Source organism: Citrobacter sp. Cpo109, from assembly GCF_030332565.1.
Taxonomy (GTDB): Bacteria; Pseudomonadota; Gammaproteobacteria; order Enterobacterales; family Enterobacteriaceae; genus Citrobacter; species Citrobacter portucalensis.
In genome coordinates this window covers 1-55248 of the sequence record NZ_JAOWHQ010000047.1, presented here as the reverse complement: position 1 = coordinate 55248, position 55248 = coordinate 1, and the positions used below count along the sequence as shown (strand labels likewise).

The following is a 55248-nucleotide window of genomic DNA, read 5'->3' as shown; positions in this document are numbered from 1 at the left end:
TATAAATGCCCCTTCGCCGTGGTAATAAATGCCTGATTATTAACTACCACCACTCTTTTTATTTCTTTTCCTTCAGGTCTATCTACCATATTCCCATCAGAATTTTTCTCTTGCCCCTGAGATGGGGACATATACGTTGCGACCTGCCACGTTTGTCCATAGTCTTTAGATATTGTGTATGCACCTGGCTCCCATCGCGGTATCAGAATATACTTATCTGACGAATGAATATATACTCCGGAAAATATCCGATACGTTGAATAAATGCCATTTACTAATTCTTTATGTATATTCCGCCTGATATCATGATACCAAAGCGCTCCCTCACAATTATAGCCTTTTAATTCCAGATATCGGTTATCATCATAGCGATAAATAATCTGTGAGGGTATTTTTTTTGTACAGGCAGTGATAGCGCATAGTAAAACCGCTCCGATTATTATTCCTACCGTATTTCTCAGTTTCATAATTTATCCTTAAACGTTAAGCGGCTTAGGCATATCCCATTGCAGATTGGGTGTCTCGGTATTGTATATTTCATTATGTCTGGCAGGTTGAATCGTTGTTGAATGGCAATATTCGTTAACCACGCCAAACGCTCCTGTTGGTAAAATATCATCTGGCCTATTCATGAAATTTTTAGTATGGTCTTCGTTCAACTTTCCAGTACTATAATAATCAATAGCTTCCTGAAAACCATTACGCTTCATACGCCAGTCTCCGCGCAGGAGTAGCTCGGTCCAGAATTCTCCGCAGCGGTGATCAAATGCCCTGCATATTCCCACCGCCAGATCGAAGGCCATCGCTTTCGCGGGGGCATCTTTCGACATAACAATAGAGGAATGCTGGCTGTAACCAACCTGCTCTGATTGCATCCATTCTTTTTGCAGCTCATCCGGCGTTTTTTCATAAATCAACTGAACGGTCTTATTGTATCCCCCGCCCAGAACAACGCCTTTGGTATAAGGCTTGCCATATTTTTTGGAGAATATCGCAAGTTCAGTGGGCGTTAATTCCTGGCCCGGCTGTAAAGAATCGAAACCTGCGCCGCTGAGATTTTTGAAATCTGTCTCAGTGCGCGCAATAACCGTGGCTTTTGCAGAAAATGAGATGTCCTGATCGGGTGAACCCGGCGCTATCGAATATTTATACTGACTTCCCGCGCCCTGTAACTGGTGTCTGAAGGTGACGGGGAGCTGCTCACCATTCACAACAACATCCGCAAATGTATATTGTCTGGTCGCCAGCGTATCCTGATCAAAACAACCTTTTTTTAACGCCGGCATTTCAAAAGGCACGCTCAGTGGGCTGCCGCCTATTTCCGGACCATTTTCACAGAAAACCCGCTGGCGCAGATTATCTATGCCGCTGGCAATGTTATGGGGGACTCCCCGCCAGCCCAATCCCTGGACGTTAAGTAATGAAACTACACTGTCATTGGGGCAAAAATAGTTATATACCTTGCCAAAGTTATTACGGGTATAAAGTTTATTCTTGCGCCATTGAGAATTGGTTTTACTCAGGCACAGCGCGCCTTCTAATTCATCGATCTCGGTTTGCGTGTGATATTCCCCCTTGCCATATTTGGCGTTGGACGCCATCAACTGGCAGAAATTGCGGAACGTCTGCTGCCGGGCGCGATCCGTCTGGTGGTGTCCGGGCGTCATACCTTCAGCAGCCGTTTTTTCCAGTGCGTAGGGAGAATGGTTGAGAATCACGCAATCGGCGGGATCGGCACCAGTTGCTTTGACCAGCATATTGGCCAGCATGGTGATTATCGTTCCCTGGGAGTGCGCAACAATATTAATGGGATCGAATTTTGTTGCCGGTTCTCTTCGAATCATCAGGATTAAATCAGCCAGCCGCTGCGCGGCAAAAAACTGATAAATACGGTGCGGGTTATCATAAATAGGGTGCGTAAAATCCCCACCATTCAGATGAAATGAAGCAAATCCTGCCGCACCGTTCGCCAGGCCGCCGGAGCCAGGGCCTAGCATATCCGGAATAGTGGTTGTCGCATTGGCAAAGGTACCACCGCCTTTGGCGTACACATCGTCCAGCACGTTGCCGAAATTATCATTCTGATATTTCAAGGTGGTTTGGGGAATATGCCCCAGCTTTTCCAGCTTTGTGTTGTCATCTTCCTGATAGGCGTTGTAAGGCAGTTTTGCGGCGTCTCCTGATTTTGCCCGTTCTTCGCGATAACGCCGCTGGTCTTCTATATACGTCGCATGATCGACGGGTTTATACCCCCAATAAAATGGAATTACCGGGCTGCGTCCGGGCATTTTTACATTCTGCTGCTCGCCATCGCCCATATCCATTTTGTACTGCTGCCATTCATGCGGATACATATCCGTGCGGCCCATACGTTCATTCAGGCCAGCGATAATACCCTGCTCCTGATTCTGATAGGCCTCGCCCACATCGTTGACGCCGTGCACAAGGATCACAATGCAGGGCATGGAATACTTAACGGGCACGTCGCAGACAGCCATTTTTCCGCCCGTTGATTTAGGCACGCCCTGTACACCTGTCGCCACCACCCGTGGATTAAAGGGACTGTTACTCATTTGGCAAAATCTCCATTTTCATTTCGTCCATTTCAGTCATATCCAATAACGGCGTCATTCCTTCATCGTCAGTGACGCCTTCAATGGTTTCGCCTGATGCCTTAGTCAGTCTGAATTTTGTCTTTTTCAGAACATCGTCTGGGTTGCCAGAGCCATGTAATTTAATGCGGCGATGAAACTGCTCCTCCTGAAAGACAGGGGTTTTATCTTTCGCCGACTCCGGTCCGCTCCAGTCAAGAGAGGTGCCTTTCAACTGCACTTTTGCAGGAGAGAATATTTTTACAGAGCCGTCTTCATTTATTCTGATACCGCCACCACCGCACAAAAGCTGGATATTCTTCCTGGCGCTGATGGTTACGTTGCCGTTCATACTCTGAATATGAAAATGCTTATCAGAAAGCAGGCCCATTTCGCCGCGCTGCGCCTGGACGGAAATATCATCTTTTGCGGCTATGATTTTGATTCCGATAGCTCTGCTGAAAAGTGACAGGCCCTGTCCAACGGCCATTGAGAGTTTTTTAAAGACGTTAAAACTGCCGTTGCTGGCGGCGTTTAGCGACAAATCTTTGTCTGCTGATAATGCCATCGTTTGTGGTGTCAGCAGGGCCATACCGTGATCGGCGTAGGCCACCAGTCCCGAACGGGTAAGCTGTTCAAGCGCAGCGTTAAGCTGCTGCTGCGGCCCCAATTCGACATTTAACGCCTGCGCCGTCAGCGCGCTCTGCTGAAGTGACGTTGCCAGCGTAAGCGCGTCCTGAAGCTGCTGAACCACTGCGCTCATATCAAGCTGCTTGCCCTGGGCTTTTGGCTGCGCCTCGGTCGTGAGTAATATCCCCTTTGCCGCCCTCAGGACCGCGCGGTCATCGGTGCGCAGTTCTGCGCCTTCGCCGCGAGGTTTACCGCCAGCATCTACAAGATGGCCCATGTTCAATTGCGTTTTGCCGTACTCGGTACTCAGTTTGACGTGTTCCTGCCCGCGCCGATCCTCCATTCGCAGCTTATTCAGACCCGCAGTGCGGATGACGTTGCGGGTATTGTTGCGGCTGGTAACGGGGTCTGGCTTTGGAGCATGATGCAGGGCATGCGCAATGAAAGGTCTTTCCGGATCGCCGCCTTCAAACGCAATGGCAACCTCTGTGCCCTGGATGAGCGGAAAGTGATGACCATAAGTATCGCCGGCATAAACCCGCGCCAGACGAACGGGCATGCTTTCATAACCTTGCCTGTGCTGGTCGAGGTCAAAATCAAACTTCACCCAATATCGACCCTGCACATCGATATGAGCATATTTGTCATTGTCTATTGATGATGAAACGATCGCGGGAACAGTACCCGCAATACGTGGCCGGGGTAGCGGCTGAGGTCGAAAACAAACGTTCTGGTTGTAGGGAATACCGATAAGCCGGGACTGGAGCGCTGCATCTCGCCTCCCCGTCACCCGCATTGCCGTTACCACAAATCCAGAGTCGAAAGCATGTGGAATGGTACCGTCGATTTCCAGCACCATCCCCGGCACGATCGACGGACTGGTGGTCACACCGTTTAAAATGGACTGATTATTAAGAATAATTTCGTGATGCAGTTTGGCATAGAACCAGCTGGATTCACCTGGCTGCACCTCGGCAAATTGCGATCCCGGCTGATGATGAATATCCGCATAGCGATACTCTGTGCCATATGTCGTAGCCCTTTCCGCAGACACATCGGCGTCAGCATTTAGCATCAGCGAGTTTGCCAGCCTGTAATCAAAGTTCTTCGCCCTAACGTCGGCCGAGACAACATTGTGCTTTGATACCAGCTTATCGATCGAATAATCATTTGATGTCAGCCCTGCGTGGGATGAGTGCATAATCTTTTGATCAAAAATGTACTGGCATTGTGAATCACTGAAAATAACCACCATAATGTGCGAAACAGCATGATGATTTGCGATCCTGAACCAGATCCCAACTTCTGACAGGATGCGGCTGATAAACGCTAAATCTGACTCCTCCCACTGAACAATCATTTCCCGGTTGGGATAGATACAAACAAGATTATCAAAGTCGATTTCATAATCGGCAAAAGCATGTTCTTTGAGGATCTGCGTGACCAGTTTCGGCACATTTATGTTCAGGTAAATAGCCGAACGCTTGCGTCGTGAGAGTAATGCCAGCTTATGCTCCAGCCTGATTTCATACAGTGATTCATCCGCTGATGTACTAATAAGCGAAAATGACGTAATGACGCCTTCAATTTGCCGTTCATATAGCCACATCTCAGAACCTTGAATATATTTATTCCAGCTATGATTAGGTGCTCTGATTTTCAGCGAGCCTTCAATGTTAAGAAGTGAGTCAGGAGGGATGCTTTTTTGTTTTGATGTGAATGTAATTTCATAACTGTATGGTTTACTTAACTTTTCATGACCTTCAATTGTTTCAACATCCAGCAACCCTAATTTACCATCACCCCTTACGGAGAATAAATACTTATTGATACTCTCCTCTGAAACTATACCTTCAAGATTATAGAAACCCGACCCTTTTTTCATTATCGCATCCCTTACCAAAAGAAAGTAATACATAAGAAATAAAGTCCAGCCAGCATATCAACAATAATAAAAAAAGGTTATTTTTTTACTGGAAACAAATCTGGAAAGTGAAGTAATTATTATTAGCCAAACGCTTAATATAATCCTGGCATATAAATAAACGATTAACTGGCACGATTTTAGATTCAATGAAATAATTTTTTAACAAAACGATTTATATTACGCCGCATTCGTTTTTTCACCGTGAGGCAAAAATCAAGCAGTCACATCCAAATGGTTCCAAAAACTGAGAAGGAACTAAAGAAACAAATCATTAACTCAATGATTTACAATAACATTTATAGAAATATTCTTTTTATTTATTTTTTTATTGAATAAATCACATCCTCCCATAAAAAAACACAATAAAATATAACTATTCCCTATTCTGCTGTGAGGGGAGAGGTAACTGGATTATGCCCATGTGTTCCTAAGGAAAGATTTTGGTTTTCTCCCTCTCCCCTTGAGAGAGGGCCGCATAAAGGTCATCTTATCAGCCACAGGAGAATCAATGAAACGCTCCGCAATAAACGAGATCCTTGGCCACACGCGCCAGTTTTTCTCTCAGCACGACGTGCATCTCCCCCCTTTTGCCAGCTTCCCCCCGACCCAATGGCACAAGCTTGATGCCTCTGCCTGGGGCGAAGTGTTCGACCTTAAGCTCGGTTGGGATGTCACCGCGTTTGGCGGCAACAATTTCGCCGCGCAAGGGTTAACGCTGTTCACTCTGCGTAACGGCTCGCCGAAAGGTATGCCTTATGAAAAATGCTACGCCGAGAAAATCATGCATGTTCGCGATGCACAGGTCACGCCGATGCATTTTCACTGGCGCAAGCGCGAAGACATTATCAATCGCGGCGGCGGCAATTTAATAGTGGAACTGTGGAATGCGGGGATCCGGGAGCAAACGGAGCAGACCGACGTAAGCGTGGTGATTGACGGCTGTCGGCAAACCCATGCGGCAGGCAGTCAGTTGCGCCTGACGCCGGGTGAAAGCATCTGCCTGCCACCGGGCCTGTATCACAGCTTCTGGGCGGAAAAAGGTTTTGGCGACGTGCTGGTCGGCGAGGTTTCGTCTGTTAATGACGACGACCACGATAACCACTTTTTGCAACCGATCGCCCGCTATAACGACATTGAAGAAGACGAACCTGCGCAGCTGGTGCTGTGTAACGAATATCGCCTGTTCCGCTAACCAAGGAGCGCATTATGCCGTTGATATCTCTCGCTGATGGCCTTGCCCATGCCCGTGAGCATCGCTATGCCTTAGGGGCGTTTAACGTTCTGGATTCACACTTCCTGCGTGCGCTGTTTGCCGCGGCAAAGCAAGAACGTTCGCCGTTTATCATCAACATCGCCGAGGTGCACTTTAAATATATCTCGCTGGATTCTCTGGTCGAAGCGGTCAAATTCGAAGCCGCACGGCATGACATTCCGGTGGTGTTGAACCTTGACCACGGCCTGCACTTTGAGTCGGTGGTTCGGGCACTACGCTTAGGGTTCAGTTCAGTAATGTTCGATGGCTCCACGCTGGAGTATGAAGAAAATATCCGCCAGACCCGAGAAGTGGTAAAGATGTGCCACGCCGTCGGCGTATCGGTGGAAGCCGAACTGGGCGCGGTGGGTGGTGATGAGGGCGGCGCGCTGTACGGCCATGCCGACGAGTCGCTGTTTACCGACCCGATGATGGCGCGTGATTTCGTCGACAGAACCGGGATTGACGCACTGGCGGTCGCCATTGGCAATGCGCACGGAAAATATAAAGGCGAACCGGTGCTCGACTTCCCGCGTCTGGACGCTATTCGCCAGCAGGCGGCAATCCCGCTGGTACTGCACGGCGGTTCCGGCATCAGCGACGACGATTTCAAGCGCGCGATTGAACTCGGAATTCATAAAATCAACTTCTATACCGGCATGTCGCAGGCGGCGCTGACGGCAGTAGAGGCGCGGATGGCGAATCGCCAGCCGCTGTACGACGAATTCGCCGAACTGCTGCTCGGCATTGAAGAGGCCATTACCGATACCGTTTCGGAACAGATGCGCATTTTTGGCAGCGCGGGACAGGCCTGATGGAACGCAAAGGCGTTATCGCCGCAGGCAACATGCTGGTCGATCACGTGCATCAAATTGTGCAGTGGCCGGAACGCGGCTGGCTGGCGGAAATCACCCGTAGCGAACGCGCCACGGGCGGTGCGCCGCTTAATGTGCTGCTGACGCTGGCGAAAATGCACGCCGGACTGCCGCTACAGGCGGTGGGGTTAATCGGTCAGGACAGCGACGGCGACTACATCATGGCGATGCTGGAGCAGTATCACGTTAATCGCCAACACGTGCAGCGCACCACATTCGCCCCCACGTCGATGTCGCAGGTGATGACCGATCCCAGCGGTCAGCGCACCTTTTTCCACTCACCGGGAGCCAATCGGCTACTCGATCTGCCCGCGTTTGAGCAACTGGATACCTCGATGAAAATCTTCCATCTGGATTATCTGCTGCTGCTCGACAGTCTGGACATGCCGGATGAGGAGTACGGGACGCGTAGCGCACGGCTGCTGGCACAAATGCGCGACAACGGCTTTGAAACGTCGCTGGATCTGGTCTCACGCAAGGGCGACCCGCGCTACCAACCACTGGTAATGCCAGCCCTGCGCCATCTCGACTATCTGGTGATTAACGAGCTGGAAGCCGGGGAGTTCAGCGGGCTGGAGATCCGCCAGCCCAACGGCGAACTGCATATTGCGCACATCGCCACCGCCGCACGCGAATTATTGAATGCAGGCGTACGCCAGCGGGTGGTGATCCACTGTCCGGAAGGTGCCTGGGGTGAAGCGCCGGATGTGCCGGGCGTCTGGATCCCGTCGCAATACCTGGCGCAGGAGGAGATCGTTGGCAGCGTCGGGGCGGGAGATGCGTTTTGCGCTGGATTTTTGTATGGCTGTCATGAGCGCTGGTCGCTGAAGGACAGCGTCAGGTTGGCACACGCCTGTGCGCGGGCAAGTTTGCTATGCGCCAACGCGATAGATGGCGCGAAGACGCTGGCAGAGTTAAAAGCAGAAATGGCTGACGCCTGATGCGCTGCGCTTATCAGGCCTACGTTCGCATCGTCCGGAAATATGCCTGATGCGCTGCGCTTATCAGGCCTACGACCGTATCAGGCCTACGGGGTCGTTTTCGCTTTTGTAGGCCGGATAAGGCGTTTACGCCGCATCCGGCAACTGCACACGATCACGCCGCCTTATCGTGATGTTGCACGTCGGCGGCAAACACATAACCCAGCCCGCGCAGGGTTTTGATCAACATTGGCTGGTGCGGGTTGTTCTCTATTTTTCGCCGCAGCCGCATGATTAACACGTCAATAGTGCGGTCAAACACCTCAACGCTGTCGCTGCGCGTCAGCTCCAGCAGTTGTTCCCGACTCAGCACCCGGCGGGCATTTTGGGCCAGCGCCAACAGCAGGCTGTATTCCCCCTGCGTCAACTCCACCTTCAACTGCTGGGGATTATGCAGCTGGCAACCGGCGGTATCGAGATGCCAGCCATTGAAAGAAAGCCCCGTGGTTTGCGGACCGCCGCTTTCTGCCGTTAACACGCCAACGCGTCTGAGCACCGCCTTTACCCGAGCTACCAGCACCCGCGCATTGAACGGCTTACCGATATAGTCGTCAGCCCCCATTTCCAGCCCGACAACCACATCCGACTCGCTGCCAAGCCCAGTCAGCATCACCACCGGTAATCCGGGCCTCAACTTCTGCACCTGTTGTAGCACCATCAGGCCGTTAATATCGGGCAACATCATATCCAGTAATACCAGAGCGATATCCGGCTGAGTCTCAATGCAGCGCAGCGCCTCCTGCCCGGTGTGACAGGCGGTCACCGTAAAGACGTGTTCGCTCAGCACATCCTGTAAAAGCGTGCAGACAGCGATGTCATCATCCACAACCAGTATGGCTGGCTTCATTGTTTTTCCCCATTTCTGGCCAACTTAAATGAGTGTGATTGATTCTGCACAGAGTGACAGCGATAAGGCACAAGGATGTGCGGGAAACATAACCTCGGTCACACTGCCGGGGCGTCACGTATTGGAGATTCGTCACGTCAAATATGACGACAGCCTGTTTTTCGTCAGGGTTTTGCGCAAAATTCGCCCGTAATATCGACTAATGCCCCTGATAAAAACATGGCATAAAAGATGCATAACAAAAACGACAAGCGCGTATGCGCGATTTGATTAACTGGAGCGAGACCGATGAAAAAAGTCGTCACGGTTTGCCCATATTGCGCATCAGGTTGCAAAATCAACCTGGTGGTCGATAACGGCAAAATCGTCCGGGCTGAAGCGGCGCAGGGGAAAACCAACCAGGGTACCTTGTGTCTGAAGGGCTACTATGGCTGGGATTTTATCAATGATACCCAGATCCTGACCCCTCGTCTGAAAACCCCTATGATCCGTCGCCAGCGTGGCGGCAAACTGGAATCCGTTTCCTGGGATGAAGCGCTTGATTACGTCGCCAGTCGTCTGAGCGCCATCAAAGCGAAGTATGGCCCGGACGCTATTCAGACGACCGGTTCATCTCGCGGTACGGGTAACGAAACCAACTATGTAATGCAAAAATTCGCGCGCGCCGTTATTGGTACCAATAACGTTGACTGCTGCGCTCGCGTCTGACACGGCCCATCGGTTGCAGGTCTGCACCAATCGGTCGGTAACGGCGCAATGAGTAATGCTATCAATGAAATTGATAACACGGATTTAGTGTTCATCTTCGGGTATAACCCGGCGGATTCCCACCCGATCGTGGCGAATCACGTGATTAATGCTAAACGTAACGGGGCGAAAATCATCGTCTGCGATCCGCGCAAAATTGAAACCGCGCGTATTGCCGACATGCACATCGCGTTGAAAAACGGCTCGAACATCGCGCTGCTCAACGCCATGGGGCATGTCATCATCGAAGAAAAACTGTACGACCAGGCGTTCGTCGCCTCCCGTACGGAAGGATTCGAAGAGTACAGCAAGATCGTCGAAGGCTATACGCCGGAGTCTGTCGAAGATATCACGGGCGTTAGCGCGCAGGATATTCGTCAGGCTGCACGTATGTATGCCACGGCGAAAAGCGCGGCAATCCTGTGGGGCATGGGTGTTACCCAGTTCTATCAGGGCGTGGAAACCGTGCGTTCACTGACCAGCCTCGCAATGCTGACCGGCAACCTCGGTAAGCCGAGCGTGGGCGTTAACCCGGTTCGTGGGCAGAACAACGTTCAGGGCGCATGTGACATGGGCGCGCTGCCGGATACTTATCCGGGCTATCAGTATGTGAAAGATCCGGCTAACCGCGAGAAGTTCGCTAAAGCCTGGGGCGTGGAAAGTCTGCCTGCTCATACCGGCTATCGCATCAGCGAACTGCCGCACCGTGCAGCGCATGGCGAAGTACGCGCGGCGTACATCATGGGTGAAGATCCATTACAAACCGATGCTGAACTCTCCGCAGTGCGCAAAGGCTTTGAGGATCTGGAACTGGTCATCGTGCAGGATATCTTCATGACCAAAACTGCCGCTGCCGCAGACGTTATTTTACCGTCTACGTCATGGGGTGAGCATGAAGGCGTATTCTCCGCAGCTGACCGTGGCTTCCAGCGCTTCTTTAAAGCCGTTGAGCCGAAGTGGGATCTGAAAACGGACTGGCAGATTATCAGTGAAATCGCCACCCGTATGGGCTACCCGATGCACTACAACAACACCCAGGAAATCTGGGACGAGTTGCGTCATCTGTGCCCGGATTTCTACGGTGCCACTTACGAGAAAATGGGTGAACTGGGTTATATCCAGTGGCCTTGCCGCGACACCTCAGAAGTCGACCAGGGTACGTCTTATCTCTTCAAAGAGAAGTTCGACACCCCGAACGGCCTGGCGCAGTTCTTCACCTGCGACTGGGTAGCGCCAATCGACAAACTCACTGAGGAGTACCCGATGGTACTGTCTACAGTGCGTGAAGTCGGCCACTACTCTTGCCGTTCGATGACCGGTAACTGTGCGGCGTTGGCCGCGCTGGCGGATGAACCGGGCTATGCCCAGATCAACACCGCCGACGCAGAACGCCTGGGCATCCAGGATGAAGAGCTGGTGTGGGTGAACTCGCGTAAAGGCCGGGTCATTACCCGTGCGGCAGTCAGCGATCGTCCAAACAAAGGCGCGATTTACATGACCTACCAGTGGTGGATTGGTGCATGTAATGAACTGGTAACCGAGAACTTAAGTCCGATTACCAAAACGCCGGAGTACAAGTACTGTGCTGTAAACGTTGAACGCATTGCCGATCAGCGCGCTGCCGAGCAGTATGTCATTGATGAGTACACCAAGCTGAAAGCCAGCCTGCGCGAAAGCGCGATGGGTTAAGCTTCCCCTGACGGCCTCCATTCGGAGGCCGTTTTTTTATGCACATAATCTCTCTATACTGTTCATTCCCTACACTAAATCTAAATATAAGATGAAACGACTTTTCGCCTTGATGGTGTTAATGACATGCTTTGTCCATGCCGAAGAGCCCGGTAGTCAGTTTTTGAAAGCCGCCGAGTCCGGAGACCGACGTGCACAATATTTCCTCGCTGATACCTGGTTTAGCTCAGGCGATTTGGGTAAAGCGGAATATTGGGCGCAAAAAGCCGCCGACAATGGTGATGCCGATGCTTACGCATTGCTGGCTCAGATTAAGATTACCAATCCGGTCAGTCTGGATTACCCCCAGGCCAAAACGCTGGCGGAAAAAGCGACCCAGGCAGGCAGTAAAACCGGGGAAATTACGCTGGCGCGTATTCTGGTCAACACTCAGGCTGGACACACCGATTACCCCAAAGCCATTACCTTGCTGCAAAACGCCTCCGAGGACCTGGAAAACGACTCCGCCGTCGACGCGCAAATGCTGCTTGGGCTGATTTACGCCAACGGCGTGGGTATTCCCGCAGACGATGAGAAAGCGACGTGGTATTTCAAACGTAGCTCTGCCATTTCCCGCACCGGTTATTCCGAATACTGGGCTGGGATGATGTTCTTAAACGGTGAGCAGGGTTTTATCGTGAAGAATAAACAGAAGGCACTGCACTGGCTGAATTTGAGCTGTACGGAAGGATTCGATACCGGCTGCGAAGAGTTTGATAAGTTAACCAATGGGTAGCCGTTGTAGGCCTGATAAGCGTAGCGCCATCAGGCAACCCGGAGAAGGTTGCCGGATGGCGGCGTTGCCTTATCCGGCCTACAAGGCGGTCTTATCAAACTGACCTAATACTTCGCGCTCATAGGCCAGCGCTTTTTTGCGGTCAAATTTGTGTTCCCACTTGGAGATAACCAGCACCGCCAGTGCGTTACCCACCACGTTCAGCGCGGTACGCGCCATGTCGAGGATACGGTCAACACCGGCAATAAACGCCAGGCCTTCCAGCGGGATCCCCACGCTGCCCAGCGTTGCCAGTAGCACCACGAATGATACGCCCGGCACGCCCGCAATCCCTTTCGAGGTCACCATCAACGTCAACACCAGCACGATTTCCTGCCACAGCGACAGGTCGATACCATACAGCTGCGCAATAAAGATCGCGGCAATACTCTGGTACAGCGTTGAACCATCAAGGTTGAATGAGTAGCCGGTCGGCACCACAAAGCTGGTGATTGAAGCCGGTGCGCCATAGGCTTCCATCTTCTCGATAATACGCGGCAGTACGCTCTCGGAGCTGGCGGTAGAGTAAGCCAGAATCAACTCGTCTTTCAGAATGCGGATCAGGATCCAGATGCTCAAACCGCAGATACGCGCGACAATCCCCAGCACCACCAGCGCGAAGAACAGGATGGCAAAGTGCACCAACAGCACCAGCTTCGCCAGCGGCCACAGGGAGGCAAAACCGAAGTTCGCGACGGTAACGGCAATCAGCGCGAAAACGCCGACTGGCGCATAGCGCATAACCATGTGGGTCACTTTAAACATGGTTTCGGAAATAGAGCGGAACACGGTAACCAGCGGCTCGCGGTGAGTTGCCGGCAGGGAAGACAAGCCTAAACCGAACAGCACCGAGAAGAAGATAATCGGCAGCATATCGCCTTTTGCCATTGAGGCGACGATATTGGTCGGCACCAGTGACAAAATTGTCCCCATCAAACCATGCGCGTGGCTCTGTACTTCTGCAGTCGTGCTTTGATATTTCGAAATATCCACGGTCGCCAGTTGCGACATATCAATCCCGGAACCCGGCTGGAACACATTAGCCAGCGTGATCCCAAGGATAATCGCCACGGTGGTGATCACTTCGAAATAGAGAATAGTTTTGGCGCCAATGCGGCCCAGCTGTTTTGCATCACCGACTCCGGCGATACCGACAACCAGCGTAGAGATGACAATGGGCACAACAATCATTTTGATCAGATGGATAAAGATATCGCCCGCCGGTGACAGCAGGTTTACAACCAGCCATTCACGGCTGTCACTATGGTAATGCAGGTAACTCCCTAGCAGAATGCCCAGCACCATGGCGATTAGAATCTGCCATGCCAGGCTGACTTTCAAATTTTTCATAACAACGGACTTCCTCGATGGAGCGCTATTCCACATGCGGTGTGTGGGAATAGTACATACTGAAAGGGTATGAATTGTGTTGCGTTCGTTTATGGAGTTTTTTAACGCTTATTATCATTATCATCTGCATGGCATTCCGCGCAACCCTCTAAGAACAGGGCTTTTGGCTGATTTTATGCATAAAAATGCAATTTTATCGCGGTATTGATGAATAACTTTTTGTTATAAAAGAATTTTAATATGTTCAAAAATGAAGAAGTCATGGTGTGAGTTTTTTTCGCCCATTTGTTCGTTTGCCTGTTTTTTAAACAGGCCAAATGATACAAATCACAAAAAAAACAAATTTATTTTTGCCGATTCTGCAATAACTTCGCCATATTAATAGAGTCAACGAGCTGTGCCCGGTTCACCCTAGGCGAGTTTAAATCCATAACCTTTTGCCACACTGAAATAGCCTGGGCGTAGTCTGCCTGCATAAACGCATCTGAGGCTAACAGCATCAGCGCGGTGACCTCTGCCGGATCCAGCGCCAGAGCCTTATCAATCATCTCGCGAGTGGGCGGCGTCATATGTTGTCCGGCCTGGTAATACAATACCGTTGCCATCGCTGAATAGATCTCAGCATTTTCACCGCCGACACGCAGCGCCTGCTCGTAGGCCAGCAGCGCATTATGATACGCGTTTTGCCAAAGATAGTACTCCCCGAGTTGCGCCCATTTCACGCCGTCCTGGGGATTAGCGCGAATCTGCGATTGCAGCAAAAGCAACTGTTTTTCCTGAACATTCTCATCGGAGAAAGCATGTAAAGGGTCCGCCAGCCGCGTCTGCTCCTGACGAACCGCCTGCCATTTTGGCGTCAACAGGTAGCCTCCAATGCAGGCCACAACCATCAGCACCGCCGCAGCGGTCAGCCGCTTCACAGGCATTGGGCGTAACAGCGGTTCGGACTGGTTCATTGTTCACCTGCCTCCGTATGCTGACGTCTTCTCACTCGCCAGACCACCACCCCTACCAGCAATAACAACAGGCACGGTAACGCCCACAGCAGCAGCGTTTGCTCATTCAGCGGCGGATTATAACGAACGAAGTCACCATAACGCTCGGTCATCCATGTCGTGATCTCGGCTTCGCTTTTCCCTTCCGCCACCATGCTATAAACCTGATGGCGCATACTGACCGCTACCGGCGCATTGGATTCCAGCAAGTTTTGGTTTTGACACTGCGGGCAGCGAAGCTGGCTGGCAATGGACAGCGCTTGTTCCTGCTGTTGCGGGTTGGCAAACGTCCATGTGTCCACAACCTGGGCATGGGTAGCGAAAGTGATGAAAAACAGGACGAGCGTTAAGAGTAAAAATTTTTTGCCGGAAGGCGCTGCGCTTATCCGGCCTACGGTTCGCGCTGCCTGTAGGCCGGATAAGGCGTTTACGCCGCCATCGGGCAACGCTGTTATTAATTTACGCATCACGCTTCCTTCCTCGCCATCCGCTCAGCAGCGCGCCAAAGACCATTAAGAGTCCCCCACCCCAAATCCAGCGCACGCCGGTCTGCACGTACAAACGCATGGCATAGCGGTCAGGTCCGGTTTTTTCACCCATTACCGCGTACCAGTCATGCATCAGATTCCAGCGGATCCCCGGCTCCATCATCTGTTGACGGCGCGCGGCATAGAAGCGCCTTTCGGGTTGCAGGCTGCCAATACGTTTCTCATTGTGCCACAGCGTGATCTGCGCTTTTTCACTGGTGTAGTTACCTTTGGCTTCCAGGTCGAGACGCTCAAAACGGAAAATGTAACCCGCCAGTTCAACCTGCTGCCCAGGGCTCAGGTTCAGGCTTATCTCCTGACGGCTATCGCTGGAAAAGACGATCCCCGCCGCAAACATCAGCACCCCGGCATGCGCCAGCAGTGCCGGAAGCTGGATGCGGAAAGACACGTTGCGGCTTCTGACCGTTGCCAGCACGATAACCAGCAGCATCAGCAGGCCAAAAGGCAGCGTAGCGCGGTTAAAGTACGGTGCGCCTACGGAGAGCCGTCCCCAGCCGAACAGCCCGTAAATCATCGGGTAGAGCGTGCCAATCAACACAATCAGCAGCACCGCACTAAAGAGCAGCAGCGCAACCAGAATCAGCATCTCGCGTGACCAACCGCCAAAACGCGCATTCTGCCGGACTTGCTGGCCCCGCCAGGCGTACAGCCCGAGCGACGCCAGACTCAACACGGTAAACAGCGCAAACAGCGGCGCGGCGCGGACGTTATCCAGCGCGAAAGCATGCACCGAAACGAGAATGCCGGAACGCACAATCAGCGTCCCCAGCAGCGATAAAATCAGCGTGACGATCGCCAGCAGCAGCGACCAGTGGCGGAAGATTCCGCGCTGGCGCGTGATATACAGGCTATGCAGCAGCGCGCTGGCGGAAAGCCAGGGTAATAAGGAGGCATTTTCAACCGGGTCCCAGAACCACCAGCCGCCCCAGCCCAGCTCGCAATAGGCCCACCAGGAGCCGAGGATAATCCCCAGCGTCAGCGCGCACCAGCCGGGCAGCGCCCAGCGCCAGCACACCCAGGCGCTCTGCGCATTAAAGTCACCACGTAGCAGCGAGGCCAGCGCCACGCCTGCCGCCACCATCAAACCACCGTAACCCAGGTACAGCAGAGGTGGATGGAGGATTAACCCGAGATGTTGCAGCATCGGGTTAAGGTCGCGCCCTTCAATGGCTGGCGGGAAGATGCGCACGAACGGATCGGACCATAGCACCACAAACAGCAACAGCAGGGCCGTTATCATTGAAAGGACGCTGAGCGTCAGCGGAAACAGCGCGTCGGTATCACGCCGATAGCGTAAAGCGAACAGCGCGCTCCAGCCGGAAAGAAACAGCACCCACAGCAGCAGCGATCCTTCATGACCGCCCCACACCGCCGCCAGTTTTAATCCCCACGGCAGCAGGCTGTAGCTGTGCTGAGCAACGTAGACCACCGAAAAGTCGCTGGTCAAAAAGCAGAATACCAGAATGGCAAAAGCCAGCAGTAGCAGGGTAAATTGCGCCCACACGCCCACCGTTGCAAGCCGCATCACCCCTTGCCAGCGCTGGCGGACACCCACCAACACGGCAAGCGGGGTCAACACGTTGACCCCAAGGCTTAATAACAGCGCCAGAAAACCGGCTTCAGGAAGGAGAACGTCCAGATATCACCTTACGCAACGGTTAGCTGACCCGCATAGAGTATAAAAAAACGCAGCAGCAGTACGCCGGTCAGGCTGGCGCCGCAGACTGCCAGCACGCCATGAAACGTCGAACTGCGGTTGGCCCAGGGTTTTAGCAGCATCGGCAGTATCAGCCCAAGCCCAGCCACGCCAAGCCAGAACCACCAGGTCCAGAATCCGCCGCCCAGTGCCGCCGCCAGCGCGCGCATTTTGCCGTCATCGCCCAGCGCCAGACCGACGAAGAACGCCGCCAGCAGGAAGATCTCCAGCCATACCACCGGGACTTCCATGCGGTGCACAAAGTGCGCTTCGGTGCTGTGCGGGTTGCTACGATGGCGTAACGCCATGGCGATCAGCGCCACCGCGGCGCCGGAGGAGATCCCAGAGAACAGGAACAGCACCGGCAGAATCGGGTTATTCAGGAACGGGTAAGATTTCAGCGCCGACAGCAGGAAGCCGGTGTACGCCCCGAGCAGAACCGCCAGCACCAGCATTAACGTCTCAAGCGCACGATGGAAAGGCCCGATCAGCGTCAATACTTTCTGCACGATACCTAACCGCGGCAGCCAGCGCTGTTGCAGGGCAATCACCTCTTTTTCAAAGATTTTTGCCAGCCACAGCACTAACACCACCATGTACAACTGGAACAGCATGACCCCCATTGACATCACCGAAGTGAAGCTGTAGTGGAACATCAGTTTCCAGAAAGTCCATGGACGCGTCAGGTGGAACACCAGAATTAACAGACCGAGGATAATCGCCCCCGGTCCTAACACCAGAGTAGTGCGCAGCAGCGTGCTGTCCGAACCGCCCGCCTCCGGATGGAAGCGACGCAGCAGAATCGCCAGCGTGACCAGTCCGGCAGAGATACCTATCAGGAACAGATAGATGGCAATGGGCCAGTCCCACACCAATGATTCAAAATGAAATGCAGAAGCGGATGTCATTGGCTCACCTCCCCAAATTTAAAGGGAACGCGGTAGACCTTCGGTTTTGTACCCAACGCCAGCTTGTAACGGTAGGTCGTTTTCTGCTGCAACAAACGGGAGATATCGCTGTTGGGATCGTCCAGATTACCAAACGTCAGCGCCTTCGTCGGACATGACTCAACGCAGGCGGGCTGTTTGCCCGCTTTCAGGTTGGTTTTCCGGCAGAAATCGCATTTATCCGCCGTTTTGCTCACCGGATGGATAAAGCGCACGCGATAAGGACACGCGGCGATGCAGTACTGGCAGCCAACACAAAGGTCCGGGTTCACATCCACAATGCCGCTGGCGGCATCGCGATACGATGCCCCCGTCGGGCAGACGTCAACGCAGGGAGCGTGGTCGCAGTGCTGGCACGAGTGACGGAAGAAGCGATACTTCACATCAGGAAACGTACCCTGTGGCTCACTGCGAATAATCGTCAGACGCGATACGCCTTCCGGCACGTTGTTGACTTCGCGACAAGCATCCATACAGGCCGTACAGCCGATGCATAATGACTCATCATGTACCATACCGTAACGCACGCCGTTGATGTTCAGCGTCTTCGCCACAACGCGCCCCGCCGTCCCGCTCACTGCCACCAGCGCGCCGACGCCGGTGATAAACTGGCGACGAGAGCAACTCATGGATGCTCCTTAAGCAACGGAATCGACGCCGGGTTAAAGTTCGGATTGTTACGCTGATCGCTGTGGCAATCGACGCAAATCTTGATCCGTCCTTTATCGCTCAGCGTTTGCATCGTGTCTTGCTTCGGATGCAGTGAGTGACAGCTGGCACACGCCACTTTGGTTACGTGGACATCGTGCGGCCAGAACGCTTTTTGCAGCTGCTCAGGCAGGTGACAGGACATACAGACGCTGTTCTGCTGCTCCACGTTGTACATCGGCTCATTAAAGCGCATCACATCTTTCACCCCTTCACGGTGGTTCGGTGACGGCTGGCCGTGACAGTTGGTGCAGGTGACCGGCAGTTTGTTATTCGGGTTGATGACTTCCGCATGCTTACCATGCATGCCTTCGGTATCCGGCTTGTGACAGTCCAGACAAGCGGCATCCGGATTACGCTGTTGGGTAACCGTCCAGCGTTGATCCGACTCCTGTGGCGTTGGCGTGGCAGTGATTCCACTCAGGCTCCATAACAAGCCTGACGCCAGCACCCCAGCAGTTAATAACGAACGTAATACGCTCATATTCACTCCGTTGAGTTATCCGCCCCTTGCGGGGCGAAATGGGGTTATTGGCTTAACAGACCGTTTTTACGCGCCTGATCTTCCCACTGCGGAATCACCGTTTTGATGAAGTCCTGCTTCTCAGCATTGATTTGCTGCATGTTCAGACCAATCGCCGCCTGGGCTTTCTCTTTGGTCGAGATATCCGGCAACGGAATTTCATGCGTGATGCCTTTGGTCGCCAGCAGACGGACCAGTTTGGTACGCGCGTCAGCGGCTTTATCCATTGCGCTACCCAGCATCCGCAGACCTTCTTCCGGGGCGTGCATATGAATGCCGTGTGAGGCGATAGACAGGTCCCAGCGCCATTGTGCGTGACGGATATCTTCCAGAATCGGCTTCATTTCCGCTTCAGTCGCGCCCGCATCCCATGCGGCTTTCGCTTCGAAGTGCGCACGAACCAGCTGATCTTCAACCTTGATTTTCAGGTCATGAATGGCCTGTTTACGCTCGGCGACCACTTTTTGCAGGGACGCTTTGTCCTGGGTGTGGCAGTTCGCGCAGGTCTGAGGGAAGTTATCGAACGGATTACCAATCTTATGGTCGGTGTAGATCTTGCCTTCCGCGTTTTGCACTTTCGGCATGTGGCAGTCGATACAGGTCACGTTGTTCTTGCCGTGAATGCCCGCGCTCCAGGTTTCATACTCCGGGTGCTGCGCTTTCAGCATCGGCGTTTTAGACAGGGAGTTGGTCCAGTCAGAGAAAGCAATGTTGTCGTAGTATTTCTCCATGTTCTCGACTTTCATGCCGTCGTCCCACGGGAACTTAACGGCTTTGTTTTTACCGTCGAAGTAGTATTCCACGTGACACTGGCCGCAGACCATGGATTGCTGGTCAAAGCGACCGGCTTTCTCAAACGGTTTGCCGATGGCTTCCATCGCACGTTCTGCATAAGGACGCGACAGAGTCAGTTCTGGCTTGCCTTTGGCGAAGTCTGGTGACGCGGTATTATGGCAATCCGCACAACCGAGGTTGTTAACAATTTCCGGACCGCCGCGCGCCCATTTACCGTGGAAGTAGCCATCTTCACCGTCTTTCTGGATAAGACGCGCTACGTCCGGGCTTTTACAGCTCCAGCAGGCCATCGGCAACGGACCATCTTCTGCCGTTTTTGGTGCGCCGGTACGTAAGGTTTCACGGACATCGGTCACGGCATACGCGTGTCCCCGCGGTTTGTTGTAATCGCGCGAGAATGGGTATCCCGCCCACAGGATCACCAGACGCGGATCTTCTGCCAGTGCATCTTCACGGGCTGATTGCTCAGACGTGGCTTTCCAGGAGAGATATTGATCGGGATGCTGAGGTGCGAAGGTTTCATTCTTCGCTTCAACGGTGACGGTTTTTGCAGGTACAGAAGTTTGTTCAGCGTGAACAGCAGAAATAAATAATAAAGGTAATAACAGGCTGAAGAAACGGCGTACGCGTGATTTTATCCTTGCCATAGGGGTCTCATCCAGATGACGCCATTATCTGCAATGGCGGTTCTTTTATTGTTTTCCACAACAGCAACCACACGAATACTGTCATGACATTGCTCCACCCTATTTGTAACAAGAAACCACACTGAAAATGTTGTTTTTAATCAATTGTAAGTGTATGTAAAATACCACTTTAGAGTTATAACACCCCTCTAACCTCTCACTCTTTTGTCTAATTCAGAGACAGATCACCTTTTCAACAATCCTTTAGATAACTGCATGTTATCGCGAGATTTGATCAATTTTTGCTAGTTCCCTTCAAAATTCAGTTTGTCGCTAATTTGCACAATTCGTTTATTGCGTGATCTGCCGCGCAAATACTAAACAAAACTCTCAAAGCCCCTACATTTAACGTTTATGAGACATATTATTAACATCCTACAAGGAGAACAAAAGCCATGAGCCAAATACATAAACACGCTATTCCCGCAAACATTGCGGATCGTTGCCTGATAAATCCGGAGCAGTACGCAGAGAAATACCAGCAATCCGTTAACGAACCCGACACATTTTGGGGCGAGCAGGGAAAGATTCTTGATTGGATCAAGCCGTACAGCCAGGTGAAGAACACCTCCTTCGCACCAGGCAACGTGTCTATTAAATGGTACGAAGACGGCACTCTGAACCTGGCCGCAAACTGCCTTGACCGCCATCTGCAGGCAAACGGCGATCGTACCGCCATTATCTGGGAAGGCGATGACGCTACCCAAAGCAAAAACATTACCTATCGCGAGTTGCATCGCGATGTCTGCCGTTTCGCCAATACGCTACTGGATTTAGGCATTAAAAAAGGTGACGTGGTGGCCATTTATATGCCGATGGTGCCAGAGGCTGCGGTTGCCATGCTGGCCTGTGCCCGCATTGGGGCCGTGCATTCTGTCATCTTCGGCGGTTTCTCACCGGAAGCCGTCGCCGGACGTATTATCGACTCCAATTCACGCCTGGTGATCACCGCCGACGAAGGCGTACGCGCCGGACGCGCTATCCCACTGAAAAAGAACGTGGATGATGCGCTGAAAAATCCAAACGTGAAAACCGTTGAACATGTGGTCGTCCTCAAACGTACCGGTGGTAAAACGGAGTGGCAGGAAGGCCGTGACCTGTGGTGGTCCGATCTTATCGAGAAAGCCAGCTCAGAACACCAACCGGAAGAGATGAACGCGGAAGATCCGCTGTTTATCCTGTATACCTCCGGTTCAACCGGCAAGCCGAAAGGCGTGCTGCACACCACCGGCGGGTATCTGGTCTACGCTGCAACCACCTTTAAGTACGTGTTTGATTATCATCAGGGCGATATCTATTGGTGTACCGCTGACGTGGGTTGGGTAACCGGACACAGCTACCTGCTGTACGGCCCGCTGGCCTGCGGCGCAACCACGCTGATGTTTGAAGGTGTGCCAAACTGGCCAACGCCTGCGCGTATGTCGCAGGTTGTGGACAAGCACCAGGTCAATATTCTGTATACCGCACCGACCGCCATTCGCGCACTGATGGCAGAAGGCGACAAAGCGATTGAAGGTACTGACCGTTCGTCGCTGCGTATCCTGGGTTCCGTTGGCGAGCCGATCAACCCGGAAGCGTGGGAGTGGTACTGGAAGAAGATCGGCAACGAAAAATGCCCGGTCGTCGATACCTGGTGGCAAACCGAAACCGGGGGATTCATGATCACCCCACTGCCGGGCGCTACCGAGCTGAAAGCCGGTTCTGCAACCCGTCCGTTCTTTGGCGTACAGCCTGCGATTGTCGATAACGAAGGTAATCCGCTGGAAGGCGCGACGGAAGGTAACCTGGTGATTACCGACTCATGGCCAGGCCAGGCGAGAACCCTGTTTGGCGATCATGAACGCTTTGAGCAAACCTACTTCTCTACCTTCAAGAATATGTACTTCAGCGGTGACGGCGCGCGCCGTGACGAAGATGGCTATTACTGGATCACCGGACGAGTGGACGATGTGCTGAACGTCTCCGGCCACCGTCTGGGAACGGCTGAAATCGAATCTGCGCTGGTGTCGCATCCGAAGATTGCTGAAGCCGCAGTGGTCGGTATCCCGCATAACATTAAAGGTCAGGCGATCTACGCCTACGTCACGCTGAATCACGGCGAAGAACCGTCACCTGAGTTGTACGCCGAGGTTCGCAACTGGGTGCGTAAAGAAATTGGCCCGCTGGCAACGCCAGACGTGCTGCACTGGACCGACTCACTGCCGAAAACCCGCTCCGGCAAAATCATGCGCCGCATTCTGCGTAAAATCGCGGCGGGCGATACCAGCAATCTGGGCGATACCTCGACCCTCGCCGATCCTGGCGTAGTTGAGAAACTGCTCGAAGAGAAGCAGGCCATCGCGATGCCATCATAACAAAGTCCTGAAAATGCCGGATGGCGACGCGAAAGCGTCTTATCCGGCCTACAAATCTGACCCTACCCTCTCTTCACCGGGAGGGAAATATAAAAAACCTCCCCCAAAGGATTTCGCGTTGCAGGACTGCGACAGCAGCCAGGTCATGCCTGCTGCGCGAAAGACGAAGGGGACCTCTGGAGAGCTCTGTGATGAATGACCAAATTTATCAGCGGATAGAAGACAGTGCGCGTTTCAGGGAGTTAGTGGAAAAACGGCAACGGTTTGCCACCATTCTGTCCATCATCATGCTGGCAGTTTATATCGGCTTTATTTTATTGATTGCCTTTGCGCCGGGCTGGCTGGGTACTCCGCTACACGCGGGAACCAGCGTCACCCGCGGTATTCCGATTGGGGTCGGTGTGATCCTTATCTCCTTCATCCTGACCGGGATCTACATCTGGCGGGCAAACGGTGAATTCGATCGCCTGAACAATGCGGTTCTGCACGAGGTTAAAGCATCATGAAGAGAGTCCTGACGGCGCTTGCCGCCACGCTGCCCTTCGCCACAAACGCGGCGGATGCTATTAGCGGTGCAGTCCAGCGCCAGCCAACCAACTGGCAGGCGATTATCATGTTCCTGATTTTCGTCATCTTTACGCTCGGCATTACCTACTGGGCGTCAAAGCGCGTACGTTCGCGTAATGACTACTACACCGCTGGCGGTAACATCACCGGTTTCCAGAACGGGCTGGCGATTGCGGGCGACTATATGTCGGCGGCATCGTTCCTCGGGATTTCCGCGCTGGTGTTTACCTCGGGTTATGACGGGCTGATCTATTCCCTCGGCTTCCTGGTTGGCTGGCCAATTATCCTGTTTCTGATTGCTGAGCGTTTGCGTAACCTGGGTCGTTACACCTTTGCCGACGTTGCGTCTTATCGTCTGAAGCAAGGGCCAATCCGTATTCTGTCCGCCTGTGGTTCCCTGGTGGTGGTTGCGCTGTACCTGATCGCGCAGATGGTTGGTGCAGGTAAGCTGATTGAGCTGCTGTTTGGTCTGAACTATCACATCGCTGTCGTACTGGTTGGCGTGCTGATGATGATGTACGTTTTGTTTGGCGGCATGTTGGCGACCACCTGGGTACAGATCATCAAAGCCGTACTGTTGCTGTTCGGTGCCAGCTTCATGGCCTTTATGGTGATGAAACACGTCGGCTTTAGCTTCAATAATCTGTTCACCGAAGCGATGGCGGTACACCCGAAAGGCTCAGCCATTATGAGTCCGGGCGGACTGGTGAAAGATCCGATCTCCGCGCTGTCGTTAGGTCTCGGCCTGATGTTTGGTACGGCAGGCTTGCCGCACATCCTGATGCGCTTCTTCACGGTTAGCGATGCCCGTGAAGCACGTAAGAGCGTGTTCTACGCCACCGGTTTTATGGGTTATTTCTACATCCTGACCTTTATCATCGGCTTTGGCGCAATCATGCTGGTAGGTGCTAATCCGGCGTACAAAGATGCTGCGGGCGCGCTGATTGGCGGTAATAACATGGCGGCGGTTCACCTGGCGAATGCGGTAGGCGGTAACCTGTTCCTCGGCTTCATCTCAGCAGTGGCCTTTGCCACCATCCTGGCGGTGGTTGCCGGCCTGACGTTGGCGGGCGCATCGGCGGTTTCTCACGACCTGTACGCCAACGTATTCCGTAAAGGCGCAACTGAACGTGAAGAGCTGCGAGTCTCGAAGATTACCGTACTGGTGCTGGGCGTGATTGCTATTCTGCTCGGCGTGCTGTTTGAGAACCAGAACATCGCCTTCATGGTGGGCCTGGCGTTTGCTATCGCGGCCAGCTGCAACTTCCCTATCATTCTGCTCTCCATGTACTGGTCAAAACTGACCACGCGTGGCGCAATGTTGGGTGGCTGGTTAGGCCTGCTGACGGCGGTTGTGCTGATGGTGCTTGGCCCAACGATTTGGGTCCAGATCCTCGGACACGAAAAAGCCATTTTCCCGTATGAGTATCCGGCGCTGTTCTCCATCAGCGTAGCATTCCTCGGGATCTGGTTCTTCTCAGCCACCGACAACTCAGAAGAAGGCAACCGCGAACGCGAGCAGTTCCGTGCTCAGTTCATCCGTTCCCAGACCGGGTACGGCGTAGAACAAGGTCGCGCGCACTAACTTCCCTTCTCCTCCGGCTTTCGGGCCGGAGGATTACATCCTTTCTCAGAACATCAGCTTCGCCACCAGTGGTGCCACCAGCACCATCACCACGCCGGAAAGCATCATCACCAGGCTGGCAACGACCCCTTCCTGCTGACCGAGCTCATAAGAGCGTGCCGTGCCTGCGCCGTGCGATGCTGCGCCAAATCCTGCGCCTTTCGCCATCCCTTCACGAATAGAAAGCCGTAAAAACAGCACATCGCCGACCGCCATACCAAATACACCGGTCACCACCACGAACAATGCCACCAGGTCCGGCTGCCCGCCCAACGGTTCTGCCGCCGCCAGCGCAAACGGTGTGGTGACGGAGCGCACCGCCAGACTGCGTTGGATCTCATCAGGCAACATAAACAGGCGCGCCAGCCATACGGAACTGGTGACGGCCACCAGCGTTGCCGTTACCACGCCCGCCGTCAGCGACATCCAGTGACGCTTAATCACGGCAAGGTTGTCATACACCGGAACGGCAAAGGCGATGGTAGCCGGGCCTAACAGCCACAGCAACCAGTGCGATTCACCAATATAGTTTTGCCAGGAGATATGGCCGAAAACCAGCATCAGCACCAGCAGGGCCGGGGTGAGAACTAATGGCATCAGGGGTAATTTACGAAAACGGCGATACAGACGCTTATTGGCAAAGTAGATACCCAGCGTAATCACCAGACACAATACGCTTAACTGGAAATTACTCACGGTTTAGCCTGCGCATTTCATAGCGATACACTTTATCCACGACCCACGCCGTTGCGCCGAGCACCATCAGCGTACTGATCGCAATCACGGCAAATATACGCCAGCCATCAACCAGCAACAGCTGCGTGTAGTTCACAACGGCGACCACCGCCGGGACAAAAAACAGAAGCATTTCAGCCAGTAACCAGCGAGCACCTGCGCGAATCCAGTTCAGCGGGATAACTCGACAGACAATTAACGCCAGCATCAGCACCATCCCTACCAGGTTGGCAGGAAGCGGCAGATGCAGCCAGGAGACAAGATATTGAGCAAATACAAAGAGACCTGCATACAACAGAACCTGAACGGGGATCTGGAGTCGATGAATAACGGCAGGCGTCACGCGGCTTATCGCCACAGCCATGAGGGTATGTCCTTAAAAAATAGAGAGCGCCAGTATAGAGAGCCCCCGTCCAGGACTGAAATGAATTAAACTCATTGCAGGCATAGTCTTAAGGAATAATCATGGATATCAGAACGCTGAGATATTTTGTTGAGGTGGTTCGTCAGCAGAGCTTTACCCGCGCAGCGGAGAAGCTTTTTGTCACCCAGCCCACCATCAGCAAGATGTTGAAGAACCTTGAAGACGAGCTTAACTGCACGCTGTTAATCCGCGACGGTCGGCGACTGCTGTTAACCGACACCGGGCAGGTCGTTTTCGAACGCGGCCTGGCGATCCTTGCCGAGTTTCGCCAGCTTGAAGCGGAACTCAGTGACATTAATCACCTCAACAAGGGCGTGCTGCGCCTCGGTATCCCGCCCATGGTGGGGATGTTGATGGCCGGGCCGATCGGCCTGTTTCGCCAGCGTTATCCCGGCGTGGAGCTGAAGGTCTCTGAATTTGGCGGCTTAACCGTTCAGCAGGCGGTAATGAACGGTGACCTGGATGTCGCGATGACCGCGCTGCCGGTTGAAGAAGAGAGCGGTCTGGCAACCCTGCCGCTTTTTAGCCATCCACTCTGCGTGTTGGTTCCTCGCTCCGGTCAGTGGACAACGTGCGAATCCATTCCCCCTGAGGCGCTGGCGGAACATCCGCTGCTTATCTACAACGAAGATTTCGCGTTGAGCCGCCAATTGCTTGAGCTGTTTAGCCAACACAACGTCAAGCCCCGCATAGCGGTGCGCAGCGGGCAGTGGGATTTTCTGGCGGCAATGGTACAAGCCGGAGTCGGGATTGCCATTTTACCAGAGCCGATTTGCCAGCGACTGGATAAGCAAACGTTGCGCTGGATCCCTCTGGAGAGTGACTTACGCTGGCAGTTGGGCATGATTTGGCGCGAAGGCGTTTATCTGTCGCACAGCGCCCAGGCGTGGCTCAAATGCTGTGAAGGGTTTTGGCTACCGCAAGCGTCGTAAAATGCCGGATGCGGCCTACATCGGTATGCTGGTCTTGTAGGCCTGATAAGCGTAGCGCATCAGGCACGTTCACCCGCATTAAAATCCATTATTTCACCTGCCCAATCTTGCGGGTACAAACCGTGCCTCACATCACGATGAAATGTTGAAAAAGGCCAGTCCTGTACCTGCTTTACCCAACCATGCTTCACCGGGTTAATGTAAATATAATCAATATGCTGGCGATAATCATGTTCATCACGGATGGTGTGCTCCCAAAAGCGAGATTGCCAGATATGTCGGGAAGACAATGAGTGGGTGAAATGCTTCTTAATTTCCCGCCAGCGAGAGGAATAATCCGCATCATTGTCAGGTAACGTCCATATGCAATGCATATGCTCGGGTAAAACGACCCACGCATTAATGCGAAAAGGCCTAACCTTTTTGACCGCAGCGATTGCACACCGAAGCGCGTGAATGTTGGCAGTCAGAAGATGGCTTCGACGGTCCTGCAGATTTACCGTAAAAAACCAGGTTCCCCCATTGATGTAATTTCGTCGATAGTTGGACATGTTTCCCCCTTTCCTCAACCGTATGGAGAAAAGAGGGAATCAACAAGAGGGATGGATTCGTTCAGGAAAGCCGCTCGCAAATTACACGATGAATAATTTCTTGCAGCCAGTTGCGCGCCATTTGGCACACCCTTCGCCGGATGCGGTTAGCGCCTTATCCGGCCTGCATCGCTATTACCGATCTTGTAGGCCTGATAAGCGTAGCGCATCAGGCACACCCCTCGCCGGATGCGGTTAGCGCCTTATCCGGCCTACATCGGTATGCCGGTCTTGTAGGCCGCATCAGGCACTACCGTTTACTGATTCTCGATCAACAGCGCTTCCAGCAAATCCAGGTCGTGCAGTAATTTTTGCAGCGTTTCATTGCTGATTTCACGCGTGGCGCGCAGGTGATAAAGCTCCGCGCGTTCTGAACGTAGCGCTGCCAGGCGGAAACGCCGTTCGAGGTTTTCTTCCTGCATCGAGCTTTCCACATCGTTGCGCCCGTCGGCGCGTCGGCGCAGGTTACCAATCACGCGTGAACTCACCTCGGTGAGCAACTGGTTATCGATGTTCTCTTCGGTGTCCGCGGCCAGTCGCTCCTCCATTTTCTGGATCGCGACAATCGCCACTTCTGCCGTGGCAGCGCGGGCAATACGTTCCTCTTTCTGCTGCTGCGAGTGGTCTGCCACTTCCAGATGTTGTAGCAGAATCGGCAGCATCACCACGCCAACAAACAGCGAAAACAGGATCACGCCTGCGGCAAGGAAGATCAGCTCATATCGCGCCGGGAAGCCGCTACCGTCTGGTAACAACAGTGGAATGGAGAGCACACCAGCAAGAGTAATTGCCCCGCGTACACCGGCAAAAGAGGCGATCATGATTTCACGCGTCGTCCAGGATCCAAACTCCATCGGTTTTTTCTTCAGGAAGCGCAGACTGAACTTTTTCATGGTCCACAGCCAGCCAAAACGTACCAGCATTAGCGCCACGTAAATCAGCACGACATCGGTAAACAGCATCCAGATTTCAACATTCGGATCGGCCTCGGCCGCCGCCAAAGAAGACTCCAGAATTCCCGGTAACTGTAGCCCTAACAGCAAGAAGACCATGCCGTTAAATACAAACTCCAGCATCGCCCAGGTACTGTTAGCACGTAAACGCATCGCCAGCGGCGCGCGGCGCATCACCCCGGAACGGGTGATCGTCATCCCGGCAGCGACCGCCGCGAGGATACCGGAAACGCCGATATGTTCCGCAATCAGGTAAGACGCAAACGGCAGCAGGAACAGCAGGACGATTTGCGTTGCCGGCTCGTCACCGCCCCAGCGGCTGAGGAAGCGCAGGGAGCGGCCGTACAGCCAACTGACGACAAAACCAGCCAGGATGCCGCCAATCGCCACTTTGAAGAACTCAAGCGTTGCGCCACCAACGGTGAATACCATCGTGCCCATCGCCACGGCGACGGCAAACTTCAGAGAGACCAGACCGGAGGCGTCGTTCATCAACGCTTCGCCCTGCAGGATACCCATGATTTTCTTCGGTATACGTCCCTCTCCCACAATGCCGGAAAGTGCGACAGCATCGGTTGGCGATAGCACAGCAGCCAGCGCAAAGGCTGGGATGAGAGGGATCCCCGGCACTAGCCAGTAAATCATAAAGCCAATGCCGACCACCGTGACCAGTACCAGCGCCAGCGCCAGGCCGAAAATCTCTCGCCCGTGCTCGAGAAACTCACGCGTTGGCGTCTTCCAGCCATCGGCAAAGAGCAGCGGCGGGATGAACAGAACCAGGAACAGCTCAGGATCGAATTCCACATGCAAACCAAACGTCGGCCACGCCAGCAAGGCGCCGATGGCGATCTGCATAAGGGGTAAAGGAAGTTGGAAGGGCAATACGCGAGTAAATACCCCCGACAGCGAGACCACAAGGGTCATGATGAGTATGGTGAAAAAGATTTCCATGCGTTCCCTGTTTGCGATGTTTCTTATGATTGCTAATGAGAGGCGTCGTGCCTCAATTCTATCTAATTGAGAGTAACGCAAAAGACAACGAGTGTGTTCTGAAAATGAAAACGGGCGGCCAAAGCCACCCGTTTTTAGGATCGTCAGGAAATCAGAATCAGATAGCCCAACCGCCGGCGTAGAAGGCCACCAGCGCGATGGCGATCACCACGGTGCCGATGTTCAGTTTGCGCCATTCACCAGAAACGATGCGGCCAATTACCAGGGTAGCAAAGCCAATCATGATGCCGGTAACGATGTTACAGGTCAGCACGATAAATACGGCCGTAACCAGTCCTGCCATCGCGTCGACAAAGTCAGCAAAGTCGATTTTCGCGACGTTGCTCAGCATCAACAGGCCCACATACATCAGCGCAGGTGCCGTTGCGTACACAGGTACAAGATAAGAGAGCGGAGAGAGGAACAGAATCAGCAGGAACAGTACGCCAACGGTGATCGCTGTCAGGCCGGTTTTACCGCCTGCCGCCGTACCCGCTGCGGATTCAATGTAAACCGCCGCCGGAGCTGCACCCACCAGACCAGAGAACACGCTGCTCAGGGAGTCAGTGGTCAGCGCTTTGCCACCGTCGATAATCTGTCCGTCTTTATCCAGCAGATTCGCCTGTCCGGCTACCGCGCGGATGGTTCCGGTTGCATCGAAGACAGCGGTCATGACCAGCGCCAGCACGCTCGGCAGGACAATCGGGTTCAGTGCCCCCATGATATCCAGGCTGCCGATCAACGAGTTGCCGTTTTCATCACTCAGAGACGGCATAGCAAAAATGCCGGAGAAATGCACGGCCGGGTCGAAAATCAGACCAACCACGGAAATACCGATAATGGTCAGCAGAATGCCACCCGGTACTTTCAGTTTTTCGAGGCCAATAATCACCGCCAGACCAATCAACGACATAATGACCGGGAAGGTATCGAAGTCACCCAGCGCAACCGGCAGGCCGTCCAGCGGGTTCTTAATCACCAGGCCAACACCGTTTGCCGCAATCAGCAGCAGGAACAGGCCGATACCAATCCCCGTGCCATGCGCAACGCCCTGCGGCAGATTGCGCAGGATCCAGCTACGGATACCGGTCGCGGAAATGATGGTAAACAGGACACCCATCAGGAACACCGCACCCAGCGCAACGGGCACGCTAATATGTTGGCCCAGCACCAGACTGAATGCGGTAAATGCGGTCAGAGAAATGGCGCAACCAATTGCCAGCGGCAGGTTTGCCCACAGGCCCATTACGATTGAACCGACGCCTGCGACCAGACAGGTCGCCACAAATACAGCAGCAGGCGGGAACCCGGCTTTACCCAGCATCCCCGGAACCACGATAACGGAGTAGACCATGGCCAGGAAGGTAGTTAATCCGGCAACGACTTCCTGACGAACGGTACTGCCGCGGAGCGAAATTTTAAACCAGGCGTCGAGTGAACCGCCGGTACGCGCTGAAGGCGTAGACATAGAAAACATCCCCTGAGAGTTTATTTTTTCGTCATTATGCGTGCTGGACAATCCACTGCCTGCTAAACGTTTTCTCCATGTGCCAGGTTTGCGTCAATAGGGGTGTCGCAAAAAAGCAAACGTTTAGCTCCGCGCATAAAAAACGGGTGGTAAAAAAAAGCAAACGATTATCCAGCGATCATACGCTGGTTTTCAACTGAACTTTGCCGCTTTTTACTCATTTCTTCTTATAACGCGCAAGAAATAACCAGTCGATGCGCAAACGTTATCGTCAATGCGCAATTTGGCAACAAATTTCGCGGAGTTATTACAACATCGGCGTGTTTATTTCGCGCAACTCGCGCAAGAAAACAGGTGAAGATGCGTAAAATTTTTTGGCTAAAAAATCACCATTTCACTGGCAAATGGAGGGAGGTGGCTTACACTTACATTATCAACACAGGCCGGAACCTCCCCTAATGTGCTCGACTGAGGGGTGTTGATGTCGGGGGAAACCCTCCCGTGAACCAGCGGGATAGAGTGAAAGACAAAGACCGGAACCAAACTAAAGCGCCCTCTGTGGCGCTTTAGTTTTATGCCCTTCATACCCATCACATATTTTAAACCAATTAATCATCTTCCAGCAGCCGCGCTCCGGTCCCCTGCTCGCCAAGCTGATCGCCTGGGTTACGCAACGGGCAATCGCTGCGTGACAAGCATCCGCAACCAATACACCCATCCAGCTCATCACGTAGCGCCACCAAAGTATGAATGCGTCGGTCCAGTTCTTCACGCCATTGCGAAGAGAGCTGCTTCCACTCTTTGGCACTAAGCGAATGCCCCTCAGGTAATACACCTAACGCGTCACCGATCGTGGCCAGCGGGATCCCGATGCGTTGAGCAATCTTGATTATCGCGACGTAACGCAACACATCACGTTTGTATCGCCGCTGATTGCCGCTATTGCGCATGCTACTGATTAACCCTTTGCTTTCATAGAAATGCAGGGTCGATACCGCCACGCCGCTACGTTTGGCGACTTCACCTGGTGTGAGCAGCGCTTTTATCCGGGGTAATTTCTTTTCCATAAATCGCTTTACCTCAAGTTAACTTGAGGAATTATACTCGCCCACAGACAAAACGACGAATCGAATACTGAGAAAGAGGCAGCCCTATGTCCCATCAGCAGATTATTCAGACCCTTATTGAATGGATTGATGAACATATCGATCAACCGCTGAACATTGAGGCGGTGGCGAAAAAATCAGGTTACTCGAAGTGGTATTTACAAAGAATGTTCCGCACGGTGACGCGCCAGACCTTGGGTGACTACATCCGCCAGCGTCGACTTTTGCTGGCCGCCGTTGAACTACGGACAACTGAGCGACCTATTTTTGATATCGCGATGGATCTTGGTTATGTGTCGCAACAAACCTTCTCGCGTGTGTTTCGCCGCGAATTTGATCGTACTCCCAGCGACTACCGCCATCGTCTGTAAGATTATTGCCCGCTCTGCGTCAGTATGGCGGGCGACCGTTGTATCCAGTGCATGAACTCCTGCGGCGGCAGCGCCTTCGCAAAATACCAGCCCTGACAATACTGTACGCCGCGTTCAAGCAGCCATTCGATTTGCTCCTTCGTTTCCACCCCTTCCGCAATCGTCTTCAGGTGTAAGCTTTGTGCCATCTCAATAATATGTTCGGCAATCAAGTGACTGGTGCTATTAGTGGACAACGTGCTAATAAACGATTTGTCGATCTTCAGGATATCGACATTCAGCGCTGACAAATTATGCAGATTGGAATACCCCGTGCCAAAATCATCAAATGCCACTTCATAACCCGCCTTGCGGAACGCCTGGATTACGGGGGTCATTTTATGTACATCTATGAACCCACGCTCGGTCACTTCGACTTTAATTTGCTGGGCCGCCACGGAGTACTCACGATTTTTGTCGTTAATCAGAGCAATCAATCGGGATGAATGAAAGTCAGAAGCGGAAAGGTTAATCGAGATAGAAAGCTGAGGATGCGCCGAAAGAAAATACCCCAAATCGTTGAACACCTCTTCAACGACATAATCCGTGATCCGCTCAATCATTCCCTCTTTTTCAGCCAGTGGAATAAACTCCGTCGGGCTCATCACCTCACCTTTACAGCCCGGCCAGCGCAGCAGAGCTTCAGCACCAACACATTGCCCATTCTTAATATCAATGATCGGCTGGTAATGCAGGCAAAGCTGACGTTTTTTGATCGCGCGTTTTAATAAGCGCCGGGGAGATAAGTATTCCTGGCGCGTGCGCCACCACATTAGCAGTATCAGGATGCTGCAGATAATCCCGAAGGGAATGGTTAATGCCGCCTCGTGATAGAAAATCTGACTTACGCGGTTGTCTGAGGTCGACACAATAATCGCAATTGGACGTTTTTCTGAATGCACGATGGTGTAGAAGCGATCGTCTTGTTGAAAGGTCGAGGCTTCACCGCGTATGAGCGGCGCGAATTGCGCAATATTTGCCGCTTCGCTGGCAGAGAAAAACGTATCTGTTACTGTGTCATACACGCCCCATGAGAGATCCGGATCATCTGACATGACTTCGCTGTAGGACAATGGATTGATGACTGCGACGTAGTTCCCGCGTTGCATGTACGTCATTCTGTAGCCAGCGAAAAAAGGGGTATCGCGGTAGTAATAGATGGAGATATCCGGCGTACGTTTATAATCGGCTGTCGGCATAATATAAGTAACAGGCGGCGCCATCGACGTAGAGCACAAAAAGTGATCGCCCTGCGCATAAATTAGCTCACTGATATATAAACGACCGCGAATAATATTTAGCATACTTTTCTGATGTGCCGGGGTACACATCTTACCCTGATACAACTGGGCCATATCACGCGCCAAATCAGCTTGTAGGATCACCAATTCTGTTTTATTTAACACCAGTTGAGCAAAAGAGCGGAGTTGGCTATGGGTTTCGGTCATCGCCCGGATGTGTGCAAACCATATCGCCAGCACCACGGGGAACAATACCACCATGAATGTTCCCAGGAACTTCAGCAGCTTGCGTCGCGCTCTGTGATTCATGTCAGCCCTATTTCCCTGTTTCGTATATGCCAGAACCCATCAAGGCAGGATGCTATAAACACCGACTGATTAAGTTGCATGAATCTATCAGTATTAGCAACAGACTTCTCTATGTAAAAGTCTGATAATAGTTGATGATGATATTATTTTTCCGTAAGGCAAACTTAAAGTCATGCTTATTTCATAACGTTATTATCCCCAAGGAGTAATTTTTTATGAGCATTATCCTGGCTGCGTTTAAGAAATTCATTAAAGTTTTTTAACGTTTAATTTAGGATAAATATAACAAGTAGATTAAATGCATGTTTAAAGCATGGTTATTTTTTATCAACCCTTCATTAAATAAAGCCACACATTTAGAGTGGTTTTAGCCCTACAAAAATAACGTCCAATAGTGGTGAACAAACGACCAGTTGTGATATAGTTCACAAAAACCATGTAACAGAAACAATGTTTCATTCATGTTATTGCCCGTCGATAGCCAGAGTATCACACCCTCGGTGAACACCCCCGCGCTGTCCTGGGCATCCAGACTTTCTGAGGACGTTTTTCATGGCGACAATAACAACTGGCGTGGTTCTTCTGCGGTGGCAACTGCTCAGCGCGGTGCTGATGTTTTTAGCCAGTACGCTCAATATCCGTTTTCGTAAATCAGATTATATTGGCCTGGCCGTCATTAGCAGCGGTTTGGGGCTGGTTTTTGCCTGCTGGTTTGCGACTGGATTGCTCGGCATAACCCTGGTGGATATGTCCGCTATCTGGAAGAACATTGAAACCGTGATGGTTGACGTGATGAGCCACACACCGCCAGATTGGCCGATGGTGTTGAACTGATAACAAAATTGCATATGGCTACCCCAGTCTTGAAGTAGCCATTATTTTCAGCGTAACGCAGTGGGATTAGAACGGAATATCGTCGTCGAAATCCATCGGCGGCTCGTTAGACGGCGCAGCCGGAGCTGACTGTTGCGGACGAGACTGCGCGCCGCCGCTGAACTGGTTGCCACCCTGCGGCTGCTGAGGTTGACCCCAACCGCCCTGCTGCTGACCGCCACCTGCCGGAGCACCACCACCCTGACGACCACCCAGCATTTGCATGGTGCCGCCAACGTTAACCACAACTTCTGTGGTGTACTTTTCTACGCCGGACTGATCGGTCCATTTGCGGGTACGCAACTGACCTTCGATATAGACCTGAGAACCTTTACGCAGATATTCGCTGGCCACTTCCGCCAGTTTGCCAAACAGCACAACACGGTGCCATTCAGTCTGCTCTTTCATTTCACCGGTCGCTTTATCACGCCAGGATTCGGAAGTAGCCAGCGTAATGTTGGCAACTGCGCCACCATTCGGCATATAGCGTACTTCCGGGTCCTGGCCCAGATTACCGACGAGAATCACCTTGTTTACGCCTCTGCTGGCCATGATCGTGTCTCCTGAAAAACGTTACTGAATAAGTGTAAGCGCGGGATTGTAGCATTTCCAATAGCGCTTTTACTACGTTGCGAAGTTGATTCCAGTAAACAACCCCAGCCAGACATTGTTGCACAGACGTCTGCGTTTTGCATTCCAATACTGTATATCCATTCAGGTTAGGTTGTGTCATAATTAACCGTTTGTGATCGCCGGTAGCACCATGCAGCCAGGCAAAAAAGCGTTTAATCCGGGAAAGATGAATGGATAAGATCGAAGTTCGGGGCGCCCGCACCCATAATCTCAAAAACATCAACCTCGTCATCCCGCGCGACAAGCTGATTGTCGTCACCGGGCTTTCGGGCTCAGGCAAATCTTCGCTCGCTTTCGACACCTTATATGCCGAAGGGCAGCGTCGTTACGTTGAATCCCTTTCCGCGTACGCGCGTCAATTTCTGTCGCTGATGGAAAAACCGGACGTCGACCACATTGAGGGGCTCTCTCCTGCCATCTCAATTGAACAAAAATCGACGTCCCATAACCCGCGATCCACGGTAGGTACAATTACCGAAATTCACGACTATCTGCGTCTGCTGTTTGCCCGCGTTGGCGAGCCGCGCTGTCCGGATCACGACGTTCCCCTGGCAGCGCAGACCGTAAGCCAGATGGTGGATAACGTCCTGTCGCAGCCGGAAGGTAAGCGTCTGATGCTGCTGGCGCCGGTGATCAAAGAGCGTAAAGGCGAGCACACCAAAACGCTGGAAAACCTGGCAGGCCAGGGCTATATCCGCGCCCGTATCGACGGTGAAGTCTGTGACCTTTCCGATCCGCCCAAGCTTGAGCTGCAAAAGAAACACACCATTGAAGTGGTGATTGACCGCTTTAAAGTCCGTGACGATCTCACCCAGCGCCTGGCGGAATCCTTTGAAACCGCGCTGGAACTGTCCGGCGGTACGGCGGTCGTTGCCGATATGGACGACCCGAAAGCGGAGGAGCTGCTGTTCTCCGCCAACTTCGCCTGCCCTATCTGCGGCTATAGCATGCGCGAACTGGAACCGCGGCTGTTCTCGTTTAACAACCCGGCGGGCGCGTGTCCAACCTGTGACGGTCTCGGCGTGCAGCAATATTTCGATCCTGATCGGGTGATCCAAAACCCGGAACTGTCGCTGGCCGGTGGTGCTATCCGCGGTTGGGATCGCCGTAACTTCTATTACTTCCAGATGCTTAAGTCTCTGGCGGAACACTATAAATTCGACGTTGAAGCCCCGTGGGCCAGCCTGAACCCTGCCGTGCATAAAGTGGTACTGTACGGTTCCGGTAAAGAGAATATCGAATTTAAATACATGAACGATCGTGGTGATACGTCCGTACGTCGCCATCCGTTCGAAGGCGTATTGCACAATATGGAGCGCCGCTATAAAGAGACGGAATCCAGCGCAGTACGTGAAGAATTAGCCAAGTTCATCAGTAACCGACCTTGCGCCAGCTGTGAAGGGACGCGTTTACGCCGGGAAGCTCGTCACGTATTTGTTGAAAATACGCCGCTGCCTGCGATTTCTGACATGAGCATCGGTCATGCAATGGATTTCTTCAACAATCTGAAGCTTGCGGGTCAGCGGGCGAAGATTGCCGAGAAAATTCTTAAAGAGATTGGCGATCGTCTGAAGTTCCTGGTCAACGTCGGCCTCAACTACCTGACGCTATCGCGTTCGGCAGAAACACTCTCCGGCGGTGAGGCCCAGCGTATTCGTCTGGCAAGCCAGATCGGCGCGGGTCTGGTCGGTGTAATGTACGTGCTGGATGAGCCGTCTATTGGCCTGCACCAGCGCGATAACGAACGTCTGCTGGGTACGCTTATCCACCTGCGTAATCTGGGTAATACCGTTATTGTGGTCGAGCACGATGAAGATGCAATTCGCGCTGCTGACCACGTTATCGATATCGGCCCCGGTGCTGGCGTTCACGGCGGTCAGGTCGTCGCCGAAGGGACGCTCGACGACATCATGGCAGTGCCTGAGTCGCTGACCGGCCAGTACATGAGCGGTAAACGCAAGATTGAAGTGCCTAAACAGCGCGTTGCGGCTGACCCAGAGAAAGTACTAAAACTCACCGGCGCACGCGGTAACAACCTGAAAGATGTCACCCTGACGCTGCCGGTAGGTTTATTTACCTGCATTACCGGGGTTTCCGGTTCGGGTAAATCGACGCTGATTAACGACACACTGTTCCCGATTGCACAGACGGCGCTAAACGGTGCGACGCTGGCTGAACCTGCGCCGTATCGCGACGTTCAAGGCCTGGAACATTTCGACAAAGTGATCGACATTGACCAAAGCCCGATTGGCCGTACGCCGCGCTCTAACCCGGCGACCTACACCGGTGTGTTTACGCCAGTGCGCGAACTGTTTGCCGGTGTCCCGGAGTCGCGTGCGCGCGGTTATACGCCGGGTCGTTTCAGCTTTAACGTTCGCGGCGGACGCTGTGAAGCCTGTCAGGGCGATGGCGTGATCAAAGTCGAAATGCACTTCCTGCCGGATATCTACGTGCCGTGCGATCAGTGCAAAGGCAAGCGCTATAATCGCGAAACGCTGGAAATTAAATACAAAGGCAAGACTATCCACGAAGTGCTGGATATGACGATTGAAGAAGCACGTGAGTTCTTCGATGCCGTTCCGGCGCTGGCACGTAAGCTGCAAACGCTGATGGACGTTGGCCTGACGTACATTCGACTGGGTCAGTCCGCTACCACGCTCTCGGGCGGTGAAGCACAGCGCGTGAAGCTGGCGCGCGAACTGTCCAAACGCGGTACCGGGCAAACGCTGTATATTCTCGATGAGCCGACCACCGGTCTGCATTTTGCGGATATTCAGCAACTGTTGGACGTGCTGCATCAACTCCGGGATCAGGGCAACACCATCGTAGTGATTGAGCACAATCTGGACGTGATTAAGACCGCAGACTGGATTGTCGATCTCGGTCCGGAAGGCGGCAGCGGCGGCGGCGAAATCCTTGTCTCCGGCACACCAGAAACGGTCGCTGAGTGTGAAGCCTCACACACGGCCCGCTTCCTCAAACCGCTGTTGTAATTACGCAACACTTGTCTGGCCTACAGAATATGCATGAAGCTTGTAGGCCGGATAAGGCGCTTGCGCCGCATCCGGCAACCGTTGTGCCTGATGGCACTGCGCTTATCAGCGCCTACGAAACTACAGACCAGGCATAAATCTTGTAGGCCGGATAAGGTGCTTGCGCCGCATCCGGCAACCGTTGTGCCTGATGGCACTGCGCTTATCAGCGCCTACGAAACTACAGAATATGCATAAAGCCTGTAGGCCGGATAAGGCGCTTGCGCCGCATCCGGCGAAACGGATCAGGGCTGCGTCAGTATCCGGCGTTTATCTTCCGGCAACGTGTTCACTGCCTGCTGATAAGAGGCGTCGACCAGATAATAAATCTGTGAATCCGGCAGCGAGCCGTCCAGATACACCGTACTCCAGTGCGCTTTATTGAGATGCCTGCTTGGCCGAACATCGCTATGCTGCTGGCGCAACAGTTCTGCCAGTTCAGGGCTGGTTTTCAGAGACACCGCCGGGCGTTCTTCCACCTCTTTTACCATGGCAAAAAGCACATCTTCGACTTTGATTTGCGTGGCCTTCCAGTCACTGTGAACGCTCTGCTCCGCGCCCGTTTTTGCCATGCAGTATTGCAGCAACTCCGAATTCGTCATCTTTATTCCCCTTACCAGCATATTGCCTCATGAGAACATCTTTTATTCAGTGTGCAGCAAGTCCGCAAAAGGTAAAAGCCAGCAATGTAAATTTGTTTAAAAAAACAGCAATCCGCAGCCAGCGTCCTCAATATTCCGAGTTGACGATCACCTCTTCACCAAACGCACCGGCCTGTGGCAGCGGCTTATAAGTGGAGTTAGAGGCGCGCAAAATGCGAATACCGCGAATACCCACGTCGCGAGCGGCAGTGATGTCATTATCGGAGTCACCGTAGAACATGCGGATATTTTTATCCTGCAGCCACTGCGTTTTGGTGTTCTGACCCGGCTTGTCGCCGGCAAAAATGACCGGATTCATATTTCCAGCCGGGATGTGAAAGTTATCAGACAACGTTTTCGACACCGTTTCAGTCTTCGTCTGGCTACGCCCGGTCACGAAAAAGATGCTGTCACCGCGACGCACGTGCATATCAATCAGTTGGCGCGCGACTTCTTTTGGAATACTGAACTCGTCCCAGCCATTGTTCATTTTTTCCCAGAAGGCCGGATTCTTCAGGTAATCCTCACTGTCCGGGGAATACGTTTTTTTACCGCGCCAGAAGCCTGGGCTGGAAAAGAGGACAGTGTCATCGATATCAAACCCGACGGCCATCGGCGGACGTCCGGTCAGGCTGTTTTCAATTTGTGCCACGGAGACCCAGTGAATGGGAGCCTGCTCAGCGAGCTTTGCAACGTTAGTGCCTGGATTGAGCTGAGAGGGAGAAGAAACGAGTGCCTGGGCTGGCTGATTTAGCGTGAACAATAAACAAACGGCACTCAGTGCCAACGTAAACTTGCGCATATTTTTCCCTAAGTAGTCAGTTAGTTATCATTTTTTTATTAACAACTGGTCAAAAAACTATCTGACCTTACCCCTTAGGGGGAGGGAAAGGAAGGATTTTCTCTGGTTTTGTCCTGGAAAAGGAGCACGATCACATTGGAAAACAGGCCTGATGGCGCGACGCTTATCAGGCCTGCAAAGTCGGTTACATGACGGCAGCAAATGCCTTCGCCACGCGCTGCACGTTACCGTGATTCAGCCCGGCCACGCACATACGACCGCTGGCGATCAGGTATACACCGAACTCATCGCGCAGGCGATCGACCTGGGCTACGCTAAGCCCGGTATAGCTGAACATACCGCGCTGTTGCAGCAGGTAGTCAAAATTACGGCCTGGGATCTCCGCATTTAATACGTTAACCAGCTCCTGACGCATCGCCAGAATGCGAGTACGCATCTCTTCAACTTCCGCCAGCCAGCTGGCTTTCAGCACGTCATCACCCAGCACCGCGGCAACTACCTGCGCACCAAAGTTTGGCGGGCTGGAGTAGTTACGACGCACCGTCGCTTTTAGCTGCCCCAGAACACGGCTGGCGGCATCAGCGTCTTCACATACCACAGACAGTCCGCCGACACGCTCACCGTATAAGGAAAAAATCTTCGAGAATGAGTTGCTGACCAGAGCGGGCAATCCGGCGCTTGCGATGGCGCGAATCGCATAGGCGTCTTCTTCCATTCCACCGCCGAAGCCCTGGTAAGCAATGTCCAGGAACGGAATCAGATCGCGTGCTTTCAGGATCTCAATAACGCTATCCCACTGCGCAGGCGTTAAATCCGCCCCTGTCGGGTTATGGCAGCACGGATGTAGCAGCACGATGCTGCGCGCCGATAGGGTATTCAGCGTTGCCAGCAGGTCGTTGAAACGCACGCCGTTGGTCGTGTCGTCATACCATGGGTAAGTGCTTACTTCGAATCCGGCACCTTCAAAAATCGCGATATGGTTTTCCCAGGTCGGATCGCTGACCCACACGCCAGAATCAGGGAAATAACGTTTCAGGAAGTCTGCGCCAACCTTTAACGCACCGGAGCCGCCCAGCGTCTGAATGGTTGCGACGCGCTGCTGCTGGAGAACCGGATGTTCTGCGCCAAACAGCAGCGGCGCAATGGTATGGCGATACGTGTTCAGACCTTCCATCGGCAGATACAGCGAAGCACCATGCGGTTTGGCATTAAGTCGAGCTTCCGCTTCCGCCACCGCTCTAAGCTGAGGAATAATACCGTCTTCGTTGTAATACAGGCCGATGCTGAGATTCACTTTGTCGCTACGTGAATCTTCTTTGAAGCGCTCCATGAGCGATAAAATCGGGTCGCCAGCGTAGGCGTCAACTTTTTGAAACACGTGTGGTTCTCCGGGTTTACAGGCAGGGGTTAAGAACACAATAAACCGGAAGTGGGAGAAGATCGAGAGGATGTTGAGAGGAATATTGCCGGAAGGTGGCGTAACCACCTGTCCGGCACATCATGCTGTTAATCGATATACTTCATCGCCACCCTTGAGGTCAGGCGCGTGATAAGTTCGTAAGCACTTACTTTCGTCATTTCAGCAATACGTTCAACGGGCAGGCCCTCGCCCCACAGAATCACCGAATCGCCGGCTTTATCCTGCGCTTCGGGCCCTAAATCGACGCAGATCATATCCATTGCAACACGACCGACGATCGGCACTTCACGGCCGTTGACCAGTACCGGCGTCCCCGAAGGCGCTGCGCGCGGATAACCATCGCCATAGCCCATCGCTACCACGCCAAGACGCGTGTCGCGCTCGCTCAGCCAGGTTCCCCCATACCCAACCGGCTCGCCCGCTTTGTGCTCACGCACCGCAATCAGACTTGAGGTCAGCGACATTACCGGTTGGCAGCCAAAATCAGCACCGATGGAGTGATTTTCCAGTGGTGATACGCCATACAGAATCAGCCCCGGACGCGCCCAGTCGAAATGAGACTGCGGCCACAGCAAAATACCACCCGACGCGGCAATCGAACGCTGCCCCGGTTTGCCTTCACAAAAACTGTTGAAGATATCGAGCTGTTTTTCGGTCGCGCCACACTCAGGCTCGTCCGCGCGAGCAAAGTGGCTGACGATATTGACCGGCTGGCGCACGTTTTCACATTGCGTTAAGCGCTGATAAAACGCCTCAGCCTGCTCAGGGCGTACGCCCAGGCGATGCATACCGGTGTCGAGCTTCATCCAGACGGTAACGGGTTCAGCCAGTTTTGCTGCTTCCAGGGCTTCGAGCTGCTCCTGGTTATGGACGGCTGTATGCAGACGCTGCGCGGAAATAGTCGGCAGATCGGAGGCATCAAAAAACCCCTCCAGCAGCAGGATGGGCTGCGTGATCCCTCCCGCTCGCAAGCGCAGGGCTTCTTCAAGACGAGCGACACCAAAAGCGTCCGCATCGGGGAGCGTTCGCGCGGTCTCTAACAGACCATGGCCGTAGGCGTTCGCTTTCACGACCGCAACCAGTTTGCTGGCTGGAGCCAGTTCACGCAGACGTTGCAGGTTGTGTCGCAGAGCGCGGCGGTTAATGACTACAGTTGCCGCTTGCATTTGTATTCCTTAATAAAAGAATCTTCTAAATCATTCGTGTTGCAGGAAGGCGACAAGCCAGAGAATCCCCGGGAGCTTAGTAAACTAAGTGACCGGGGTGAACGGGCGTAGTCAACGCATCTGCTGCATGAAGGATGACGGAGATTTATTCGTCGTCGTATTGTGGGCCCGCATAGTTATCGAAGCGCGACCACTGACCGTTAAACGTCAGGCGCACCGTACCGATCGGGCCGTTACGTTGCTTACCAATAATGATTTCTGCGATCCCTTTCAGGTCGCTGTTTTCGTGATAAACCTCATCACGATAGATAAACATGATTAAGTCGGCATCCTGCTCGATGGAGCCGGACTCACGCAGATCCGAGTTGACCGGACGCTTGTCGGCACGTTGTTCCAGAGAGCGGTTAAGCTGCGACAGCGCCACCACCGGCACATGCAGTTCTTTCGCTAACGCTTTCAGCGAGCGGGAGATTTCTGCAATTTCCAGCGTACGGTTGTCGGAGAGCGACGGCACGCGCATCAGCTGCAGGTAGTCGATCATGATAAGTCCGATACCGCCATGTTCACGGGCGATACGACGGGCACGCGAGCGCACTTCCGTAGGCGTCAGGCCGGAGGAGTCATCAATATAGATGTTTCGTTTCTCTAGCAAAATACCCATTGTTCCGGAAATTCGCGCCCAGTCCTCATCATCCAGTTGACCGGTACGGATTTTGGTTTGGTCTACGCGTGAGAGCGAGGCCAGGGAACGCATCATGATCTGTTCTGAGGGCATTTCAAGACTAAAGATAAGAACCGGCTTATCCTGCAACATCGCCGCATTTTCGACGAGGTTCATTGCAAATGTCGTTTTACCCATCGACGGACGCGCGGCGACAATAATTAAGTCTGACGGCTGCAAACCAGCCGTCTTTTTATTGAGGTCGTCATAACCGGTGTTCACTCCGGTGACGCCGTCGTGCGGCTGCTGGAACAGTTGCTCGATACGCGCGACGGTTGCGTCGAGCACATCGGTGATATTTTTCGGGCCTTCGTCTTTATTAGCGCGGCTTTCCGCGATTTTAAAGACGCGGGATTCCGCAAGGTCCAGCAGATCTTCACTGGAGCGTCCTTGCGGATCAAACCCGGCTTCCGCGATTTCGTTCGCAACCGAAATCATGTCACGAACAACGGCACGTTCGCGGACGATATCCGCATAAGCGCTAATATTCGCCGCACTTGGCGTATTTTTAGATAACTCAGCCAGGTAAGCAAAACCGCCGACGCTGTCCAGTTGTCCCTGAACCTCCAGCGACTCTGCCAGCGTGATCAGATCGATGGGTTTTCCCATCTCCTGCAGGCGATGCATTTCCGTGAAGATATGCCGGTGTGGTCGGGTATAAAAATCTTCCGCCACCACACGCTCGGCGACATCGTCCCAGCGTTCGTTATCCAGCATTAAACCGCCCAACACCGACTGTTCCGCTTCAATCGAGTGCGGCGGTACTTTCAGCCCGGCGACCTGGGGATCGCGCTCACGAGCATCAGTCTGTTGTTTGTTGAAGGGTTTATTTCCTGCCATAGTGAATGGAGTTACCGAGATAATGATTGGGTCGAAAGATTACCACATTTCTTTTGGAGGAAGCATGGCAACACGTATTGAATTTCACAAGCATGGTGGCCCTGATGTACTCAAGGCGGTGGAGTTTACGCCCGTAGACCCGGCGGAAAACGAAATCCAGGTCGAGAACAAAGCGATTGGGATCAACTATATCGACACCTACATCCGCAGTGGTCTTTATCCACCGCCTTCCCTGCCCAGCGGTCTGGGTACCGAAGCCGCAGGCGTGGTCAGCAAAGTCGGCAGCAAAGTGACACACATTAAAGCTGGCGATCGCGTGGTGTACGCCCAGTCTGCCCTTGGCGCCTACAGCTCAGTGCATAACGTTCCGGCCGATAAAGCCGCCATCCTGCCTAACGCTATCTCGTTTGAACAAGCTGCCGCCTCGTTTCTTAAAGGGCTAACCGTTTTTTATCTGTTACGTAAAACGTATGAAATTCAGCCTGATGAGCCGTTTTTGTTCCATGCGGCTGCGGGCGGCGTCGGCATGATTGCCTGCCAGTGGGCAAAAGCATTGGGTGCGAAGCTGATTGGTACCGTCGGCAGTGCGCAAAAGGCGCAAATTGCGCTGCAGGCTGGCGCATGGCAGGTCATTAACTATCGTGAAGAGAGCATTGTTGAGCGAGTGAAAGAGATAACTGGCGGTAAAAAAGTGCGGGTGGTGTATGACTCGGTAGGGAAAGATACCTGGGAAGCCTCGCTGGATTGTTTACAGCGCCGGGGACTAATGGTCAGCTTTGGTAATGCTTCCGGGCCGGTGACTGGCGTGAACTTAGGCATTCTGAACCAGAAAGGTTCGCTGTACGTGACCCGTCCTTCACTCCAGGGGTATGTCACCAATCACCGCGAATTAACCGAAGCCAGCAATGAGCTATTCTCGCTCATTGCCAGTGGAGTGATCAAAGTGGATGTCGCGCCTGGTCAGACGTTCGCACTGCACGATGCACAGCGTGCTCATGAAGTACTGGAAAGCCGGGCCACGCAGGGATCGAGTTTGCTGATTCCGTAAGATGACGGGGAAAGAAAGAATTAGGGCTTCCCGTAGGAAGCCCTTTCTTTTTTTAGTTCGGCTGTATGTAGGGTACAGCTCGATGAATTCGTTAACCTGGCAATAGTGACAGATTTGATAATCAATTCCTATTTGGTTCTAAAGGCAATGTTGCAGGTTGTGACGTACAGCTCAATACCTTAGTAAAACCGGCGGTTATTGCGCTGATACTGTGGGACTTTTGGCGCTTTTATCGCCTTGATAACCCACACCACGGCAACAGCCAGTAGCAGCCAGGGCAACAGTTTAATCATCAAGGCAAATAGTCCGCCCAGAAACATCACTGCGGTGGCTACGACCAATGCGGCCAGAACGCCCAGCAAAGAAACGCCGGTGACCATCAGCATGATAAAAAATCCAATCACAAAAAGTAGTTCCAGCATGGCTCTCTCCCGAAATGAAATTCTCTCCATTGCTTTACAAGAAACATGCCAAAAATAATGCGTTGATTTATAAAGAAAACGCCCCGCGACAAAGCGCAGGGCGTGGTGAAATTAACTAACTTTTGGTGAAAACTTAACGCTTGTCTGCCACCAGCTTCAGCGCGTGTTCCAGAACGTTAATATCAGCCCCGGCTTTATGTGCATTCTCGCTCAGATAGCGGCGCCACTGACGGGCACCAGGGATCCCCTGAAACAGCCCCAACATATGGCGTGTCACATGTCCCAAATAGGTTCCCTTACTCAGTTCACGCTCAATATACGGGTACATGGCGCGCACCACGGCGACCGGATCGGTATCTTCGGTAGCGGCAGAGAAAATCTCACGGTCAACGGACGCCAGAATGCCTGGGTTTTGATAAGCTTCACGCCCCACCATCACGCCATCCATATGTTGCAGATGAATTTTCGCTTCTTCCAACGATTTAATGCCACCGTTGATCGACATCGTCAGATGCGGGAAATCACGCTTTAGCTGATAAACACGGTCATAATCCAGCGGTGGAATTTCGCGGTTTTCTTTCGGGCTTAACCCGGACAGCCAGGCCTTGCGAGCGTGAATGATAAACATCTCACATTCGCCTTTGCCAGATACCGTGTTGATGAAATCGCAGAGGAATTCGTAGCTGTCCTGGTCATCAATGCCGATACGGGTTTTCACCGTAACCGGAATCGACACCACGTCGCGCATCGCTTTGACGCAATCGGCGACCAGTTGCGCATTCCCCATCAGGCAGGCGCCAAACATGCCATTCTGTACGCGGTCGGAAGGACAACCCACGTTGAGATTAATTTCGTCATAGCCCCGCTGTTCAGCGAGCTTTGCGCACTGCGCCAGCGCCGCAGGATCGCTCCCACCCAGTTGTAATGCGACCGGGTGTTCTTCTTCGCTATACGCCAGATAATCGCCTTTACCATGAATGATTGCCCCAGTGGTTACCATCTCCGTATAGAGCAGCGTCTGGCTGGACAGTAAGCGCAAAAAGTAGCGGCAGTGTCTGTCCGTCCAGTCGAGCATCGGCGCGATAGAAAAACGATGAGCGGGAAAAGCGGTAGACTGAGATTCAGGCAGCATGGCGAATATTCAAGCATCCGGTTAAAAAAGGGGCGCTACTATAGCATAGACCGTTACGATAGTGAGCCACATCCTCGCGGCTCACTCCCCCTGACCCTAAATAAACGCTATTTACGCCCCGGTTTTCCGTCGTGAGATCCAAAAAACTGCGGCGGATGGTCGACCCAGCGATCCTCACGTGTAGCGGCATAGACCGGGTTAAGCGGATAATAAATGCGATTGTATTTTTTGTTCGCCTCACCCACGACTAACAGGCGCACCTCTTCACTGGTGTTATTAATAAAGGTATGGCACACGCCTGTACCTGCCGGGAAACCGACGCTGTCGCCCGGTTCCAGCTTCCATAAATACCCGTTAATCCAGGCCTCAGGATAACCTTCCAGCACGTAGATAAATTCTTCCTCATCGCTTTCAGCGTGCGGGTACGACGTGCGCCGACCCGGCGGCAGGCGTTCATGATGAATGCCGAGTCGTCCTAACCCCAACTTGCGGGCAAGTGGCGCGCCAATAGCAAATAGCTCATCGCTGTCAGGATAAGTGGAGTCATCAGCCCCCTCAACCTCACGCCAGTGGCGAATACAATCGGGTCTTTTCATGGTTATTTTCCAGTATTGCGATGCGTCAGGTATAGCACACCACGGTGGATCTCGGTGTTTTAAGCAGAACATGTTAAAGTAAGGGATTAACCTTCCACGCAAATCGAGGCGCCAAATGGACAAAACCACTACGCAAGAGTTATTGGCTCAAGCTGAAAAACTCTGCGCGCAACGCAACGTGCGGCTTACGCCACAACGCCTCGAAGTACTGCGCCTGATGAGCCTGCAGGAAGGTGCGATCAGTGCCTATGACCTGCTCGACCTGTTGCGGGCAACTGAGCCACAGGCTAAACCACCTACTGTATATCGTGCGCTCGATTTTCTGCTGGAACAAGGTTTCGTGCACAAGGTGGAATCCACCAACAGCTATGTGCTTTGTCATCTGTTCGATCAGCCAACCCACAGTTCTGCAATGTTCATTTGCGACCGCTGCGGCGTGGTAAAAGAAGAGTGTGCGGAAGGCGTTGAAGACATTATGCATACGCTGGCGGCAAAAATGGGCTTTGCACTGCGGCATAACGTTATTGAAGCCCACGGGCTGTGTCCGGCCTGTGTGGAAGTTGAATCTTGCCGCCATCCTGGCGAGTGCCAGCATGACCATACGATTCAGGTGAAGAAGAAGGTTGGGCGCTAGGTAAGCGGGAGAGCGTACATCCTTGTACTCTCAGGAGGGAAGGGTTAATTACCAGCGGTAATCATTACGTTTTTCCCAATCGTTAACTTCTTTCTCCGCCTGATCTTTCGCGTAACCGTAACGCTCCTGGACTTTACCGACCAGTTGGTCACGTTTACCTTCAATGACCGTCATATCATCATCGGTCAGTTTGCCCCATTGCTCTTTCACTTTACCTTTAAACTGCTTCCAGTTGCCGCCGACTTCGTCTTTATTCATCATCAAGTCCTCATCGTTAGGTTGTGAATAGCGAGAGTGCCATGTCCAGACACATGCTGTTTTTGCTGGACGTGAGAATAAGTGTAGTCAGTGATTCTGGGTTTTATTTACTATTCGGAATTTTTAACCATCCCGCTCAGGCAAACCAGGTTCCATTACGCCAGTGACGTCGCCAGATAAAGGCCAGTGAAAGCCCGCGCAACGCCAGGAAAACCGTTAACGCCAACCACAAGCCATGGTTTCCCAGCCACGGCAAAGTCAGCAGCGTTAATGCAAATCCTGTGGCAGCAACGGCCATACTGTTGCGCATTTCTGCCGCGCGCGTCGCGCCAATAAACATTCCGTCGAGCAGATAACACCAGACACCCACCAGCGGTAACACCACCTGCCAGAAAAGATAGCGATCGGCCAGCAGTTGGATTTGCGGCAGCGAGGTCAGTAGCGCAACAATCTGCTCGCCAAACAGGGCATAAACCAACGAGAACAAAATAGCCACAATACCGGACTGTCGGCAGGCCGCCCGCCAGACGTCCAGCAACTGGCTACCATCTCGCGCCCCATAGGCCTGGCCCGAATGCGCTTCCACGGCATAGGCAAATCCATCCAGCGCGTAGGCGGTAAAGGTTAGCAGGGTCATCAGAACGGCATTAACCGCAATGATATCGCCTCCCAGACGCGCACCCAGCACCGTGATAGCGCCAAAACAGAGCTGCAGCAGTAGCGAGCGCAACATGATGTCACGGTTAAGTGCCAACAAACGGCGGAAGTTGCCACGCCACGCCTGCTTCAGCATTGCCAGCGAAATTCCGCGCATATGCTGGACTTTGCGCACCATCATCAGGCCGATCAGCAAGGTGGCATATTCAGCAATCACCGTTGCCAGTGCCGCACCCTGCACGTTCATATGCAGGCCCATAACCAGCCATACATCAAGCACAATGTTGAGAATATTGCCGACAATCAACAAGATAACCGGCGCACGCGCATACTGAACGCCAAGCAGCCAGCCGAGCAGCACCAGATTCGCCAGCGAGGCGGGTGCGCTTAACCAGCGAATTTCGAGGAAACGTCGGGCCTGCTCCAGTACCGCTTCACTTCCGCCAACAATGTGCAGAGCCAGATCGATAATTGGCGTACGAAACAGTGCGATAAGCAACCCCGCTCCCAGCGCCAGCATGAGCGGCTGCACCAGTGCGCGCGCCAGCGCCTGTGGATTTTTCGCACCAAATGCCTGTGCGGTCAGACCAGTGGTACTCATGCGCAAAAAAAGCAGCAGCATAAAAAGAAAACTGGTTGCCGTGGCACCAACCGCAACACCGCCAAGATAGACTGGACTATCCAGATGACCAATCACCGCAGTATCCACCAGTCCCAGCAGGGGAACGGTGATATTGGAGAAGATCATCGGTAAGGCGAGGTGCCAGAGTGCTTTATCAGAAGAGGTAAAGAAAGGCATACAGGAGGGCCTGAGAAGAAGTTAGACGTACTGGACAATGTGATGCAGGCCCGGCAAGCGCAGCGCTACCGGGCACGTTGCCGGATGGCGACGTCATCGTCTTATCCGGCCTACAGGGATTCAACAGAAAATTACAGCCATTCACCGTTACGAATGACGCCTACTGCCAGCCCTTCAATAGTGAAGTTTTGTTCGCGCAGGTCGACAACGATAGGTTTGAATTCGCTGTTTTCTGGCAAGAGTTCAACCTTGTTGCCCTGCTTTTTCAGACGCTTAACCGTAACTTCGTCATCAATACGGGCAACAACAACCTGGCCGTTACGCACGTCCTGGGTCTTATGCACAGCGAGTAAATCACCGTCCATAATCCCGATATCTTTCATCGACATACCGCTAACGCGCAGCAGAAAATCGGCGTTCGGTTTGAACAGTGAAGGATCGACCTGATAGTGGCCTTCAATGTGCTGCTGCGCCAAAAGTGGCTCACCGGCTGCCACGCGCCCCACAAGCGGTAACCCTTCTTCTTCTTCCTGCAACAGTCGAATACCGCGCGATGCGCCGGATACAATTTCCAGCACACCTTTACGCGCCAGCGCTTTCAGGTGTTCTTCAGCTGCGTTTGGGGAACGGAACCCCAAACGCTGCGCGATCTCCGCACGCGTCGGTGGCATACCTGTCTGGCTGATGTGATCTCTAATGAGATCAAACACCTCTTGTTGCCTGGCCGTTAACGCTTTCATTCCGCCCCCTGGGTGTATATACAGTTATGCTGTGAGTATATACAGCTAAAGGCGATTTTGGAACCGCAAACTGCACAAAAAACAGGAGATTTATGCAGTTGTGGAAGCCTTATCGCAAATGCGACCACAACAGAATGCCCCAGGTGATCAGCGCGACAAAAATAGACAGCAATACCGCTGCCGACCCCATATCTTTCGCCCGACCGGAAAGTTCGTGGTACTCAGAACCAATACGATCAACTACCGCTTCAATCGCACTGTTGAGGATTTCAACGATCATCACCAGCATCACAGAACCGATCAACAACACGCGGGTAATTGCATCAACATCCAGCCAGCAGGCGATAGCGACGCCCAGCAGGACGGCAACACTTTCCTGACGGAATGCCGCCTCATTAATCCATGCAGCGCGAAAACCTTTCCAGGAATAACCTGCTGCTTTGATAATTCGGGTGAATCCAGTGGTATTATTGGCCATCAAAAAGAACCTTTTTACATTATTAGCGTCAATGTCATTGTAACGTTACCCCGTTTGTTCAGGGTGTGGCAAAGCAGCGCGAAGTATGACCGGATACCACAGAAATTCACTAAACTTTCTGATATCCTTGCAGCGCATTTGCATTATTAACCAGAGGCTTTACATCGTTTATGTCCGGCTGGCCACGAATTTACTACAAATTACTGAATTTACCATTAAGCGTCCTGGTAAAAAGCAAGTCTATTCCAGCAGAACCTGCTCCGGAATTGGGACTCGATACTTCGCGTCCCATTATGTACGTCCTACCGTACAATTCGAAAGCAGACTTGCTGACGCTGCGTGCCCAATGTCTGGTGCACGACCTCCCCGATCCCCTGGAACCACTAGAGATAGACGGAACGCTGTTACCGCGCTACGTGTTTATTCACGGCGGTCCGCGTGTATTCACCTATTACACGCCGAAAGAAGAGTCTATCAAGCTGTTCCACAACTATCTCGACTTGCATCGCAGCAATCCAGATCTGGATGTGCAGATGGTGCCGGTTTCGGTGATGTTTGGCCGTGCGCCGGGGCGTGAAAAAGGCGAGGTCAATCCGCCGTTACGTATGCTAAACGGCGTACAGAAATTCTTTGCGGTGTCCTGGCTGGGTCGCGACAGTTTTGTCCGTTTCTCCCCGTCGGTCTCTCTGCGCCGTATGGCGGATGAACACGGTACGGATAAGATCATCGCCCAGAAGCTGGCACGCGTGGCGCGTATGCACTTTGCTCGCCAGCGCCTGGCCGCTGTCGGCCCGCGCCTCCCTGCCCGCCAGGATCTGTTTAATAAACTGTTAGCTTCAAAAGCGATCGCTCGTGCGGTAGAAGATGAAGCGCGCAGTAAAAAAATCTCCCACGAAAAAGCGCAGCAAAATGCCATTGCGCTGATGGAAGAGATTGCCGCCAACTTCTCCTACGAAATGATTCGTCTGACGGACCGTATTTTGGGCTTTACCTGGAACCGTCTGTATCAGGGGATTAACGTTCATAATGCTGAACGTGTACGCCAGTTGGCGCACGATGGGCATGAAATCGTGTACGTTCCGTGCCACCGCAGCCATATGGACTATATGCTGCTGTCGTACGTTCTGTACCATCAGGGTTTGGTGCCGCCGCACATCGCAGCCGGTATCAACCTGAACTTCTGGCCAGCGGGTCCGATTTTCCGCCGTCTGGGCGCGTTCTTTATTCGTCGTACCTTCAAGGGCAACAAGCTCTATTCCACCGTATTCCGCGAATACCTGGGCGAGCTGTTCAGCCGCGGCTACTCGGTTGAGTACTTTGTCGAAGGGGGCCGTTCACGTACCGGTCGTCTGCTCGACCCGAAAACCGGCACGCTGTCGATGACTATTCAGGCGATGCTGCGCGGCGGTACGCGCCCTATTACCCTCGTACCTATTTACATCGGCTATGAGCACGTAATGGAAGTGGGCACCTACGCGAAAGAGCTGCGTGGCGCGACGAAAGAGAAAGAAAGTCTGCCGCAAATGCTGCGTGGCTTAAGCAAGCTGCGTAACCTGGGTCAGGGCTACGTCAACTTTGGTGAACCAATGCCATTGATGACTTACCTCAACCAGCATGTGCCGGAGTGGCGTGAATCTATTGACCCTATCGAGTCGATCCGCCCGGCCTGGTTGACACCGACGGTGAATAACATTGCCGCCGATTTGATGGTACGCATTAACAACGCAGGCGCGGCCAACGCCATGAACCTGTGCTGTACTGCGTTACTGGCTTCCCGCCAGCGCTCTCTGACCCGTGAACAGCTAACCGAACAGCTTGACTGCTACCTGAGCCTGCTGCGCAACGTGCCGTACGCGGCGGATGCTACTGTTCCTGCGCAGAGTGCCAGTGAACTGATCGACCACGCCTTGCAGATGAATAAGTTTGAGGTCGAGAAAGACACCATCGGTGACATCATTATTCTGCCGCGCGAGCAGGCGGTATTGATGACCTACTACCGCAATAATATTGCGCATATGCTGGTTCTGCCTTCGTTGATGGCAGCCATTGTGACTCAGCATCGTCGGATTTCACGCGCCGCGTTGCAGCAGCATATTGATGCGCTGTACCCGATGCTAAAAGCGGAGCTGTTCTTACGCTGGGAGCGTGATGAGCTTGCCGGGGTAATTGACGAACTGGCCAGCGAAATGCAGCGCCAGGGACTCATCACCCTGACCGATGACGAACTGCATATCAATCCAGCCCACTCCCGCACGCTACAGCTGCTGGCGGCAGGTGCTCGCGAGACGTTGCAGCGCTACGCCATTACCTTCTGGCTGCTGAGCGCGAACCCGTCCATCAACCGTGGCACGCTGGAAAAAGAGAGCCGCACCGTGGCGCAACGCCTCTCAGTGCTGCACGGCATTAACGCGCCGGAATTCTTCGATAAAGCCGTGTTCAGCTCTCTGGTGCTGACGCTGCGTGACGAGGGATTCATCAGCGATACCGGAGATGCCGAACCGGAAGAGACGATGAAGATCTATCAGATGCTGGCCGAACTGGTCACGTCAGATGTGCGTCTGACTATCGAGAGCGCCACTCAGGGCGAGTAAGCATAAAAAAACCGGTCGAAATGAACTGACCCCATAATGTTGGACAGTTTATTTTAAGCGGTTATCTGGGCCTGGGTTCGGTACTCTACCGGACTCAGGCCTTTCAGTTTCTGTTTTATTCTTTCATGGTTGTAATAGTGGATGTAGTCATCGATAGCCATGCGCAACTCGCTGATATTCTTGTGTTCCGTGAGGTAAAAACACTCAGATTTCAGTGTGCCGAAGAAGCTCTCCATCACTGCATTGTCATGACAGTTTCCCTTTCTTGACATGCTCTGTTTTAGACCCGCCTCCTTTAGCCGGTTCTGATAATGCGCCATCTGATATTGCCAGCCCTGATCTGAGTGGAGCAGCGGGTATTCGTTTTTGCCCAGTACAGATATAGCCTTCGACAGCATGTTATCCACCATCGACAGAAGAGGACGGGACTCCATCTGATACGCTACTATTTCTCCGTTATACAGATCCAGAACCGGGGACAGATACAGCTTTTCTCCGCTTATTTTAAATTCCGTGACATCTGTTACCCACTTCTGGTTGGGTTTATCCACACTGAACTGCCGGTTCAGTACATTACCCGCAACTTTCCCATGCCGGCCTTTGTAAGAGTTATATTTCTTCCTTCTGATACAACAGGTTAAATCTAACACCTTCATTAACCTCTGAACCGTTTTATGGTTCAGTAAGCTTCCTTCCCGGCGGCCAGCCAGCGTGATTCGCCTGTATCCATACCGTCCTTTATGTTTATGGAACAGCGTTAAAATATGCTGCTTATCATCGGCATATTTGTCTGGTTTTTTACCGTTGGCCAGTTGCCAGTAGAACGTGCTTCTTGCCAGCCCTGCAGCTTTTAATAAGCGTGCAAGAGGGAACTTCAGCCTTAACTCATTCACGACCTGCGCTTTATCCCGCGTCCTGACGTGCTTCTTTCCCTGAGTAAGGCCTGCAGCTTTTTTAGATATGCCACTTCAGCACGCAGTTGTTCAAGTTCCTCACGTTCATCCGGAGCAAGAGGGGTCTGCAAAGGAGGGACGGGGTGATTCTCAGGGCGTTCTGGCATCGTTTTTTTCCTGCGTCGACTGTCTGTAAGGGCTTCTAATCCCCCTTCATCATACAGTCGTTCCCACTGACTAACAGTGGAAAAGGCAGGGATAGTGAATTTTGCACAGACTTCGCGAACAGACAGCTGGTGTTCACGCATATGCAGGATAACGGACTCTTTAAAAGCAGGAGAATAGGTGAAATGCCGGGTTGTAAGCCCGGCTTCGCCATGGAGCTTCCAGGTAGCAGACCATTTACGAACGGCACTGTGATCGATACCAAAACGTTTTGCAGTCGCCTCCTGTCCTTCCAGCCCGGAAAGATAGTGCTGCACAACCTCAAGCTTGAAGCTGAGAGAATACTTGCTCATAAAAAACTGCACCTTACTTCGTTGGGTGTCCAACTTTTTGGGTGCAGTTCA

General features: G+C 52.9%; 46 protein-coding genes and 1 pseudogene. 15 read left to right on the top strand and 32 right to left on the bottom strand.

Going from position 1 to position 55248, the window contains the following annotated elements; translation table 11 throughout:
- The 3 genes from OGY71_RS05935 to OGY71_RS05925 form a co-directional block, all read right to left on the bottom strand.
- Positions 1-467: T6SS immunity protein Tli3 family protein (locus OGY71_RS05935; protein WP_502873158.1), on the bottom strand; the 467-nt coding region annotated here is incomplete at its 3' end.
- A gap of 9 nt (positions 468-476) precedes the next feature.
- Complete coding sequence (locus OGY71_RS05930) at positions 477-2573, bottom strand: T6SS effector phospholipase Tle3 domain-containing protein (protein WP_323579595.1); 2097 nt, start codon at positions 2571-2573, stop codon at positions 477-479.
- Entirely contained in the window at positions 2566-5106 is a 2541-nt protein-coding gene (locus tag OGY71_RS05925; RefSeq protein ID WP_286612974.1) for a type VI secretion system Vgr family protein, read from the bottom strand. The genes OGY71_RS05930 and OGY71_RS05925 overlap by 8 nt, the downstream gene beginning before the upstream one ends.
- 550 nt (positions 5107-5656) lie before the next feature.
- On the opposite strand from OGY71_RS05925, the gene OGY71_RS05920 reads away from it, so the two are divergent.
- From OGY71_RS05920 to OGY71_RS05910, 3 genes are read left to right on the top strand one after another with little or no spacing between them, the layout of a single operon-like run.
- A complete protein-coding gene (locus tag OGY71_RS05920) occupies positions 5657-6340 on the top strand; it encodes a D-lyxose/D-mannose isomerase (RefSeq protein WP_043018105.1) in 684 nt (227 codons plus the stop codon).
- 14 nt (positions 6341-6354) lie between these two features.
- Entirely contained in the window at positions 6355-7215 is an 861-nt protein-coding gene (locus OGY71_RS05915) for a ketose 1,6-bisphosphate aldolase (protein WP_063941238.1), read from the top strand.
- Entirely contained in the window at positions 7212-8216 is a 1005-nt protein-coding gene (locus tag OGY71_RS05910; protein ID WP_286612978.1) for a carbohydrate kinase family protein, read from the top strand. The genes OGY71_RS05915 and OGY71_RS05910 overlap by 4 nt, the downstream gene beginning before the upstream one ends.
- 154 nt (positions 8217-8370) lie before the next feature.
- Here OGY71_RS05910 and OGY71_RS05905 read toward each other — a convergent pair whose 3' ends face one another.
- A complete protein-coding gene (locus OGY71_RS05905) occupies positions 8371-9102 on the bottom strand; it encodes a response regulator (protein WP_003826666.1) in 732 nt (243 codons plus the stop codon).
- Positions 9103-9390: 288 nt separating this feature from the next.
- Between OGY71_RS05905 and fdhF the strand changes: the two genes are divergently transcribed.
- Complete coding sequence (gene fdhF / locus OGY71_RS05900; RefSeq protein WP_080470563.1) at positions 9391-11538, top strand: formate dehydrogenase subunit alpha; 2148 nt, start codon at positions 9391-9393, stop codon at positions 11536-11538.
- Positions 11539-11629: 91 nt separating this feature from the next.
- Positions 11630-12313: a Sel1 family TPR-like repeat protein YjcO gene (gene yjcO / locus OGY71_RS05895; RefSeq protein WP_032934129.1), complete on the top strand. Its 684-nt coding sequence runs from the start codon at positions 11630-11632 to the stop codon at positions 12311-12313.
- 78 nt (positions 12314-12391) lie between these two features.
- Here yjcO and gltP read toward each other — a convergent pair whose 3' ends face one another.
- From gltP to nrfA, 7 genes and pseudogenes are all read right to left on the bottom strand, one after another.
- Positions 12392-13702 (bottom strand): glutamate/aspartate:proton symporter GltP, encoded by a 1311-nt coding sequence (gene gltP / locus OGY71_RS05890; RefSeq protein WP_003826659.1) that lies wholly within the window; start codon positions 13700-13702, stop codon positions 12392-12394.
- Positions 13703-14046: 344 nt separating this feature from the next.
- A complete protein-coding gene (gene nrfG / locus OGY71_RS05885; RefSeq protein ID WP_003826658.1) occupies positions 14047-14658 on the bottom strand; it encodes a heme lyase NrfEFG subunit NrfG in 612 nt (203 codons plus the stop codon).
- Positions 14655-16884, bottom strand: a pseudogene (gene nrfF, locus OGY71_RS05880) (heme lyase NrfEFG subunit NrfF). The gene nrfG and the pseudogene nrfF overlap by 4 nt, the downstream one beginning before the upstream one ends.
- A gap of 8 nt (positions 16885-16892) precedes the next feature.
- Positions 16893-17849 carry a cytochrome c nitrite reductase subunit NrfD gene (gene nrfD / locus OGY71_RS05875; RefSeq protein WP_003826653.1) on the bottom strand — a complete coding sequence of 319 codons (957 nt, stop codon included), beginning with the start codon at positions 17847-17849 and terminating at the stop codon, positions 16893-16895.
- The gene (gene nrfC, locus OGY71_RS05870) at positions 17846-18517 is read right to left on the bottom strand and encodes a cytochrome c nitrite reductase Fe-S protein (RefSeq protein ID WP_003031761.1); all 672 of its coding nucleotides are present in this window, start codon (positions 18515-18517) and stop codon (positions 17846-17848) included. Before nrfC ends, nrfD begins: the two co-directional genes overlap by 4 nt.
- Positions 18514-19080 carry a cytochrome c nitrite reductase pentaheme subunit gene (gene nrfB / locus OGY71_RS05865; protein WP_003826649.1) on the bottom strand — a complete coding sequence of 189 codons (567 nt, stop codon included), beginning with the start codon at positions 19078-19080 and terminating at the stop codon, positions 18514-18516. Before nrfB ends, nrfC begins: the two co-directional genes overlap by 4 nt.
- A gap of 44 nt (positions 19081-19124) precedes the next feature.
- On the bottom strand, positions 19125-20561 hold the full coding sequence (nrfA, locus tag OGY71_RS05860) for an ammonia-forming nitrite reductase cytochrome c552 subunit (RefSeq protein WP_003826647.1): 1437 nt from the start codon (positions 20559-20561) through the stop codon (positions 19125-19127).
- A gap of 434 nt (positions 20562-20995) precedes the next feature.
- On the opposite strand from nrfA, the gene acs reads away from it, so the two are divergent.
- The 3 genes from acs to actP all read left to right on the top strand — a co-directional run bounded on the left by acs (position 20996) and on the right by actP (position 25106).
- Entirely contained in the window at positions 20996-22954 is a 1959-nt protein-coding gene (acs, locus tag OGY71_RS05855; RefSeq protein WP_003826645.1) for an acetate--CoA ligase, read from the top strand.
- A gap of 191 nt (positions 22955-23145) precedes the next feature.
- Positions 23146-23460, top strand: a complete 315-nt coding sequence (locus tag OGY71_RS05850) for a DUF485 domain-containing protein (protein WP_003826643.1) — start codon at positions 23146-23148, stop codon at positions 23458-23460.
- Positions 23457-25106, top strand: a complete 1650-nt coding sequence (gene actP / locus OGY71_RS05845) for a cation/acetate symporter ActP (protein WP_267441095.1) — start codon at positions 23457-23459, stop codon at positions 25104-25106. The genes OGY71_RS05850 and actP overlap by 4 nt, the downstream gene beginning before the upstream one ends.
- A gap of 45 nt (positions 25107-25151) precedes the next feature.
- On the opposite strand, the gene OGY71_RS05840 is transcribed toward actP, so the two are convergent.
- Positions 25152-25841, bottom strand: a complete 690-nt coding sequence (locus OGY71_RS05840; RefSeq protein WP_003826639.1) for an LrgB family protein — start codon at positions 25839-25841, stop codon at positions 25152-25154.
- Complete coding sequence (locus tag OGY71_RS05835; RefSeq protein ID WP_003826638.1) at positions 25834-26244, bottom strand: CidA/LrgA family protein; 411 nt, start codon at positions 26242-26244, stop codon at positions 25834-25836. Before OGY71_RS05835 ends, OGY71_RS05840 begins: the two co-directional genes overlap by 8 nt.
- 101 nt (positions 26245-26345) lie before the next feature.
- On the opposite strand from OGY71_RS05835, the gene OGY71_RS05830 reads away from it, so the two are divergent.
- A complete protein-coding gene (locus tag OGY71_RS05830) occupies positions 26346-27236 on the top strand; it encodes a LysR family transcriptional regulator (protein ID WP_003826636.1) in 891 nt (296 codons plus the stop codon).
- A gap of 59 nt (positions 27237-27295) precedes the next feature.
- Here OGY71_RS05830 and OGY71_RS05825 read toward each other — a convergent pair whose 3' ends face one another.
- From OGY71_RS05825 to soxR, 4 genes are all read right to left on the bottom strand, one after another.
- Entirely contained in the window at positions 27296-27787 is a 492-nt protein-coding gene (locus OGY71_RS05825) for an REP-associated tyrosine transposase (RefSeq protein ID WP_191219610.1), read from the bottom strand.
- Between the two features lie 296 nt (positions 27788-28083).
- A complete protein-coding gene (locus OGY71_RS05820) occupies positions 28084-29730 on the bottom strand; it encodes a Na+/H+ antiporter (RefSeq protein WP_003826634.1) in 1647 nt (548 codons plus the stop codon).
- A gap of 157 nt (positions 29731-29887) precedes the next feature.
- Positions 29888-31237 carry a guanine/hypoxanthine transporter GhxP gene (ghxP, locus tag OGY71_RS05815; protein ID WP_003826632.1) on the bottom strand — a complete coding sequence of 450 codons (1350 nt, stop codon included), beginning with the start codon at positions 31235-31237 and terminating at the stop codon, positions 29888-29890.
- Between the two features lie 608 nt (positions 31238-31845).
- Complete coding sequence (gene soxR / locus OGY71_RS05810) at positions 31846-32304, bottom strand: redox-sensitive transcriptional activator SoxR (protein WP_003826630.1); 459 nt, start codon at positions 32302-32304, stop codon at positions 31846-31848.
- Positions 32305-32390: 86 nt separating this feature from the next.
- Between soxR and soxS the strand changes: the two genes are divergently transcribed.
- Positions 32391-32714, top strand: coding sequence for a superoxide response transcriptional regulator SoxS (soxS, locus tag OGY71_RS05805; RefSeq protein ID WP_003031731.1), 324 nt, complete (start codon positions 32391-32393; stop codon positions 32712-32714).
- A 2-nt stretch (positions 32715-32716) separates the two neighbouring features.
- On the opposite strand, the gene pdeC is transcribed toward soxS, so the two are convergent.
- Entirely contained in the window at positions 32717-34303 is a 1587-nt protein-coding gene (pdeC, locus tag OGY71_RS05800; protein ID WP_003826627.1) for a cyclic di-3',5'-guanosine monophosphate phosphodiesterase PdeC, read from the bottom strand.
- Between the two features lie 552 nt (positions 34304-34855).
- On the opposite strand from pdeC, the gene OGY71_RS05795 reads away from it, so the two are divergent.
- Positions 34856-35137 carry a YjcB family protein gene (locus OGY71_RS05795; RefSeq protein ID WP_003826625.1) on the top strand — a complete coding sequence of 94 codons (282 nt, stop codon included), beginning with the start codon at positions 34856-34858 and terminating at the stop codon, positions 35135-35137.
- A gap of 66 nt (positions 35138-35203) precedes the next feature.
- Here OGY71_RS05795 and ssb1 read toward each other — a convergent pair whose 3' ends face one another.
- The gene (gene ssb1, locus OGY71_RS05790; protein ID WP_003826621.1) at positions 35204-35728 is read right to left on the bottom strand and encodes a single-stranded DNA-binding protein SSB1; all 525 of its coding nucleotides are present in this window, start codon (positions 35726-35728) and stop codon (positions 35204-35206) included.
- 251 nt (positions 35729-35979) lie between these two features.
- On the opposite strand from ssb1, the gene uvrA reads away from it, so the two are divergent.
- Positions 35980-38802, top strand: coding sequence for an excinuclease ABC subunit UvrA (gene uvrA, locus OGY71_RS05785; RefSeq protein WP_003826619.1), 2823 nt, complete (start codon positions 35980-35982; stop codon positions 38800-38802).
- A 284-nt stretch (positions 38803-39086) separates the two neighbouring features.
- Here uvrA and OGY71_RS05780 read toward each other — a convergent pair whose 3' ends face one another.
- The 5 genes from OGY71_RS05780 to dnaB form a co-directional block, all read right to left on the bottom strand.
- Positions 39087-39443: an MmcQ/YjbR family DNA-binding protein gene (locus OGY71_RS05780; protein WP_008786927.1), complete on the bottom strand. Its 357-nt coding sequence runs from the start codon at positions 39441-39443 to the stop codon at positions 39087-39089.
- 127 nt (positions 39444-39570) lie between these two features.
- On the bottom strand, positions 39571-40284 hold the full coding sequence (gene aphA / locus OGY71_RS05775) for an acid phosphatase AphA (RefSeq protein WP_003826615.1): 714 nt from the start codon (positions 40282-40284) through the stop codon (positions 39571-39573).
- A 184-nt stretch (positions 40285-40468) separates the two neighbouring features.
- Positions 40469-41662, bottom strand: coding sequence for an aromatic amino acid transaminase (gene tyrB / locus OGY71_RS05770; RefSeq protein WP_286612970.1), 1194 nt, complete (start codon positions 41660-41662; stop codon positions 40469-40471).
- Positions 41663-41790: 128 nt separating this feature from the next.
- A complete protein-coding gene (gene alr, locus OGY71_RS05765; protein WP_003826612.1) occupies positions 41791-42870 on the bottom strand; it encodes an alanine racemase in 1080 nt (359 codons plus the stop codon).
- Positions 42871-43015: 145 nt separating this feature from the next.
- The gene (gene dnaB / locus OGY71_RS05760) at positions 43016-44431 is read right to left on the bottom strand and encodes a replicative DNA helicase (RefSeq protein WP_003826610.1); all 1416 of its coding nucleotides are present in this window, start codon (positions 44429-44431) and stop codon (positions 43016-43018) included.
- 64 nt (positions 44432-44495) lie between these two features.
- On the opposite strand from dnaB, the gene OGY71_RS05755 reads away from it, so the two are divergent.
- Positions 44496-45479, top strand: a complete 984-nt coding sequence (locus OGY71_RS05755; protein WP_003826608.1) for a quinone oxidoreductase — start codon at positions 44496-44498, stop codon at positions 45477-45479.
- 179 nt (positions 45480-45658) lie between these two features.
- Here OGY71_RS05755 and pspG read toward each other — a convergent pair whose 3' ends face one another.
- From pspG to OGY71_RS05740, 3 genes are all read right to left on the bottom strand, one after another.
- On the bottom strand, positions 45659-45901 hold the full coding sequence (gene pspG, locus OGY71_RS05750) for an envelope stress response protein PspG (protein WP_003031713.1): 243 nt from the start codon (positions 45899-45901) through the stop codon (positions 45659-45661).
- Between the two features lie 133 nt (positions 45902-46034).
- Complete coding sequence (dusA, locus tag OGY71_RS05745; RefSeq protein ID WP_003826604.1) at positions 46035-47033, bottom strand: tRNA dihydrouridine(20/20a) synthase DusA; 999 nt, start codon at positions 47031-47033, stop codon at positions 46035-46037.
- 107 nt (positions 47034-47140) lie between these two features.
- The gene (locus tag OGY71_RS05740) at positions 47141-47629 is read right to left on the bottom strand and encodes a cupin domain-containing protein (protein ID WP_003031710.1); all 489 of its coding nucleotides are present in this window, start codon (positions 47627-47629) and stop codon (positions 47141-47143) included.
- A 115-nt stretch (positions 47630-47744) separates the two neighbouring features.
- Here OGY71_RS05740 and zur point away from each other — a divergent pair, with 115 nt between their 5' ends.
- The gene (gene zur, locus OGY71_RS05735; RefSeq protein ID WP_063941225.1) at positions 47745-48263 is read left to right on the top strand and encodes a zinc uptake transcriptional repressor Zur; all 519 of its coding nucleotides are present in this window, start codon (positions 47745-47747) and stop codon (positions 48261-48263) included.
- Positions 48264-48311: 48 nt separating this feature from the next.
- Here zur and OGY71_RS05730 read toward each other — a convergent pair whose 3' ends face one another.
- The 4 genes from OGY71_RS05730 to OGY71_RS05715 form a co-directional block, all read right to left on the bottom strand.
- Complete coding sequence (locus tag OGY71_RS05730; protein ID WP_003031706.1) at positions 48312-48521, bottom strand: CsbD family protein; 210 nt, start codon at positions 48519-48521, stop codon at positions 48312-48314.
- Positions 48522-48657: 136 nt separating this feature from the next.
- Entirely contained in the window at positions 48658-49977 is a 1320-nt protein-coding gene (gene dinF / locus OGY71_RS05725; protein ID WP_126957375.1) for an MATE family efflux transporter DinF, read from the bottom strand.
- Positions 49978-50108: 131 nt separating this feature from the next.
- Positions 50109-50717, bottom strand: a complete 609-nt coding sequence (gene lexA / locus OGY71_RS05720; protein ID WP_003826596.1) for a transcriptional repressor LexA — start codon at positions 50715-50717, stop codon at positions 50109-50111.
- A gap of 109 nt (positions 50718-50826) precedes the next feature.
- On the bottom strand, positions 50827-51195 hold the full coding sequence (locus OGY71_RS05715) for a diacylglycerol kinase (protein WP_003826594.1): 369 nt from the start codon (positions 51193-51195) through the stop codon (positions 50827-50829).
- A gap of 170 nt (positions 51196-51365) precedes the next feature.
- Between OGY71_RS05715 and plsB the strand changes: the two genes are divergently transcribed.
- Positions 51366-53786, top strand: coding sequence for a glycerol-3-phosphate 1-O-acyltransferase PlsB (plsB, locus tag OGY71_RS05710; RefSeq protein WP_286612967.1), 2421 nt, complete (start codon positions 51366-51368; stop codon positions 53784-53786).
- Between the two features lie 53 nt (positions 53787-53839).
- Here plsB and OGY71_RS05705 read toward each other — a convergent pair.
- Positions 53840-55197, bottom strand: a protein-coding gene (locus OGY71_RS05705; protein ID WP_286612912.1) for an IS3 family transposase whose coding sequence is annotated in 2 segments (ribosomal slippage) — positions 53840-54735 and positions 54735-55197 — 1359 coding nt in all. Because the reading frame shifts where the segments join, the coding sequence is not laid out codon by codon here.
- Positions 55198-55248: the final 51 nt, after the last annotated feature.

Excerpts from the sequence above, each read along its gene's own strand:
- OGY71_RS05930 (WP_323579595.1), bottom strand. The coding sequence starts at position 2,573 with ATGAGTAACAGTCCCTTTAATCCACGGGTGGTGGCGACAGGTGTACAG.
- OGY71_RS05925 (WP_286612974.1), bottom strand. The coding sequence starts at position 5,106 with ATGAAAAAAGGGTCGGGTTTCTATAATCTTGAAGGTATAGTTTCAGAG.
- OGY71_RS05920 (WP_043018105.1), top strand. The coding sequence starts at position 5,657 with ATGAAACGCTCCGCAATAAACGAGATCCTTGGCCACACGCGCCAGTTT.
- OGY71_RS05915 (WP_063941238.1), top strand. The coding sequence starts at position 6,355 with ATGCCGTTGATATCTCTCGCTGATGGCCTTGCCCATGCCCGTGAGCAT.
- OGY71_RS05905 (WP_003826666.1), bottom strand. The coding sequence starts at position 9,102 with ATGAAGCCAGCCATACTGGTTGTGGATGATGACATCGCTGTCTGCACG.
- yjcO (WP_032934129.1), top strand. The coding sequence starts at position 11,630 with ATGAAACGACTTTTCGCCTTGATGGTGTTAATGACATGCTTTGTCCAT.
- gltP (WP_003826659.1), bottom strand. The coding sequence starts at position 13,702 with ATGAAAAATTTGAAAGTCAGCCTGGCATGGCAGATTCTAATCGCCATG.
- nrfG (WP_003826658.1), bottom strand. The coding sequence starts at position 14,658 with ATGAACCAGTCCGAACCGCTGTTACGCCCAATGCCTGTGAAGCGGCTG.
- nrfD (WP_003826653.1), bottom strand. The coding sequence starts at position 17,849 with ATGACATCCGCTTCTGCATTTCATTTTGAATCATTGGTGTGGGACTGG.
- nrfC (WP_003031761.1), bottom strand. The coding sequence starts at position 18,517 with ATGAGTTGCTCTCGTCGCCAGTTTATCACCGGCGTCGGCGCGCTGGTG.
- nrfB (WP_003826649.1), bottom strand. The coding sequence starts at position 19,080 with ATGAGCGTATTACGTTCGTTATTAACTGCTGGGGTGCTGGCGTCAGGC.
- nrfA (WP_003826647.1), bottom strand. The coding sequence starts at position 20,561 with ATGGCAAGGATAAAATCACGCGTACGCCGTTTCTTCAGCCTGTTATTA.
- acs (WP_003826645.1), top strand. The coding sequence starts at position 20,996 with ATGAGCCAAATACATAAACACGCTATTCCCGCAAACATTGCGGATCGT.
- OGY71_RS05850 (WP_003826643.1), top strand. The coding sequence starts at position 23,146 with ATGAATGACCAAATTTATCAGCGGATAGAAGACAGTGCGCGTTTCAGG.
- actP (WP_267441095.1), top strand. The coding sequence starts at position 23,457 with ATGAAGAGAGTCCTGACGGCGCTTGCCGCCACGCTGCCCTTCGCCACA.
- OGY71_RS05835 (WP_003826638.1), bottom strand. The coding sequence starts at position 26,244 with ATGGCTGTGGCGATAAGCCGCGTGACGCCTGCCGTTATTCATCGACTC.
- OGY71_RS05830 (WP_003826636.1), top strand. The coding sequence starts at position 26,346 with ATGGATATCAGAACGCTGAGATATTTTGTTGAGGTGGTTCGTCAGCAG.
- OGY71_RS05825 (WP_191219610.1), bottom strand. The coding sequence starts at position 27,787 with ATGTCCAACTATCGACGAAATTACATCAATGGGGGAACCTGGTTTTTT.
- OGY71_RS05820 (WP_003826634.1), bottom strand. The coding sequence starts at position 29,730 with ATGGAAATCTTTTTCACCATACTCATCATGACCCTTGTGGTCTCGCTG.
- ghxP (WP_003826632.1), bottom strand. The coding sequence starts at position 31,237 with ATGTCTACGCCTTCAGCGCGTACCGGCGGTTCACTCGACGCCTGGTTT.
- soxR (WP_003826630.1), bottom strand. The coding sequence starts at position 32,304 with ATGGAAAAGAAATTACCCCGGATAAAAGCGCTGCTCACACCAGGTGAA.
- soxS (WP_003031731.1), top strand. The coding sequence starts at position 32,391 with ATGTCCCATCAGCAGATTATTCAGACCCTTATTGAATGGATTGATGAA.
- pdeC (WP_003826627.1), bottom strand. The coding sequence starts at position 34,303 with ATGAATCACAGAGCGCGACGCAAGCTGCTGAAGTTCCTGGGAACATTC.
- OGY71_RS05795 (WP_003826625.1), top strand. The coding sequence starts at position 34,856 with ATGGCGACAATAACAACTGGCGTGGTTCTTCTGCGGTGGCAACTGCTC.
- ssb1 (WP_003826621.1), bottom strand. The coding sequence starts at position 35,728 with ATGGCCAGCAGAGGCGTAAACAAGGTGATTCTCGTCGGTAATCTGGGC.
- uvrA (WP_003826619.1), top strand. The coding sequence starts at position 35,980 with ATGGATAAGATCGAAGTTCGGGGCGCCCGCACCCATAATCTCAAAAAC.
- OGY71_RS05780 (WP_008786927.1), bottom strand. The coding sequence starts at position 39,443 with ATGACGAATTCGGAGTTGCTGCAATACTGCATGGCAAAAACGGGCGCG.
- aphA (WP_003826615.1), bottom strand. The coding sequence starts at position 40,284 with ATGCGCAAGTTTACGTTGGCACTGAGTGCCGTTTGTTTATTGTTCACG.
- alr (WP_003826612.1), bottom strand. The coding sequence starts at position 42,870 with ATGCAAGCGGCAACTGTAGTCATTAACCGCCGCGCTCTGCGACACAAC.
- dnaB (WP_003826610.1), bottom strand. The coding sequence starts at position 44,431 with ATGGCAGGAAATAAACCCTTCAACAAACAACAGACTGATGCTCGTGAG.
- OGY71_RS05755 (WP_003826608.1), top strand. The coding sequence starts at position 44,496 with ATGGCAACACGTATTGAATTTCACAAGCATGGTGGCCCTGATGTACTC.
- pspG (WP_003031713.1), bottom strand. The coding sequence starts at position 45,901 with ATGCTGGAACTACTTTTTGTGATTGGATTTTTTATCATGCTGATGGTC.
- dusA (WP_003826604.1), bottom strand. The coding sequence starts at position 47,033 with ATGCTGCCTGAATCTCAGTCTACCGCTTTTCCCGCTCATCGTTTTTCT.
- OGY71_RS05740 (WP_003031710.1), bottom strand. The coding sequence starts at position 47,629 with ATGAAAAGACCCGATTGTATTCGCCACTGGCGTGAGGTTGAGGGGGCT.
- zur (WP_063941225.1), top strand. The coding sequence starts at position 47,745 with ATGGACAAAACCACTACGCAAGAGTTATTGGCTCAAGCTGAAAAACTC.
- OGY71_RS05730 (WP_003031706.1), bottom strand. The coding sequence starts at position 48,521 with ATGAATAAAGACGAAGTCGGCGGCAACTGGAAGCAGTTTAAAGGTAAA.
- dinF (WP_126957375.1), bottom strand. The coding sequence starts at position 49,977 with ATGCCTTTCTTTACCTCTTCTGATAAAGCACTCTGGCACCTCGCCTTA.
- lexA (WP_003826596.1), bottom strand. The coding sequence starts at position 50,717 with ATGAAAGCGTTAACGGCCAGGCAACAAGAGGTGTTTGATCTCATTAGA.
- OGY71_RS05715 (WP_003826594.1), bottom strand. The coding sequence starts at position 51,195 with ATGGCCAATAATACCACTGGATTCACCCGAATTATCAAAGCAGCAGGT.
- plsB (WP_286612967.1), top strand. The coding sequence starts at position 51,366 with ATGTCCGGCTGGCCACGAATTTACTACAAATTACTGAATTTACCATTA.